The sequence below is a fragment of the Methanocalculus chunghsingensis genome, from assembly GCF_018132105.1.
GTDB lineage: Archaea > Halobacteriota > Methanomicrobia > Methanomicrobiales > Methanocorpusculaceae > Methanocalculus > Methanocalculus chunghsingensis.
Window position 1 is genome coordinate 57,495 of sequence record NZ_JWHL01000003.1, and the last position, 57,505, is coordinate 114,999.

Genomic DNA, 57,505 nt, shown 5'->3' on the forward strand with positions numbered 1-57,505 from the left:
TCTGCTGTAACCAGCAGGCAGCTAAAAAATTTCGAGGTACCATATGGCACGAATGTATGCACGACGGAAGGGATCGTCCGGCTCCGTCCGTCCCCACAGGAAGGATGTTCCGGAATGGTTCAATACCGATCTCGCTGAGATCGAGAAGCTGGTCGTCGATATGAGAAAGGAAGGTCTTTCAACAGCCGTCATCGGGACGATTCTCCGTGATAAATACGGCGTTCCTGATGTAAAACTTGCAACAGGGAAGCGTGTTGGTGCAATCCTTGCAGAGCACGACATGACCTCTGATATCCCTGAGGATCTCAGAAACCTGATGCAGAAGGCTCTTGGACTCCGCAAGCATCTTGCAGAGAATAAGAAGGATGTTCATAACAAACGGCAGCTTCAGCTGACCGAATCGAAGGTCCGGCGTCTCGTCAAATATTATCGGAAGGCAGGCAAACTCCCACAGGAGTGGGTCTACAAACCGGAGACCGCAGAGATTCTCCTCTCAAGATAAACCATGCCCCTTTCGCCGTCAGCAGAAAAGCTCGCAGATCATCTGCAGTCCCTCGACTTTGTGGAGGTCTATGCCCACCATGATGCCGATGGTATCGCAGCTGCGTCTATACTCTGTACGGCGTTATCCCGGTGTCATATTCCGTTTCATCTGCGGATCCTCCCGACAATAACTGCTGACCAGGTTCCCTCCGATCGCCCGGTGCTCCTCTGTGATTTCGGTTCGTCATTCCATGATCTGGGTGACTCTGTGATGGTCATCGATCACCATATCCCTCTTTTTACCGGAGAATTCCATGTAAATCCGAGGCTTCATGGGATCGATGGAGATCGTGAACTCTCAACCTCAGGAGCGGCGTACTTTGTTGCAGAGAAGATGGGTGACAATCGTGATCTCGCGGGCCTTGCTCTCCTTGGAGTGATCGGGGATCGCCAGGAATATTCAGGCCTCAACCGTGAGATTTTGAATCAGGGTATCGGACATGGGATCATCTCGACGAGAAGGGGTTGTACCCTTCCCGGAAGGGAGCTCTTTGAGCGTCTCTTCCTCTCGACAGATCCGTATCTTCCATCCGTTACCGGTTCTGAAGCAGTCTGCAGGGAACTTGCGGCATCTCTTGATGCGGATGCATCTGTTGAGGAGGATCCGCTCTTCCTCTCACGCCTCGTCCTCTCGGTCGGGGATGATGCCTCTGCTGATGCAATCCTCCGGATATATGGAGATGTCTATGCTCTTGAGCGCGAGGTGGTCCCTGATGCACCATCGCTTGCAGCAGTCGTCGATGCCTGCGGAAAGTCAGGCCATGGCGGGCTTGCGGCATCGCTCTGTCTCGGGGACTCCTCCGGCATCTCTGATGCATGGGATCATTTCAGGACATTTCGGGAGCGGGTTATCCAGGGTCTTCAATCCGTCGCCTCTCTCGGCGGTGGATGGTATCGCCTGGATGATTCGGTGGTGGCATCCGACATCGCCGATATCCTCTCTCATGATCGTCCTTATCATGATCCCGTCTTTGTTCTCGTTGATGATGGCGCGATCTGCAGAGTATCTGCTCGTGCCCCACCTGAGAACGGTATCAATCTTGGTGAGATCGTGAAAGATGCAGCAACGTTTGTTGGAGGGAGTGGCGGTGGCCACAACCGGAGGGCCGGAGCGACGATACCGCAAAACAGTGTTGATGCCTTCAGGGAGGCGGTCAGGGAGGCGAGCCTCTCATGATACGTGGAAGCGGGAGGATCAGATCCCATCATTCGGATCCTGATACTGTTGCTGGCAGTCTCTCCCCTGACAATCTCCTTGGTATGGAGACGATGGTGGATGGAGAGTATGTCGAGACGATGATCGTGGAGAAGCCGATCCGGTCTCTCCTCGCTTCAGTGGATGATTATCTGATGAACCTCTCCATAGCAGATGCACTCTCTGATGAGAAGATGAATAGATTGACAGCGGGAAATGGCACGGATCTTTTGAATGATGAAGAAGATTAGGTGATACGATGGCAAAGAAGAAGCAGGTTGGACGAAGGGTTGAAGGCTGGAAGGCGAAGAGCTGGTATAAAGTCTACACCCCGGAAGTCTTTGGAAAAGTGTATATCGGTGATGTAGTATCTGCAGACACCGCAAACATGATCGGGCGTGTTATGCAGGTCTCATACGGTGAGATCGCACAGGATTACTCAAAACAGCATATAAAGATGCAGTTTCGGATCAACAATGTCGCCGGTGACTCGGCATATACCGAGTTTGTCGGCCATGAAGTGACCCGTGACTATCTCCGTTCCCATGTGAAACGGCGGACCTCACGGATTGATGCCACGGTGACCCTGAAGGTACAGGGCGGCCGTGATATCCAGGTGACACTCACCTGTTTCACCTTAAACCGCGCAAAGGTTTCACAGATACATGCGATCCGTGGAAAGATGGTCGAGGTTGTCCGGCGGCTTGCTGGTGAGATGGATTATGACTCCTTCGCAAAGGCAGCCGTAAACGGCGATATCTCCCGCGAGATCTTCAAAGAGTCAAAGACGATCTTCCCGATCCGAAGGATCGATGTGATCAAGACTGAAGCGGTCAGAACTGCTGCTGAGAAAGCTGCGGCAATCGCCGCATAATTTTTTCCTTTTTTGAAGGGGCATCCTCATAAGAGATCGAGGTGTACCATCTATGCAGGATGACTGCACAGAAGATACTTCTCGTGATTCTTGATGGGATCGCAGATCGCCCATGTGATGCACTTGATGGCAGGACACCCCTCCAGGCGGCAGCGACACCTGTGCTGGATCGCCTCGCATCAGAGGGTATCTGTGGTATAATGGATACAATAGCTCCCGGCATCAGGCCGGGTTCGGATACCGCACATTTAAGCCTCCTCGGATACCCGCCGGAACGGTACTATACCGGTCGCGGTCCCCTTGAGGCAGAAGGGTGCGGGATTCGGATGGAGCCGGGGATGATCGGCTTCCGGGCAAATTTTGCGACAATCGATGAAAACGGTGCGATCAGTGATCGCCGGGCCGGCCGAATTCCGTCTACTACCCCGCTCTGTGAAGCGATCAGGGATGGTGTGGATCTCAGAACGTTTGGTGTGGAGATCTTCTTCGAACCGGGGGCAGGACACCGCGCTGCCCTTGCTCTTCGGGGTGACGGGCTTGGTGCAAATGTGACATCAAATGATCCAAAGCATGAGGGGTTCCCGCCGCTTCAGATCAGACCGATGACCGAGGCCGGCTCCGATCAGCATACAGCTGATGTTGCAAACGAGTTCCTTCGCCAGTCCCAGGAGATTCTTCTTGATCACCCGCTGAACAGAGAACGGAAACTATCCGGACTCGCCCCTGCAAACGCCGTTCTGATACGGGGTGCCGGGTTGATGGGCCGGTTTGAACCCTTCTCTGAGAAGTGGAAGATGACAGGGAGTGTTATATCCGCAGCGGCGCTTATATCAGGTATCGGATCTGCAGTCGGTCTTGAACATATTGATATTCCCGGTATCACCGGGTCTGCCGATTCGGATCTGGGAGCAAAGATCTCCCGCGCAGAGTCCGAGCTCGAACGCAAGGACTTCGTTCTTATGAACATCAAAGGTGCAGATGAGTTTGGTCATGATGGTATGGCAGAAGGGAAGCGTGACTTCATCGAGGTTATCGATGGAGCCCTCACCCCTCTGCTTGCACGAACCGATATCATGATCGCTATATGCAGTGATCATACGACCCCTTGTTCGGTGAAGGATCACTCGGGGGATCCCGTCCCTCTGCTTATCCGGGGACCTGATGTCAGGGTCGATTCAGTCACTGCATTTGATGAGATCTCTGTTGCATCAGGAGGTCTCCTGAGAGTTCGAGGCGGAGATCTTATGCCGATCCTCGTCGATCTCATTAATAGATCCCAGAAGTACGGTGCCTGAGGAGCAGATTGCATGGAGAACGAGATCACGACTGAGGAGCAGGCTGTTCTGAAAGGGTGCATTCTCCCGGATGGAACAGAACTTCAGGAACGGATCTTAAAGGCTCCGGGAGACGTGATCATCGGTGAACATTCGCGGATAGAGTACGGGATCTCAGGAGACGAGATCTTCATCGCCGACTCATGCTCTCTGCAAGGTGATATAAAAGCAGAAGGCGATCTCCGGATTGGGAACTTCTGTGAGATCGACGGAAACATCATCGCTGAAACTGATGCTTTTATCGGTGAAGGGGTTGTGATCCGGGGAAAGCTGACCGTTACCGGGAATCTTGATATCGGCGATAATGTCACGATAGAAAAGGGTTTTGAGGCACTGGGTGAGATTGCGGTCAGGAATCCGATGCCGGTGATCCTCTATATCATCCTCTATGTCATGACGATGCTTCGGATTGACCATGAGGAGGAGATTGACCGGTTCATGGAAGAGCTCTCTTCTTATGATGACCGGCCGCTTATCCTGCCTCCCCGCACCATTCTTGACCAATCCCGGCTCATCGTTCTGATGCCCGTTCAGATCGGATCATCATGCCGGCTTCATGGACTGATCCAGGGATCAGAGATGACGGTGGGATCGAAGACGACGGTCTTTGGGAGTATTCGGGGTGATGATTCGGTACGTGTCTCATCCGGTGCGATGATCCATGGTAATGTCGAAGCGAAGAATGAGGTCTTCATCGAAGAGGATGTCCGTATCCTCGGCAATGTCGAAGGCACGCGGGTGACGATGGATGAGAATGCCACCGTTGAGGGGGTTATCCGGTCAACCGGCGGCCTGACGATCAGGAGAAAGAAAAAATGAATGTTGCAGAGATTTTAGAGGTCCCGGCAGTATCGTTTGTCGAACCTTCATTTGGATATCTTGCCGGGACGGAGGCACTCTCTGATCTCTTCTCCCTTTCGGCGGTTGAGGGTTCAGCCCGTCTTCTCATCGATACCGAGGATGAGCCGATGGCGCTTGCCCTCTCGGCAGATGGTTTGACATGGTGGGCGACTGCCTGCCTGTACCGGGATCTGACTGCTGCGGAGGTGGACTGCTTCGATACCGTCGGGGGAGATCTCTACCAGGTCGAACGGAAGATCTTTGAACGGGCTCTCCGACGATCATTTTCGGAAGAGATCACGACAACCGTCCTTCCTGCATTTGAGGATCTTCCTCCTGATCGGATCGGAAAGCTTGAGTCACTTATTCACGAGGTCTTTGGATCAACCGGGAGCGGTCCCTGCATCGACTGCTGCTGTGGATCCGGCATTGGATCTGCAATCCTCAGTTCAATGGGGATGGAACCTCTTGCTTATGACAATGACCCCGCACTCATCGCCCGTGGACTCCTCTCCGGACGGCTTGACCCCGAGGGGACACTTCTGATTGATGGACGGTCCGCAGATCTCTTCCTTCCTCAGACGAGTCGCGGCCTTGGAATTATGCTTGGTGAGATCCACTCATTTGAATCAGTCCTCTGGGAGGAGATCGTCAGTGTGCTCTTTGATCTCTGTGATGAGGTGCTGATCACCGTCGGGACGGAGCGGGAGTCACGGCTCATTGTCGAATGGGGTGATGCCTTTGACCGGACGATCGAGGTCTTTGAGAACGAACGTGACCCGATCTATGATCGATGGGTCTGTGTCGGGTAAGGTATCCCCGGAACATCACCTTTTTTGCATTCGGCTCTTCAGTCTTTCCTGATTTGTTTTCAGGATCGCAATCTATATCTTCTGTACCGCCACGAATAAGATCAGAGGGAGCATGGGTTTGGAATGGAATGATACCGTGAAGAGAGCAACGGATCCACCCCGTCTCATCTCCTGGAATATCACTCTCAGATGCCCGCTGAAGTGTCCCCACTGCTATGTGGATGCCGGTGCGGCTGAACCCGATGATCTCCTCTCAACAGTCGAGGCAGAAGGTGTCATCGACCAGATCTGTGAGGTTGGATCTCCGATCCTGATCCTGAGCGGAGGTGAACCACTCCTCCGGCCGGATATCCTCAGGATCATCAGATACGGAACCGGGAGAGGCCTCAGGATGGTCATGGGAACCTCCGGGTATGGGCTGGATCCACAGATGGCCCAGGATCTGAATGAAGCAGGACTGAAGGCGGCCGCGATCAGCATCGACTCGACAGATCCTTCTGTCCACGATGCGTTCCGCGGGGTGGAAGGTGCCTGGGAGCAGGCGGTTGCAGCAATACGGAACTGCCGTGATGCCGGGATCGGTGTTCAGATCAATATGACGGTGATGCGGCCTTCGATGCATGAGGTAGATGCCGTCATCAGGATGGGGAGAGAGATGGGGGTCACCGATTATCATATCTTCTTCCCTGTGCATACCGGGCGTGGTGAGGAGATCGCGCCACTGAACCCTCCGGAGTATGAATCTCTGATAGCTGAAATCCTCAGGATATATGAGAAGACCGGCCTCTCGGTCAGGCCGACATGTGCCCCACAGTTTCGGCGTATCGCAGATGAGTATGGTATCAGTGATGGTGGATGGGGGCGTGGCTGCCTGGCCGGGATCTCGTACTGCAGGATCTATGCGACCGGAGAAGTCACGCCATGTCCGTACCTCCCGGTGAGTGCAGGGAACCTGCGGGAGATGACCTTCTCTGATATCTGGACGGGTTCTCCACTCTTTGCACGGCTCCGCGATCCCGATCAGCTCACCGGCAGGTGTGGTGCCTGTATGTACAAGACGGTCTGCGGCGGCTGTCGTGCACGGGCCTATGCAGGGACACGGAGTGTCTCCACACGATGGTGTGACGGCCTCCGTCATCCTGAGGCGGCTGATGGCGATCCCACCAGTGAAGACCCCTGGTGCCCCTATATCCCGGCGGGGTGGTCCGATACAGACTGATATGCAGGTAGATCGGATTGATCTCCTCATTCTTGATGCTCTTCAGGAGGATCTTCCCCTGGTTCCCCGCCCGTTTGAGATGATCGCTGATCGGATCGGGATCACTTCTGCTGATCTCCTCCGCCATATAGAACACCTCCAGGAGATGGGGATCCTCCGCGGGATTACACCTGTCCTTGAGTCCCGGAGCCTCGGCCTCCATGCAGGCACACTCGTCGCCCTCCATGTGCCTGATGAGAAGGCTGATTGGACGATAGAGATCATCAACAGCTACCCGGAGATCTCCCATAATTACCGGCGCGAGCATCACTACTCTCTCTGGTTTACCATCTCCGCTCCGACACATGAGCGTATCTCCCGGATACTCGGCGAGATACAGGAGAAAGCGGGGCTCCCGGATGAGGATATCCTCAATCTCCCGACGATCCGGTCATATAAGATCGATGTCCGGTTCGACTGTCGTATGGAGGATGCAGATGGATCAGACTGATCGCCGGCTCATCATCGAGCTTGAGAGAGGGATCCCCTTAACCGATGAGCCATTTGCTGAGATCGGGCTCCGGCTCGGGATCACTGAGGATGAGGTGATCCTCCGGATCCGCCGTCTCCGGGAAGAGGGAATCATACGAAAGATACGTGCCCGGATAAACCAGCGGCAGATCGGGATCATGGCAAATGCCCTTGTTGCATGGAAACCTCCGGAGGGCTGGTCCGGCCATGAGGAACTCGCTTCAAAACCCGGTGTGTCACACTGTTATCTCAGGGAACCGGTACCGGGGAGATGGGAGTATATGATCTATACCGTTCATCATAAACGGAGCAGGAACGAAGTATATGAAGAGGTCAGGAGCATTGCAGACGAGATCGGAGTTACAGACTATATTGTTCTCTTCAGTACTGAAGAGCTCAAGCGCCTCCCCGCTGTCCGGATCGATGATAGTACGGAGGATCTGAGATGAACCGGATCACCCAGTGTATGCATGGACGGGGAACCGTAAGCGATCTTTCCCGGCATGGCTCAGGGAGGACGTCCCGTCATCTTGCATTTTCCGGGATGAACCGCCCGGTCGTCTTCTGGAACCTGACAAATGCGTGCAATCTGCATTGTATCCACTGCTACAGCCGATCTGGATCCGATGCGGCAGATGAAAATGAGCTCTCAACAGATGAAGCATTCCGGGTCATTGATGATCTTGTTGATGCAGGTGTTCCCCTCATCCTCTTCACCGGGGGGGAGCCCCTCCTCCGCCATGATATCTGTGATCTTGCGGTATATGCCCGGGAAAAAGGATTATCCATCGCTCTATCGTCAAATGGAACTCTTATAGATGCGAAATATGCGAAAAGAATACAGGAGAGCGGGATCTCGTATGTCGGGATCTCCCTTGACGGAGCAGATGCAGAGATCCATAACCGGTTCCGGGGATCAGATGATGCATTTGCACGGACGACGGCGGCATTTGCCCATTGCCTGGATGCCGGCCTCAGGTGCGGTGTCCGGGTTACCCTCACCCAGGAGAATCTTGGAGAGCTTGAACCTCTCATCGATCTTGCAGTCGATCTCGGGGCATCCCGGTTCTGCCTGTACTGGCTTGTTCCAACCGGACGGGGGATCGAGAGCTATGACCGGCTGCAGCTTGACGGGAGCCAGGTGGTCGATGCCCTGAACCTTCTGTACAGGAAGGCAAAGGAGATCGATCCCGCACAGATGGAGTTTCTGACCGTCGACGCTCCACAGGATGCGATCCATCTTCTCGCCTCGATGCGGCATGACGGATCACCCGATCTCCCTGATGCTGAACGGCTCGTCGCCTCACTCAACGGAGGCTGCAGTGCAGGGACGAAGGTTGCAAACATCGATCACCGGGGAGATATCTATCCCTGCCAGTTTGCCCGATCCGAGACCTTCCGAATCGGGAATATCCGGGATGCTCCGTTTGCAGCGATCTGGGATGACGATACCAACCCGGTATTACAGCTCTTCCGGACCCGCCCGGTCGCCTTTGAAGGAAAGTGCGGATCGTGCAGCCATCAGGTCCTCTGTGGAGGGGGATGCCGGGTGCGGGCGTATATGAAAAATGGCGAGTTCTTTGCTGAAGATCCCTTCTGCTTCATCAGTGAGAATGGTGATTCTCTGAAGCGGGTGTGACGTTTTTATTAAAATACTAATTATTCTTTTTATATTTTATTTATTGTAAATTAAAAATAACTATTTATCAATTAATGAGTAGTATATGGTAACAAAATTTTAACTATCTGGAGGGTCTCCATTGCGGGTAATTATTACAAGTCTGTTCATCATTTCGTTGTCTCTTATCATCAGCGCATCCGGAGCAGGCCTTGAACCTGTCTCCAGCTTCTCGGCATCTCCGGTATCCGGTGGGGCCGCACCACTCAGTGTTCAGTTTACCGACACCTCTGTCGGATCCCCGACAAACTGGTTATGGCTCTTTGGGGATGGTGAGAGTTCAAACCTGCAGAATCCTGTTCATACCTATACTGATGAAGGCATCTATGATGTGACGCTGACGATATCCAATCCGCATGGTCAGAGTACGATCAAACGGGTCAAATATATCCGTGTCGGCCTTGAGCCAACCCCTGATTTCATCGCCTCACCTCTTGTGGTGACAACACCCGGAGAAGTTCGGTTTACCGATCTCTCTTCAGGCTCCCCGACATCATGGCTCTGGTCATTTGGGGATGGCAGCAGTTCGAATGAGGAGAATCCGACGTACACGTATACCGAACCCGGCTTCTATGATGTCACTCTTCAGGTTTCAAATGCCGTTGGAACGGTGGATCGCATTAAAGAGCGGTACATCGCTGTCGGCTCTCCTCCTGTACCTGAGATTGGGGCATCAAAGACGACGGGACCGGCTCCCCTGACAATACATTTTACTGATCTCTCGACCGGATCCCCAACATCATGGCTCTGGTCATTTGGGGATAGTGAAACCTCAACAGAGCAGAACCCGGTGCACACCTACAGATCTGCGGGAACATATACCGTATCGCTGATGAGCACCAATCTCTTTGGAACTGAAAAAGCGACCCTGCAGACCAGTATTCAGATCAATCCTCCGGTGACGATCACCCCAACATCACCACCATCTCCCGGTCCCGGCCCGGTTGGACCCCCACCGGTTGCAAACTTTAGTGGATCGCCACGGATCGGGGAAGCACCTCTCACCGTCCGATTTACGGATACCTCTGAGGGAGGGGCGACCTGGTGGCGATGGACCTTTGGAGACGGCCGTATGTCTAACGAGATGTCTCCAGTACATACTTACACAACACCGGGGCAATATACGGTAACCCTCGCTGTCCGGAATGATTTTTCATCAAGTGTCAGGATCGAGGAAGATTATATCATCGTCACCGGTGATTTTCCCGCACCGGTTCCTCCCTGGACGCCTGCACCTCTGACACCGGTACCCCCGGGTGGGATCACACATACTTCAGGTGGAGCCGGTGGGATACATGAAAAGAATGAGTCTTCTGTATTGCCGGATAGTACCGACGATCCAGGGAGACCTGTTGGATCCCTTCTCCGTTCATGGTGGTGGGTCCTTCTTGTTCTCGCCGCCTTCACTGCTGCTGCGTATTATTACTATACCTATGTCTGGAAGGACAAAAGAGATGGATGGTCATAGTTCATCCGGATGTTATTTGGTATTGAGTTCCCGCCAGACATGCAGAAACCGCTGAATGGCGGTGATATGTCCGAGGATCCCAAAGAGAAGGAGCATGATGCCAAGATAGGTCCATGTGAAGAGGCCGGCCGGGAAGAGGATGTCGGCAATCCCCGCAAGGAGGATCAGGACGAGCCGGTCGGCACGCCCGAGGAGGCCGCCATAGTATCTCCCGACACCGACCGCCTGTGCCTGGGTTCCAAGATACGAGGACATCAGCACGCCGGTGAGTGCAAAGACACCTATCTCCCAGGAGGCAAACCCTCCGGCAAAGATCCCGATGATGATGAAGATATCAGCATATCTGTCGAGGACATGATCGAGGAAGTCTCCGGTCATCCCTGCAGATCCGAGCTCCCGTGCGATTGCACCATCGATTGCATCAAAGAAGGCATTAATGGCGACGAAGAGGACGCCGATCCCTATCTCCCGATACCAGAAGGCGGTCCCTGCGATCATCGCCGCAAGAAGAGCAAGAACAGTTGAGCTGTTGGGTGTCAGCCCGATGCGTATCGAGAGGCGTGCAACCGGACGTACTATCCCGGTCAGATGGGGTCGGAATTGATCCAGGGTCATGGCATCCGGTTCAGCAGGTAGTCGGACCAGTCGCACCGGCCATGTGATGGTGTCGCCCTGTCGGCAAGGACATCCATGACAAAATCGGCGACCGTCCCGCTATCGGTATCTGTCGTCTCGAACTCATAAATCACTTCTGATTCAAATGCCTCAAATACCTCGATCAATACAGTATCGAGCGCCTCGGCGAGGGCATTTTCCAGAGCCTTCTCCTCTGTGTATCCCCGCCGGATAAGCCGCTCGAAAAGGACCTCGGGATTGCAGCGGAGGATAACGATACGATCACAGGGGAGGAGGTGGGCGAGGTGCCCCTCGACAACACCCTCGACAGGAGGAAATTCCTCAACCCAGCGGTCCTCATCGATGATTCGGGTATCCCGATCCGGATCAGATCCGATGATATATGGTTCGATGGTATCGTTTACCCGGATCACCGGAACTCCCCGCCCCCTGAGGATGTCAGCGACGGTCGTCTTTCCGGTACCGGGCACACCGGTCAGGCCGAGCATCATAGGGATCGGATCGCCTCAAGGAATCGTTCGCATTCCCGGTCTGTTCCAATACTCACCCTGATGAACGTCTCTCCAAGACCGGGGAAGCTGTCGCATGATCGCACCAGCACACCTCTTCGGGCCAGGCTCCTTACGGCATCCTGTGATGATACAGGGTTTGTATCGATGAGGACGAAGTTGGCACCCCCCGGAACGACGGGATAGGGTATCCTCTCTTCAAAGATGGCCCGCCAGCGTCGTACATGGGCGATGAACCGTCCGGCATAGCCGGGATCGGAGAGGGCACCGACCGCTGCTGCTGCCGATACCATATTCAGGGCAAATGGTGTTGCGGCAGCATGGTAGCAAGGTGCATACCATGCCGGTACAAAGGCATATCCGATCCGAAGACCGGCAAGGCCATGAACTTTTGACATTGTCCGGCCGATGATGAGGTTTTCATACTCGGAGAGGAGCGGGATATACTCTGCATCAGAAAACTCGACATACGCATTGTCAAGGAAGAGGATCCCCTCTATCTCATCGAGGATGGCTGCGATATCCGCAGGTTCGGTGACGGTCCCGGTCGGATTGTTCGGGGAGCAGATGAAGGAGAGTTTCGCCTCCTTTGCTGCATCGATGAAGGCGTCCGTATCCAGCGTGTAGTCTGGGTTTCGGGGTACATGCCTGATCGCTCCGCCCTGTGCCACAACGGCAAGATCATAAAAGGAGAAGGTCGGTGATGAGATGGCAACGAGATCGCCGGGTGAGACGAGTGTGCGCACCACCGTTTCGATGATTCCGTCCATCCCGGATCCGGTGACGGTCGGCGACCATCCATGGACCGATTCAAGCATTGCTCTGAGTGCATCATGGCTGCTGTCCGGGTACCTGTTTACGGAGAGGAGGGCCTCCGACGCCATCGCCAGGGCCTTCTCTGAAGGAGGGAAGGGGTTTTCATTTGAAGCAAGCTGTGCCACCTCCTCAAACCCGTATTCTGCAGCGATATCCCGGGCTTTTGCGGCGAAGACATAGCCGCCCCCAAGGTAGCAGTCTCTAACTGCAGATCTCGGTGAGGACCTCATTGATGACACCTGTTGCCCGATCGATCTCGGCTTCGGTGATGATGAGCGGTGGGACGAGCCTGAGATTGCCGTCTGCGGCACAGTTGACGATGATACCCTTCTCAGCACACCGCTCCTGAACCTCCGGGCACTTCTCTCCGACCGTGATCCCGATCATCAGGCCGCAAACCCGTGGGTTCCACCTGGCGAGCCCTTCCCTGAACCGCTCCCCTTTTGCAGCGATACCTGGCAGGAGTGATTCGATAACATGAAGCGTCGCCATACCGGCGGCGGATGCGAGAGGACCTCCTGCAAAGGTGCTCCCATGCTCGCTCTTTTTAAAGGCAAGCCCTTCCCGTGCGACGATAGCCCCGACAGGGAACCCTGATCCAAGTCCTTTGGCAAGGGAGACGATATCGGGCATCACCTTCGTCTGGTGCATTGCAAGCCAGGTGCCTGTCCGGCCCATCCCGGTCTGCACCTCGTCTGCAATGAGGAGGGCGCCTTTCTCGTCACAGATCTCCCGTACACCTTCAACGAATCCTTCCGGTGGGATGATGATCCCTGCTTCTCCCTGGATCGGTTCAAGGAGGACAGCGGCGGTATCCGTATCGACAGCAGCACGGAGGCCTTCGAGATCGCCATACTCGACGAAGCTGCATTTCGGCTCAAGCGGCTCAAACGGCTCCCGGATACCGGGCTTATGCGTCACGGCCAGTGATCCGAGTGTCCTGCCATGGAATCCGTGTATGAAGGAGACCGCCTTCGTCTTCTTTGTTGCTAAACGTGCGAGTTTCAGCGCCGCTTCGTTTGCCTCCGCACCTGAGTTGGTGAAGAAGACCTGTGAGAGATTGGTGACCTTTGCGAGTTTCTCGGCAAACTCTGCCTGTCCGGGGACATAGTAGAGGTTTGAACAATGGATCAGCTCCCCGGCCTGCCTGCATATTGCTTTTACCACGTCGTCATGGCAGTGGCCGGTACTGCAGACTGCAATTCCAGCAACGAGATCGAGGTACTCGTTTCCGTCATCATCCCATACCGTGCATCCTTTCCCTCTCCGGATCATCATCGTCCGGGAGAATGCCGGCATATAATATTGCGCATCAATTTTCCGATAATCGCTCATTCTTCTCACTCGTATTCGATTGTGGCAGGTGGCTTTCCGGTGATGTCATAGACGACCCGTGCGACACCAGGGATCTCTGATGTAATCCGCGAGGATATCCGTTCCAGTGTTTCATAAGGAAGCCTGATTGGATCGGCGGTCATTCCATCCCTGGAATTGACTGCACGAACGGCGACGATCCATCCATGAAGCCTGACATCTCCCTTCACACCGGTCCCAAGGCCGATGAGTGCGGCAAAACATTGCCATGGGGAATATATCTCGATAAGCTCATCCTCAACGATATGATTCGCTTCACGAATGATCCCGACCTTCTCGGGGGTGACCTCTCCAAGGACACGCACCGCAAGGCCGGGTCCCGGGAACGGCATTCTGTGTTGGATCTCAGGGGGAAGTCCGAGTGCTCCTGCAACGACCCGGACCTCATCCTTATAGAGATCCTGTAGCGGTTCGATGACACCTTTGAATTTGATATCAAGAGGCATTCCACCGACGTTATGATGGCTTTTGATACCACCTTCACTCTCGATACGATCAGGATAGATCGTCCCCTGAAGGAGATATTCAGCCCCGGTAGCGACTGCTTCCTTTTCAAAGATCCGAATAAACCGCTCTCCAATCGCTTTCCTCTTCTCTTCAGGGTCGATGATCCCCTCAAGTGCTGCAAAGAACTCAGCAGATGCGTCAACGGTCTTTAAGTTGATTGAGCCGAAGAGCTGCCTGATCCGGGCACTCTCTCCTTTTCTCATCAGGCCGGTATCCACATAGATCGGAATGAGGCGGTCGCCTATTGCCCGTGCTGCAAGTGCTGCACAGACCGAGCTGTCAACACCACCGGAGAGTGCCATGACAACATGTCCGTCTCCTGCGGCTTTGCGTATTTCTGCTACTGATTCTTCGATGAATTTTTGTGCATTTACCATATGGTCACCTCTCTGCTGTCTTCTTCTCTGCCATACAGGCCTTCACAAATCCGAGGAAGGGGGGCGAAGGGCGGGTTGGCCGTGATCTGAACTCAGGGTGGAACTGGGTTGCAAAGAAGAATGGATGATCCGGGATCTCCAGTATCTCCATTCTGTCGCCATTCCTTCCTGAGAATATGAGCCCTTTCTCTTCAAGGAGCGGGATGTATTCAGGATTTACCTCGTATCTGTGGCGGTGCCGCTCCGTGATCTCACCCCTCTCATAGAGCTTCTCTGCCAGGGTTCCGGCTCTGATGGAGATCGGATAGTCTCCAAGACGCATCGTCCCCCCGAGATCGGTCTCATTCTCCTGTTCGGGGAGGATCATGATAACATGCGTCCCCTCTCCCATCTCCTCGCTCGTGGCATCCGGTATGGCTGCACGATGTCGTGCATACTCGATGACGGCAAGCTGAAACCCGAGGCAGAGGCCAAGAAGAGGTATCTTCTTCTCACGGGCACACCGAATCGCCTCAATCTTTCCTTCGATCCCACGTGAGCCGAATCCCCCGGGGATAAGGATGCCATCAACCTCGCTCAGGACTCCATTGGTACAGTCTTCAGCATCGATCCACCGGATATTCACCTCGGTTGAGAGGGATCGCCCGGCATGTTTGAGCGCCTCCTTGATGCTGATATAGACATCCTCGATTCCGTACTTGGTGACGATTGCAACGGTGATACGGTTGGTATACTCTCGTGTGACAATCCGGTACCAGTCATTTGATGGCTGGCGGACCTCCAGCTGAAGGAGATCGGTGAGAACATCCGCCAGCCCCTCCTTCTCAAGCTCCATTGGGACATGATACGTATCCGGTACCGTCGTTGCACTGATGACCGCCTGCTGCGGGACATCACAGAAGGCAGAGATCTTTCTCTTTGTATTTGATCCGATGGGGAGATCGCTTCTGCCGACGATGATATCCGGGTAGAGCCCAAGTTCCCTGAGTGCCTTGACTGAATGCTGGGTCGGCTTCGTCTTGAGGTCACCCATGGTATCGGCGGGGACGAGGGTGACGTGAATCAGGACGAAGTCGCCTGGTGCAGCCTCCCCATGCATCTGCCGCACCGCTTCAAGGAACGGCATGCTCTCGATATCGCCGACAGTCCCTCCGACTTCAACGATACAGGCATCTGCTGCCCCTTCGCTCCCTCTCCAGCTCTCTGCAGCAGCTTTGATCTGACATTTGATCATATCGGTTATATGCGGAATGATCTGAACCGTCTCTCCAAGATAGTCTCCCCGTCGTTCTTTCTCAATGACGGTCCGGTAGACCTTTCCTGTGGTGATATTATGATCATTCGTCAGCTCGATATCCATGAACCGCTCATAGTTTCCAAGATCGAGATCGACCTCGGCACCATCACGGAGGACGAAGACCTCGCCGTGCTGAGCAGGATTCATGGTGCCCGCATCGATATTGAGATAGGGATCGATCTTCACTGCTGTGACGATATAGCCCCTGTTCTTCAGAATTCTTCCAATCGAGGCGGCGGTGATCCCTTTTCCAAGACCACTCATCACCCCTCCGGTAACAACAATATACTTCACACAGAACCCCGCTTTATAACCGTCTCTTCTGTACAACTATTATCCTTCGCATCCTTTGAGTAAAGAGGTGTATATCTGCTTCTTAATGGGGAGAGACGATCGCAAACGAAGCGGTCGTCTTTGCAAGGAGTTCGCCGGATCCATCCCCTCTCCTCACCTCGCCCTCCATAAAAGCAACTCTCCGCCCACGTCTCAGAACCCATCCGCGCGCGATGATCGTCCCTTCCCGTGCCCCCCTCAGAAAACTTGTCGTCTCGGAGATGGTTGCGATCCCCTCTCCTTCAGAGAGGAGTGTGTAGAGGCCAAGCGCCATCGCTTCATCGGCGAGGGCGACGAATATGCCTCCCTGGAGCCACCCGACACCGTTATGCATCGTCGGCGTTACTTCCATGGAGAGCTCTGCAGTTCCGTCACCAAACGAGATGACGGAGACCCCCATCGTCCTGAAGAAGGGGTTGGCCATGTCGGAATCTTCCCTGAGTCGTCTGATATAATCCATCGAATACACATTCCATCAGGTGCTCTTAAAGATTGTTCAGGGTATACTTTATATCAGAGTAGATTCCTTGAAAAGATGAGGAAAACTCATGGTTTCTTTTAAAAACTGGATGGTACTTTTCATCGCAATAGCGATGATCCTTCCTGCAGCATCGGCGATGACAGGGCCGATCGGGGGGGATAAAGCATGGTTTAAGGTGATCAGCAATGTTGATGGTGCGGATGTCTACTTTGGTGGGGAGTACAAGGGACAGACCACCAATGGCGAGCTCTACATCGAGTATTATGTGACCGGCACCCCGGTAACGACCTACATGGTCCGAAAAGATGGATACACTCCCTACTCCGGCTCGATCAATCAATACCCGGCACAGGGAGAGGTTGTTGATCTCTATGCAACCCTGCAGCCTGCTGAGCCGGCCCCGGCGCCTGCACCCATTGGTGGGAGTACCGGATACTACACCGTCTATGCAAACGTTGATGGTGCAAGCGTCTACTTTGACAATGATTACAAGGGAACAACAGCCAATGGCGAACTGACCACACAGGTCTACACCACCGGGACACCCTACCAGACATACCGCGTCTCCAAGGCCGGATACGCCGACTTCACCAGCCAGATCACCGACTGGCCGGCAGCCGGCGAGACGGTGAAGCTCCATGCAACCCTTCAGCAGCAGCCTGAGCCGACCCCGTCTCCGATCTCTCTCCTGACGGTTCTTGCAGCGTTTGCAGGTATCGCTTTGATCCTTTCCAGAAGGAAGGATTAATCTCTTTTTTGTATGGTTGTTATTCGAGGTTTTGAGGAGCCGGATTTTCATCAGGTTGTCACCCTTGAGGTGGGAAGCTCAGGTTCAGTATATGGTGCTTCGGTCTTCATCAGGCAGATGCAGGCACTGGCGGCTCCGACGTTCTTTGTATCTTCCGTGGATGATCAGATCACCGGGTATGCAATCGGGTCGCTCGTCTCAGGCGCTCCCGAGAAGGGCTGGATCCTCCGGCTCCAGGTGGCCGAGCCATATCGGAGACAGGGTATCGCAAGAATGCTTCTGGATCGCCTCCATGATGAATTCGGGAATATGGCTGTCCGGGAGGTTTTTCTATCGGTGTCTCCGGCAAACAGCCGGGCGGTTCCGCTGTATCTCTCGTTTGGATATGAGGAGGTCGGGTTCCGGAAGGAGTACTTCGGACCGGCTGAAGACCGGCTGATCCTGAGGAGACGAATCTGATCCTGTTGCCGCTATAAGAAAACCCTTAATGGCATTGTTCCCGATATCTTACTACATGAAACTCCTGATAGCTGTAGCACCAGACCGGTTCCGTGATGAGGAACTGAGCGAGCCACTGAAGGTCTTCAACGCCGAGGGGATCGAGGTCGTCATCGGATCGACACAGACCGGCGAATGCCTTGGGATGCTTGGGGATCGGGTTGAGGCGACGGTCACCTTCGCTGACGCAGATCCGGACGAGTATGATGGCATCGTTATCATCGGCGGGATCGGGTCACAGGACTTCCTCTGGACCAGCGCCGAGCTTGTCGGAGTTGTGAAGGACCTTTTTGAGCGTGGAAAGGTCGTCTCTGCCATCTGCCTATCCCCCGCGATCCTTGGGATTGCCGGTGTCCTGAACGGGCGTCGGGCGACCTTCTTCGTGAGTCCCGCATCAAACCGTGTCATGGATGAGGCCGGTGTGATCATCTCAAAGGATCCGGTTGTGACAGATGGAACGATCGTGACCGCCAACGGGCCTGGTGCTGCAAAGGCTTTTGGAGAAGCGGTTGTTGCTGCATTGAAACAATAATTCCATGCCACAGGTTGAAGAGAGGAACTGCAGCCTTATCATTCCTGCATATAACGAAGAGGGGAGGATCCAGGCATTCCTCCGGGATCTCCTGACATTCGAAGGGGAGGTGATCATCGTTGCCGACGGGACGGATAGTACAGCGGATCTCGTCTCTGCATTCATCCGGAGCCATCCTGATCGGAGTATCCACTGCCTCTCGTTTGAGGCCCGTCTTGGAAAGGGTGGTGGTACCATCGCCGGGATGAGGGCTGCAACCCGCCCCTGTATCGGATTCTGCGATGCGGATGGATCCACCTCGGTTGGAGAGATGAAGCGGCTCTTCTCACGGCTCGATGCTGCAGATGGTGTCATCGGATCCCGCTGGGTTGCCGGATCGGTCATCCCGGTTCGTCAGGGTCTTCTTCGGCGATTCCAGAGCAGGCTCTTTAATATGATCATCCGGCTCCTCTTTGGGCTTACCTACTCCGATACACAGTGCGGTGCAAAGGTCTTCCGTGGCGAGGTTCTCGATGAAATTCTGGATGATGTCTCGTCTACCGGGTTTGAGTTTGATGTCGAGCTCCTTTGGAGGGCGAAGATGGCAGGGTATGCCATCATCGAGGAGCCGATTGAATGGAGTGATCGGGGCGGATCGAGTGTCGGGCTGAAAGATGCCCTGCTGATGCTCGTCGGCCTTCTTCGGATCAGGTTTCTATGATGAATGGTGAGAACGATACACTGGAGCGGGCGTTCCATCTCCATGAGGCAGGGATGTTTGAGGAGTCGCTCGCCCTCTGCCAGGAGAGGGGTGATCCCGCATATGATATCCTTGCAGCAGAGAACCTCGCCTCGCTTGGCCGGCTCTCTGAGGCGAAAGCGGCATATCTTGATCTCATCCGGTCGGTTCCGGGATCGGCCCGTCTCCACCGGGGTCTCGCTCGGGTTCTTGAGCTCCAGGGTGATGCATCCGCGTTCAGGGAGTACATGGTGGCGGTCCGGCTCGATCCCGGTGATCGCCCCGCCCTCACCAGGTACGCCGCCCTCCTGACAGAGAGGGGTGATCACCGGGCTGCTATCCCTGTCCTGAAGATTCTTCTTCGGCAGCGGAAGGATCTCGCTGCTCTTCCCCCCCTGATCGCCTCTCTCATCGCCATCGGCGAAGGTGAGGAGGCGATCGCTCTGTACAATCAGTATGGATCCGGGGATGATCACCTCCATCTCTATATCGAGGCGCTCATCGCCTGCGGGCGATATGAGGATGCCGCTGATCTTGCCGGGAAGAGATGGGTCGGGGATAACGATTCACTCCTTCGCCGCCTCTGGCTCTCCTCCCTCTCAAAGATCCGTCCTGATGAGGCCTATACCGGATACCTCAAGGCCATTGAAGACGGGGGAGATCCTGAACTTATCTTTGAAGCGGCCCTCCTTGCGAAACAGCTTGGGTACGTGGATAAGGCAGGAGATCTCCTGCAACAGCTCCTGGCAGATGCCTATGATCCCATCTACCATCTGGCATTCTGTGATCTGCTGGCGCGGAGCGGGTCGATGGAGCGGGCATCAGAGGAGTTCTCCAGACTCGTCTCATCCCAGCTCGGGACGCTCGAAGATCCCGACTCCCTGATCCTGATCATCAGAAAGTATATTTGGTTCCTCCTCTCCCGGATGCCTGAAAAGGAGGCGGTGAAACAGGTGAACGAGCTCCTTGCACCACACCCTGCCTGGTTCTGCCTCATCCCGCTTGGTGAGATGTATGAGCAGCTTGGCGATCATGTTGCTGCACGGGATGCCTGTTACCGGGGATACAGAAGTGACTATATCCGTGGCGGGCTTGCGTATGCCGCATATCTTGCACGTGTCGGCGATGAGCGGGAGAGCGAGAAGGTGATGCTCTATATTCTTTCACACCTCTCAAAGGTGCAGGATCTCGAGATGGTGGCGGGGGCCATCGTCCATGGCGAAGAGAAGCTGTACCGGAAGAGGCGGATCTCTTCGTCCCTTCAGCAACGGCTACTGAAGGAACTCCCTTCGCTGAGTGCGGAAGGCCGGGAGATCCTCGCCGTCACCTCACTCTATGCCGCATCCGGTGCCGTTGATGAAGGGGATTACCAGGCATGCAAGGAACACTGTCTGACCGGCCTTGACGTGATGCCCTGTTATCCCTCCTCGATCAGAATCGAGGATTTCATCCCGCTCCTTGGTTTTGCAAAAGAGCATGCACTGACCGAGGATCCGGTGATGCTCCGGAGAGGCGGGGAGGAGAAGGAAGAGGAGATCCCTCTTGCAGCGCTTCTCCATCTGGATGAGCGGGAGGAGAAGGCGGTTGACTTTATCAGGAAGCATACGGAGACGCATGAGATGGAGCTTCGCACCCTCCTTGGGACACGAAGGGTTGCCGGGATCATCAACGGAATTATCCGGAAAGCAGGAGATGCCGGGCTTTCGATTATAGAACGACGAGGAATGTCAGAACATGGTGAGGTCTATGCCTGGATTGGAACGTGAACGGGAGAGCGATCTGAGGCTTGAGAGTGTCGGGATCATTAATGCCCTCCGCAGAGGGACGGTCCCGGCATCCGGCCTTGAACGGCTTGCTGTTGGAATCGATGCAGAAGAGCGGGCGATCACCGATCAGCTCGACTATGTGGCGACCGGCCGGTCCGATCTGAAGTTCGTCCGGGGCGATTATGGGAGCGGGAAGACCTTCTTCGTCTGCCGGGCTCTTGAGATAGCCCGATCCAGCGGATTTGTCACCTCCCATCTGGTCATCTCCCCTGATACCCCGCTGCATAAGATCGCATCGATGTACAGCGCCATCATCGGCGGTCTCAGGACGGAGAGCGGGGAGCGGGCGCTCAAATCAATCATCGACTCATGGATCTACCGGGTCGAGGAGCGGCTGATCGCGGTCGGTGGAGATGAGGATGAGGAGAAGCTTGAGCAGGATGCATCCGCTGAGATTGAGTCCCTCCTCCTCCGTATCTCCGAAGAGAACAGCGGGCTTGCTGCTGCGGTCAGGACATACTATCATGCGAATAACCGGTGCGATTTCGCCGTTGCCCAGGCGGCCCTCGGCTGGATCGCCGGGGAAGGGACCGTCGGCCGGGCCTTCAAGTCCGAGGCCGGCGTGAAAGGTGCCGTGGATGAGGGGACCGCCCTCCCCTTCCTCCGGGGGATCACCCGAATCATCGTTCAGGCTGGCTACCGGGGCCTCGCGATCGCTATCGATGAGACCGAGACGGCCCAGGGGTCATCCCGTCCCCTCAGGGAGAAGGGATACGTGAATCTCCGGCGGATCGTTGATGCTGTCGACCGGAACGAATCTCCGCATACCTTCTTCCTCTTCACCGGCACTCCGTCCTTCTTCGAAGGGTCAAAGGGGATCCGATCCCTCCCCCCGCTCTATGATCGTCTCCAGACGATCGAGGATGACGGGTTTGCCAATCCCCTCCAGACACAGATCGTCCTCGCACGGTTCGATGAGACGCGGCTTGAGGCGGTGGCAGCAAAGGTTGTTGAGATCTATGGGGAGGCCTATGGGGAGGTTGACCGGAGCCGGGTGAATCTCCGGTTCATCAGGGCGATGATCACCCGGGTCACCTCCCGGTTCGGGGGCAGGGTCGATGTCATCCCCCGGATCTTCCTCCGGGAGTTTGTGGATATCCTGGATAAGGCTGCTCTGCATGAGGAGTATGATCCGATGCAGAAGTACCGGTTCGAGGGGGGATCGGAGAAGGATGTCACGGAGGAGGAGCGGGCGGTGATGGAGGTTGCGTGGTGAGGTGAGCAGCTATGGGATTATTTGACTTCCTCAGAAAAAGCGACTTCAACAAAGGGGTCGAGCTCTCTCTAGCCGGCCGCTATGACGAAGCGCTCGCCTTATTTGACCGCTCCCTTGCCCGCCACCCCGGCCATGCCGATACCTGGCACAACCGTGGTGCTGCACTGAGCAATCTCGGCCGCCATACCGAAGCGATCGAGTCCTATGATATGGCATTGACGCTTGAGCCCGGCCATTGTCCGGCATGGATCAACCGGGGCAATTCCCTTGAGGCGGTCGGCCGGTACGAGGAGGCGCTTGAGTCCTATGACCGGGCACTGGCGATTAATCCGAAGCATGCCGGTGCCTGGAATGACCGTGGACTGGCACTCGGTGCTCTTGGACGGTATGACGAGGCCCTGGACGCCTTTGATCAGGCGGTCCATCATGATGCCGGGTTTGCCCTCGGATGGACCAACCGGGGCCATGCCCTTGAGGTACTGGGGCGGCATGAGGAGGCGCTCGACTCGTATGATCGGGCACTGGCAATCGAGACCCGGTATGTGGATGCATGGTCTCTCCGTGGAGCACTCCTCTATGCCCTCGGCAGATATGAGGAGGCGGTTGAATCATGCGATCGGGCGATTGCGATCTACCCGGAGTTCTGCCATGCATGGTACGTCCGGGGCTCTGCCCTCGATGCCCTTGGGAAGCATGCGGAAGCTATCGAATCATGGAAGAAGGTGATCACCTTTGATACAGCAGCCCGGTTTCAATGGTACTACCGGGGGCTGGCGCTCGCCCGGCTTGGGCGGTATGCCGAGGCGGGTGAGGCCTATGCAAAGGCACGTGAGAGCCCACGGCTCTGCATTCTTGATCCCGGTGATGAGGAGATCCGGGAGCCACGGGAGAGGATGGATTCTCCGTAGATGGGTGAGGGAGCTGATCTGATCCGGGCCTGCCTGGTGACCCGGTCGGATCCCGCCGTCGTGAGAACCTTTCATGCTTTTTCAGTATATTCGAGAATGAAAAGTAAAAGAAGGGATATAATCTGACGTTTCCCGGCTTCGGGTCGTGAAAGAAGGGCAGAAAAAATCCAGATGGGGACCTTCTCCGATGACCGTTCTTTACTGGTGATATACTCTTTATAACGAACCTTTTCAATAGCAAAGAACGGTTGTTTGCGATACAGTTAATGATCTTTCAAACTTCCCTCAGGATCTAAGGGGATATATTCACCATTATTGTCAATCCCGGCTATCCTCTTCCATTCAAGGAAGGCTTGCTCTCGTCAAATCATCTCTGCAATCAAATCGTCAAAACTCTGGCCCGGCTTTTTCAGATTATGAAGACCCCGCCAAGCTGATTCTTTCACTGGAGTTCATTACATTGAGGTAATTTCAGGGTCAGGATTACTGGATGACATGGAGGACTATCTGAGCATAGAAGCTATACATGTGTATATACCGTTCATAAGAATCCTGATTGCCATACTATCCACTACAATCTCAAAGGGTAATTTCGATGAAACAATCTGCCCGCTCCCTACCGATACACAAAATACGTCTCAACGACCAGATCCTCATACAATTGTCAGAACCACAAGCCCTACCAGGTGACCCTATGAAGAAGACCCAGTATATAACAGATATCAGTGATGGAAGGCCGGTTGACACTCTCTTCCTCCTTGAGAGCATTGAAGAGAAGAAGAAGCGGCAGGACGGGAAGTATCTCCATGCCATCCTCTCGGACAGGACCGGGAAGATACCATGCAAGATCTGGGGGATTGCATCCCAGACCACAGAAGAGATCGAGATGCTCGGCCGGAGCCTTCAGCCGGGAGAGGTCTACCGGATCAGGGGGGGTGCGAAGGTCTACAATGGCGACTGCGAGGTGAATGTCAATGAGGGTGTGATGGACCTCGCCGCCCCGGTTGCCATCCCGGCATCTGAGAAGGGGGAGTACATCTATTCGCCGGTGGATATCAAAGAGACGGCTAAAGAGATCCAGAACCTCGCAGCAACAATAAAAAACGGCCAGCTAAAACTGATCGTCTCTCTCGCCCTGATGGACGTGGGCGGATTCTATGAGAAGCCTGCCGCCAAGAAACGCCACCATGATTATGCAGGAGGACTTGCTGAACATACCCTCGAGACCGCTAAGATAGCGGTTGCCATGGTTGATGCGCAGAAGAGCTTCAAACTTGATCGTGACCTGGTCATCGCCGGAGCCCTCCTCCATGATATCGGCAAGGCACTCTCATTTGAAGAGAAAGGTATCGGGTTTGCCGCCCGCCCCGAGTACGATCTCATCGGCCACATCCCGCTTGGGATCACCTTCCTGGAGAGGTTCAGGGACTACTGTGATGAGGCAATCTTCCTTCATCTTCTCCATATCGTCCAGTCACATCATGGCGACCACGGCGATGTGGCGCCACGGACATCGGAAGCCTGGGCGGTGCACCTCGCTGATATCTCGAGTGCAACACTCCGTGAGACCGCAGATGATATCGCAGGGCTTGCCCGGGGCGAAGGAAAGTGGCGGGGAGAGAAGGGTGGGAGGCCGGTGTATAGGATATAGGATTATTTCCCTTCCACAAATTCTCTATTGGAAGGCATGTGAGTAGATTTATGATCCTGCCTGTTATCTCATGTACTCACGAGATCTCATATCTTTTCAAAAAAACATCTCTTGGAATACCTGCCTGAGTACAGATACTTCGAAGGGTCGATGATTTAATATGAGGATGATTTGGGATAGTCATTGGAGTGATCGATCCATCAGCATTTTTCCTGGCAAGAGAGATGTGATTGCCGGTCATGATGACCAGAAAGTCAAGAGATTCCAATGTTTTCAGTACTTTTTTCAGAGGTGCATCATGTGGAAACTTCATCGATATGGCCTCATTATACAGCTATTTCTGCGACGAATGTTTCCATGATATCGTTATTTTCGAATGCCTCCGGACCAAATGATTCTATATGAAAGTGTATAGCAGAACGTATCCCGGCAAGTGCTTCTTCGTATGTGTCACCTTCAGCGATAACAACTCCTTTTAAACCAATGGGATAGGCGATATACCCATCCGGATGTTTTTCAATAATAATTTTTATTCTTTCCATAACTACACCCACTATACCTCTTGATGGCTCTCCTTCATATGCATTCCTGCTGCCTAGCCCCGCCGCCTCACCCGCACCGACTCCGCATGTGCCGCAAGCCCCTCGGCCTCTGCGAGAGCCTCCACCACATCCCCGATTGCGTCAAGCCCCTCCTCGGTGAGGATCTGGACCTGTGACCGGGTGCAGAAGTGGTGGACATCAAGGCCGGAATAAACAGAGGCATACCCTGCCGTCGGAAGCACATGGTTTGTACCGGATGCATAATCCCCGCAGGCGACCGGCGTATACGGCCCGACAAAGATCGATCCCGCATGCCCGACCTCTTGTAAGAGTGCCATCGGGTCGGCGACCTGGAGCGAAAGGTGCTCAGGCGCAATCGCATCCATCACCCGGATCGCCTCGGCACGATTCGAGGCGATCACGTACCCGGAATGGGCAAGTGCCTTCTCGATGATCTCCTTTCTTGGTGCTGATGCCAGCATCCGTTCAATCTCTCTCCCAACCCTGTCGGCAAGCCCTGCATCTGTTGTGACCAGAACGCTTGCCGAATGGGGATCATGCTCGGCCTGGGCGAGGACATCGGCCGCGATATAGGAGGGATCAGCCGTCATATCCGCGATGATCCCGATCTCAGACGGCCCGGCCGGGAAGTCGATCTCAGCCTCACCCCGGAGGAGCATCTTCGCCGCCGTCACATAGACATTGCCTGGCCCGACGATCTTTGCCACTTTTCCAATCGTCTCTGTCCCGATAGCCATCGCCGCAATCGCCTGTGCCCCGCCGACACGATACCCCTCATTCACCCCGGCGATATCCATCGCAACAAGGGTAAGGGGATCGCCGGGCGGTGGGGTGCAGATACAGATCTCAGGCACACCTGCAACCCGTGCAGGAACGGCCGTCATCAGGACGGTCGATGGATACGCCGCCCTCCCGCCTGGCACATAACAGCCGACCCGGTCAAGCGGGCGTGTCCTGACACCAAGGGTTACCCCCGGCTCAATCTCTTCGAGCCAGAGGGAACGTGACTTCTGGAGTTCATGGAAATGCGTGATCCTGGCCTCTGCCTCGCAGAGCGCTTCGATGAGGCGGTCGTCCACCTCATCATATGCCTCTTCGATCTCTTCGGGCAGAATGACCGGTGAGCCACCCTCGAATCCGTCAAACCGCCTTGAGAGCTCAATAAGCCCGGCATCCCCGTCTCTTCGGACAGTATCGATGATCTCCCGGACTGATCCCAGCACACCGGAGATATCACCCCGGCGCCTCTCTCTCCAGCCCCTGGTATCAAGTGGCTTCCACATAATCACTCATGTACCGGGAGATCCATTGAATCTTTCCAGAGATGCATGGATCAGGCTCCATACAAAGAGGTGGTGGCAGAGGGATCACCCGACTGCCAATGCCTGGTGGATGACTGTTATCTGGATGTGGAGACAATGAGTACACCAGATGGAATGCACAGTCCTTGCAAGCGGCAGCACCGGTAACTGCATCTATATCAGCAATGGAAGGAGTGCCCTCATCATTGATGCGGGGCTCTCAAAGAAGGAGATGCTTGCCAGGATCGAGGCATCAGGAGGGGATCCCGGCCTGGTGGATGCCATTCTCCTCACTCACGAACATACCGACCATGTCCGGGGAGCTGACGCACTTGCACGATCCCTTGGTCTCCCGCTCATCGGAACAGGGGGGACACTGACTGCCTTCCGGTCCACACGACAGGCTATCAAGAAGCCGCCGGAACAGACCTGCTGTAAAAAGGGGGTCACATTCACTACCGGCGACTTTGAGGTGACCCCGTTTGCCGTATCGCATGATGCCGCCGAGCCCTGTGGCTATGCGGTCAAATCAGATGGCCTCCTCCTCTCAATCATGACAGATACCGGTATCATCACCACCGAGATGATGGAGATCCTCGCCCGGAGTGACGGGATCGTTTTAGAATCGAATCACTGCCCGGATATGCTCTCCACCGGCCCGTACCCTGAGTACCTGAAACGGAGAATACGCAGCCGTACCGGGCATCTCTCAAACACAATGGCAGCAGAATGCCTCAGGGATCTCCATGGATCACTCCATACCGTCATCCTTTCCCACTTAAGCGAGGTGAATAATACTCCGGCCCGGGCCTTTGCATCCTCGCAGGAGGCACTCGGCCTTGATATGAGTTACATCGATCTCTATGTGGCATCACCGGATATCGACTGCTCCTGCCTCTCGCAGACAATAAAAATATAAAAGGAATGGTGCTGGAATCAGCAGGATCAGGAGATTCTTCGGATCGCTATTGTGGCACCGATTATCTCCATCCCATGATCACGGATCGGCTCTGCCTTCAGCGTTACCAGATTCTTTCCACCCGATCTGCTGACAAGGTACCAGTCTTCATCGAGCATCCGGATGGTGCCGCTCTCAAGGACAGAGTCCAAGGGGAGCTGGCAGATATCTCCGGCCGACGACTCGAGAAGCAGGACGGATGAGACCGGGAGGTCGGCGGCATCTTCCTGTATCCATCCCGTCATCTCCTCCGCGATGCGGTTGATCAGGACGATATTCTGTTCCCTGTCGATGCTGATCACCCCTTCAGCAGCCGGGAGGAGGGTGATGTCAAGATCCGCAATCTCAGAGAGGAGGGTCTCCTCAACCCATCTCTGCTCGGTCATATCGATATAATGGAGCATCTGTTCAAGCTTTTCATTAGCCTTCCGGAGCTCGCTTGTCCTCTCAGCGACCAGCTCCTCAAGATGCTCACGATGGCGCTCAAGCTCCTCCTCGGCATGGATACGATCGGTGATGTCACGGAAGATGAGAACGGTTCCAAAGAGGCTCCCCCGATCATCACGGATAGGTGCTGCCGTGTACTCGACATACCGGCGTTTACCATCCCGGGAGGTGAGGGTCATCGTCTCCTCTGATATGATCGTCTTCTGATCGATCAGGGCACGAAGGACGGGATCGGGTGCATGATGGCCGGTATCGCCGATCTCAATCTGGAATATCTTCGATGATGGCTTCCCGATCGCATCCTTATCAGTGATTCCGGTCAGCCCGACTGCAACAGGATTCATGAATTTGATCATCGCATCCGTGTCGGTAGCGATGATCCCCTCTCCCATGCTTCGTATCATCGTTGAGATCCAGCGTTCACTCTCACGGAGTTTCTTCTCCATCGAGGCTTTATAGAGGGCGATCTCGATCACCGTCAGGACATCCCTCTCTTCAAATGGCTTGAGGATATACCCAAAGGGCTCTGTCACCTTTGCCCGGCCGATCGTCTTCTCATCTGCATAGGCGGTCAGGTAGATGACCGGTATCTCCATCTCCTGCCTGATGATCCCGGCTGCCGTGATCCCGTCCATCTCCCCTTTCAGGACGATGTCCATCATCACAAGGTCAGGCTTATGCTGGGCAACCTTCTCAACTGCATCCTCACCATAGCTTGAGATGCCGAGGACATCATATCCAAGCGCCTGAAGACGGATTTTTAAGTCCATCGCAACGATGGCTTCATCTTCAACTATCCATACCCGTGTTGCTGCCATTCCTTTACCTCCGCTCTTTATATTGTAATGCCTGGAAGTTTATCTTAAATTCGGTTCCATGATCCCTCTTCAATGCGACCTTTCCATCAAGTTGTGAGACGAGGGATGATACCAGCATGAGCCCGAGGGAATCACTCTGATCGAGGTCAAATCCTTCCGGCAGTCCGATGCCGTCATCTCCGATGATCAATGAATAGCCTGCATCATCATTTGCAGAGAGCATGATCCATATCGCCCCCTCCCTCCCATCCGGAAAGGCATGCCTGAGTGCATTTGAGATCAGCTCATTGAGGATCAGTCCAAGCGGGATCGAGGTGTCCGGGTTGAGGTGAATCGGTGGAACCTCGTACCTGATGCAGACACGCTTCGCAAATGAACTGTACTCTCTCAGCAGGCTCTGGGTGATCCGGGTTGTATACTCGGCAAAGTCGATCTTCCCGATATCTTTTGATCGATAGAGATGCTCATAGACATAGCCAAGTGCCCGCACCCGGTTCTGGCTGTCTGTCATATATCCGAGAACTGTCGGATCATGAACAAACTGGGCCTGGAGATGAAGAAGGCTTGAGATCACCTGGAGATTATTCTTGACCCGGTGGTGAACCTCACGGAGAAGGACCTCCTTCTCGGCGAGTGCATCTTTGAGTCTCATCTCCGTCTCCTTTGTACCAGATACACCTGATACCGAGATGAGGAAATACTCCTCCCCCTGGAGAATGATCTGGCGGGGTTGCAGCAGCAGCTCGTCCTCACCGTTCGCCAGTCCGGAAAACTGCTGGATCAATCCTTCTCTCCCCACCATGACGCCGTTTCTGATCCGTTGTGCCAGCATACCGTTTGTTGAGGCGTGATCTCCGGAGATCTGCAACAGGGACGAGAGTGGGATATGAAGCCCGACCCCTTCATCCACTCCGGTGATCGAAGCGAGCTCCCTGTTGAGTGCCACGACTTCATCCCCCTGTCTCTTCATGATGAACATCGCCTGAGGTGATTGCAGGAATGATTCGATAAAAATCTCGTTATTCATGTTTCTCCTATCTGTAGCACCGTCATTGCAAACCTGTCGACAACCGAGATGAGAGCCTGGGATCCCCTCCTCTCCCTTATCGGATCGTGCGAGAAGATATCTGCTTCAAGATATGTCAGGGACTCCATCAGATAGTCAAGTTTGGGATAATACTCATAAAAGAGTTTGCGTTTTGCGATTACATCTCTTTCATTCCCTAAAATGACCTCAAATGCATAATCGAGGAGGTGGAGGAGATGGGGGGGGAGTCCACGGATGATCGCCAGTTTCCTGAACCGATAGTACATCTGGATCTTTTTTGTTGCAAGTGATATCCTGAGTCCATAATAAATCGGCTCCGCATTATCAGGCATCACCCGTATCATCGTCCTGAGGATGAGTGCCGCCGTCTCGATCGATTCATTCCTCAGTGCATCATACAATGCCACCCGCAAAAACCTGATATCCTCTGGAAAATCCCTCATGGCATCCCTGATGATCTCATCATGCCGTCTTTGATCTCCCTCCCGATCAGCCACCGCAAGGGCGATCCAGACGAACCAGGATTCATGAGGAAACCATCTCCTCGCCTCTTCATACACCTCGTGGAAGATACGAAAAAGAAGGTCTCTCTCCGCCTCATTCAGAAGAGGATGCATCGTGAGAGGTGGGCGTCTGTGTGCCATCTCCATCAGCTGCTCCCGTGCATTGAGGATCATATCTGATGGCCGGGGATCCGGTTCCCCGGGAGATTGAATCTTTGAACTCTTCAGATCAATGCGGATATAGCAGTAGGCACGTGCCGATCCGATCAGAGGATCCTGCGCCTGATATTTCTTCAGGAGTACCAGGCCCCGCTCGTAATTACCCTGCAGAATACGGTACAATCCTGAGACGAGATCGAGAGCTCCCCGTCCCCCTCCCTTCTTTATTTGTGCGAGGGCTGTTCCAAGCTCTTCGTTATACGAGGCATCGTTCTTCAGCGGACTTCTCCGGAAGATATGACAGGCGACCCCATCCATGAAGAGGTTATACTCAGGCTCAGAAAGTCGGGGGGCTGTCTGGTTCACTGTAGACTGGACATGGGCAAAGAATGCAGGGAGCGACCTGTCTATTGAATTGATATTCTTTTCAATATACTCAGAGAGGCGATCTCCCAGCTGTTTCAGATGATCCTGTGTGTATGTATCTGAAACAATCACATCTTCCATACAGAAGAAGGTTCAACACTCTTATATTAATGTATTCTTTCGAGGAGGGCTCTGATCACCGTTTCGCTCACCAGCGAGACGATATCGCCCGATGATTGAGGAGAGTGACTCGATCTCGTCCATCCGCTTATCATCCCGGATACGGACAAATCTTGGGAACCTGAGTGCATATCCGGACGCATAGTTCGGGCTCTTCTGGATCTCTGAGTAGCCTATCTCAAAGATGATTCCCGGCTCAAAGGTGACCTCCTTTCCAGATTCGCTGATGACACGATCCTTGAAGAGATCGTAGAGGATGCCCAGTGTCTCATCATTGATGCCGGTTGCTACCCTGCTCACCGGAAGGAGGTGGTCCTGGTCATCCCGGCATGCAAGGAGGAACGATCCGAAGTGACGGGCTCTTCGCCCCTCGCCCCATTCACCTCCGATCACGGCGAGATCCATCGTCTCAACCTCAGGTTTGCATTTGATCCAGTGCTTCCCCCGGTTCCCTGGAATATAGGGGGATGCCGGAACCTTCAGCATAATCCCCTCATGGCCTTCATCGAGTGCGGCATGGTAGAATGCCAGCAGCTCTTCCTCATCTGATGATCGAATCTGTGGTGCAACCGATCCGGTGACGGATTCCTCAAGGATCAGCCGTCGCTCGGTGAGGGGGAGATCGATGAGGCTCCTGCCATCCTTATAGAGGATATCAAAGACGAGGGGGATCATCTCGATCTCACCGACATGCCCCGCCACATCATGTTTCCTCCGGATCCGCCGGAGAACTGTCTGAAACGGCATGGGACGGCCGTCTTTGATGGCGATCACCTCGCCATCGAGGATAAGATCCCCGGAACAGACGGCGTTGAGCTTCTCAGCAACATCAGGGAGTGCATCGGTGAGATCCTCAAGCCTCCGGGAGTAGATGATCGTCCGATCGTCAGATCGGTGAAACTGGAACCTGCTGCCATCATATTTGAACTCGGCCGCTACCTCGCGGGAGCCTGTGATCATATCCTGGATCGTTCCGGCCTGGGCAAGCATCACTTTCACCGGCCTGAAGAGCTCAATGTTCACCTTCTCCAGGGCACCGGGATCTGATTTCGCAAGACGTGCCACCTCACCGAGATCGTTGATCACCTGGTGTGCACGATCAACGAGGGGCGGGTTCACCCCGAAGGCACGGGCGATGGCATCCCGCACATTCCCTTCCCCCACACCTATTCGCAGCTCCTCAAGCATCAGACGGGTGAGATATCGCCCGTCAAGCGGTGAGGCATTTGAGAAGAGGAGTTGAATATTCCGTTGCTTCTCCCTCTGTGACTTTGCCCCGCCGGTATCTGCCATCCGTTCAAATGTCACGTACACCTCTGCAAGTGTCAGCTCCTCACCCGGGAAGAGGCGTGCCTGCTGGGTCTTCTCCCTGAGGAGAAATAATTCAACCGCTTTTCCTGCATCCCCTGTCTTGTTGACAAGCATGACGATATCAGAGCGCTTCTTTCCCCCCACATACGCGACTGCATCATAGAGGAGGTTTGGACCGATACCGAGGTTGGTCGGGCTCCAGTCAGGGAAGATGAGGCCCCGGATGAACCGGACAAAGATCGGGAGATCCTCCTCATCAAGGTCAGGGAGAACTCCTGCAATGAGGTCGATCATCTCAAGCCGGCCGGAGAGCTGCTCAATTCTCTCACACCAGAGGGCAAATTCAGAAAACAGCATAGACGTGGTTATACCTCTTCTCAGGAATGAATGAAGGTATGGATCTGGCTCTCAGAAGAAGTCGGCGAATGTCCTCTGGACCCTTACATCCCGGATAAGATCCGACTGGTGCCGCCAGAATGATGATCCAAGAAGACTGGTGATCATCTCTTCAGCCTGGGGGAGATCCAAAGAGACAATCCCCCCGGATCGCATCGCCTGCCGTGCCGCTTCCCGGATGACCCAGGTTCCAAGTGGTGCCCAGTACTCACCTGAGATGTCACGGATGACGAGGGCACGGGCGCATCTCCCGACCTGGGCAAGATGCTCAAGGACAGCGAGGCGGGCTGAATAGTATGCCCCTGCAATCGGTGAATATCCCCTCTTCTTCCTCCCCTCGCCATCCACCACCACGACATCCCCGGTATCTCCCCAGAGGGACTGCTTCTGCCACCGCTCTATCATCTCGAACCGGAAGTCGGGTGACGGAATGAGGAGGATGACGAGATGGTTTCCATGCAGAAGAGATGAGTATATCATGATATCACCAAGCGGGGGGAGGCGTTCCACCTGCTTTCTGAGCTGGAGTGAGACCATATCGTCCACAGCGGTGATCGCCCAGCGTGTCGGTACAAACCGCCGTTTCGATCCGAGGAGGCCTGCTGTCAGCAGGTCGGTGATCCGATAGACATCGATCCCCTCCTGATGAAGCGCCGAAACCGCCTCGGTTGCAAGGATATCGGTATCGGATGTATACCGATCGACCGCCGGTTCGATGACTGCGTTATCGATGATATCGACCTTCTTCAGCTGGCCTGAGAGGCCGATGGGTGCGATGGTCCCGTCAAAGGAGAGGCCGAACTGGACCGGTTTTACAAAGGTCGCCTCCACATCCAGAGGTCGGCGGGAGAGGGCGACCTCCTGCGACTTCTCAAGGACTGAGCCGATGGGTTGTGTTCCCCGGATGGTTCGTGACCGGATCGCGACGATATCATCTATCGAGAGATTCCCTGTAATCCAGTCGGTCGGTACATCGGGTTCACGGAGGAGGAGCGGGCCACCAACGACCTTGGGGTAACCCCCGCTCCCGATAAAGACGGAAGGGGCAGGGCCCATATATTCGGAGACCGGTTTCTCATTCGTCTGTGCATAGAAGCGCTGCATGATCGGGCACTTTGGAAGTCCGCAGAGCCCCTTCCCCTTGCATTCTGCACAACGCTTCACCGCAGATCCCTCACGATCCGGATAGTGCCGGAATATGTACGCAGGATATCTCTTACCAGCCGGTCCCAACAGAACTCTGCATCCTGGGGGATCGAGGCTGCAATCTCCCGCCCGAGATCATCATCAGTTCCGCAGATGACATGGGTCACAACTGAGCCGGGGGCATAGGTCTCAGGAACGATCCCGTCGGCATCCCCATCGGTGATCCCAAATACCGGAACCCCCTGGACAGCCCCGATATGGCCACATACAGCGGTTGTGTCATCGCCGATGGTGATGATACCGGCGAGATTCGGCGTGATGATCCGGTAGATATCGAGTGCTGCATGATCGATGATGGCGATCTTTCCGCATACAGGTGCCCTCCGGGCCGGGGTCTCCGGAAGGGATGAACGAATCTGGCCGCTTTTGCACCATGCACGGTCGAGCGGGGGGCATCCGATGGCAATCAGCTTCTCCATTCCATGCGGCTTGACCCGGATGCCTGATATCGGATTGAGGGTGCCATTATCACGGGAGAGGATCACTTCTCCGGCGGTGGCATACCCGATAGTGATCCCTTCCACACAGACCGGCTCACCTGGGAGACAGCCATGGATCGTCCGTATCTCCGGAGTGTTTCGGCAGGATGATGATACTTCGACAACCGGACAGCCGATCCGTTCTGCGACATATTCAGCAAGCTCCCTGTCTCCTTCATTCCAGAGATAACAGGTCTGATCCGAGCATTCAATATGCACAAGCCCCCTCCCGCCTGTGATCCTGCCGGCGACGATCTCACCAAACCATCGCCCTGACTCCGGGGTCTTCCCCCTGTTCACCAGAATACTATCTCCTGTCATCTTGTTGATGACAAACGATGGAGGGAGATCAGCAGGTGTGATAGCAAGACCACTCTCTGCGGCGGCAGTTCTCCCCATCACTCCTGCAACGATCAGGTGATCCGGAGCAAGAATTCTGTTGATCCTTGCGGCATCCCCTTCATCGAAGACAGACGGGCCATGGAATATGCAGGTGAGGGGTCGGGATCGCATCTGATCATTGTATGGTGATTCTCCGGGATAGTATTGTGGATTGATAACACCTGATAAACAAAAAGTATTAATAAATAAAACACTTATATAAAAATTGTCCAAGAAGGACACACCATCCAGACCGGGCGCGCCACAATCCGGCACGTCCTCCACCTTAGCACCTGGGATGCTGCCACCCGTCTTTCTTCAGGTGGCAGATCATCACCTCATCCCTGTCTGCGGAGCGCACCCGGTATCCAGTCTTCTTTCTCTCATCCTCGGTTAGGAGATGCCGGTTTATTTATCATTTCGAAGGAGGGAATAGTATCATAGGGGATCTTCTGATGACTATTGACACTCTTCGTAAGTTTGTGATGCCCGAGGTGATCATCGGGGATGGCGCACGAAACCGGGCAGGTCTCTATCTTGAAAACTACGGAATACAGCATCTTCTCCTCGTCACCGACCCCGGGGTCATCAGGGCAGGGTGGGTTGACGAGATCAGTACCCTCGCAGAAGATCACGGCGTCGATCTGACGGTCTTCGATGGCGTATCTGAAAATCCCAGGACCGATGAGGTTCATGCAGGAGCAGGGCTATACCATCGTGCCGGGTGTGATGGCATCCTTGCCATCGGGGGCGGCAGCCCGATGGACTCTGCGAAGGGGATATCCATTCTTGCCACAAACGGCGGGGATATCCGTGGATACGAAGGTGTTGACCAGATCAGGCAGATGGGCCCGCCCCTCATCTGTATCCCGACAACGGCAGGAAGCTCAGCGGATGTCTCCCAGTTTGCAATCCTCACCGATCAGGCCGCAAAAAGGAAATTTGCGATCATCAGCAAGATGATCATCCCTGATATTTCACTTATCGATCCCGCCCTCCTCGCAACGCTCCCGCGTGAGTTCGTCGCATACTCAGGGTTTGATGCCCTGACGCATGCCATCGAGGCGTATGTCTCAACCGGGAGCTCGCCACTGACCGATCTCCATGCATGTGAGGCGATACAGCTGATACGAACCGCACTCCCGAAGGCATACAGGAGCCGGGATGATTCCTCTGCTGCATTATCGATGATGCTTGGAAGCCTTCATGCAGGCCTTGCCTTCTCGAATGCGAGCCTCGGTCTCGTTCACGCAATGGGCCATGCCATCAGTGGCATGTATAATCTCCCCCATGGCGAGGTGAACTCGCTCCTTCTTCCATATGTCATCCGGCATAATTTCCCTGCAGCGAGAGAACGATACAACAGGATCGCCACGATGCTTGGTCTTCCTGTGGGTAAGATACATGAGAATGGGCCTGATGCCATCATCGATGCCATCAGGTGCCTTGGAGAAGACGTTGGGATCACCGGCACGCTCGGAGATCGTGGGATGATGAGCAGTCATATCCCTGATCTCGCCTCATCAGCAGTTCTGGATCCCTGTATTGTCACAAATCCGAACATCCCTGAAAGGGAGGAGGTTATTGCTCTTTATGAAGCGGCGCTCTGAACCCGGTCTGCGTGAACAACAGCTGCTCCGGGAGAAGATACTTGGATTCGGAGAAGGATCGCTCCGAAAGAGCCACTATCCCGAGCTTCGGGTTCGTCTCCTTGAACTTGAGCGTTTTCGTTTTATTCTGGATCAGATCGATCTTGGGATCATGATCATCGGGATGAATGATGATACCATCCTGGATTGCAATGAGGAGACCTGCCGTCTCTTTGGAAAGAGCAGGCGGGATCTCGTCGGTACGACGATCGAATCGCATCTTCATGATGCCGGCTGGTACAGCCGGATGAAGGAGGCAGGGGGTGGGGTTGAGATCCTTGCCTCTCCCCACTTTTCCACAGTATCTCCCCGATATCTGGAGGTGGCACTCCACCAGGTCTCTTTCGGCGGGGATGCGTACCTGATCACCATCGTCCGGGATATTACCGATGAAAAGGCTGCATCCGATACCATTGTGCGAACCAGGGATATGTTTGCTGCCGCCTTCAGGCTGAGCCATATGCCTGATGCATCCGAGGGCCGTATCCTCACTGAAGCACTTCAGAAGACCGTTTTACTTACGCAGAGCAGATACGGAATACTCGGGGTTGTCAGTCACGACGAACGCTTCTTCACCACCTACAGATCTGATGCCGGGTCATCCAGCCAGTCCGGGATCTCCCCGATTGGGAAGAACGGCCCCTGGGAACGGATCATGGTGGGGAATGGCGCATCCATCGCCGATGAAGGAATTCGTATGGATCTTCCGATCACAGACGGGGGATCTGTTGTTGCGATCATCTCACTCTTTGAGAAGGCCGTTCCATATGACGATCTCGATCTGAAGCAGGCGATGTACCTTGGCGAGATCCTCTGGCAGGTTATTCTCAGGCGAAGGGCCGAGGATCGCCTCAGGAGACTGAACGCCGAGCTTGAGGATCGGGTAAGTCGAAGGACGGCAGAGCTTGCCATTGCAAACAGTGAGCTTGAAGCCTTCACCTATTCCGTCTCCCATGATCTCAGGACCCCGCTGCGGAGTATTGACGGTTTCTCGCTGGCTCTTCTTGAAGATTTCGGTGAGTCTCTTCCTGCTGAAGCATCCGAATATCTCCGGCGTATCCGGGCTGCGTCACAGAGGATGGGTGATCTCATCGAGGATCTCCTCCTCCTCTCGAGAATCTCCCGAAAGGAGATCCGGCGCGAGACCTTCTCACTCTCTGATCTCGCCGCAGAGATTATTGCCGATATATCATCCTCGCATCCAAGGGCGAATGTCTCAGTTCATATATCTGAGGGGATGTTCGTCTCCGCAGACCGGAGGATGATTCGGATCGCTCTGGAAAATCTCCTTGGAAATGCGTGGAAGTTTACCGTGGGGAAGGAGAGGACCGAGATTTCATTTGATATGAGGGATGATGGGATCACCCCCGTCTATAGTATCTCTGATAACGGTGCAGGATTTGATATGGTCTATGCAAAGAAGCTCTTCCTCCCCTTCTCCCGCCTTCACTCAAATGAGGAGTTTCCGGGTACCGGGGTTGGCCTTGCAACCGTATCCCGTATCATCCGCAAGCACGGGGGAGCCATCCGTGCCGAAGCGGCCGTTGGGGCCGGAGCAACCTTTTATTTTACTTTGGGAACCAAAAATGAGATAGGAGAAGAAGAAAACCATGTTTCAGGATGAGACGATCCTTCTCGTTGAGGATAACCGTGATGATGAACTCCTGACCCTGCGGGCATTTACCCGCAACAGGATTGCAAACCCGATCGTCGTCGTCCGTGATGGTGAGGAGGCGCTGGATTACCTCTTTGCCAGGGGATCATACGCCGCCCGTCAGCAGGATTCCTTTCCGGTTCTGATCCTGCTGGATCTCAAACTGCCGAAACTGGATGGGCATGAGGTGCTCAGGGCTATTCGGCAGGATGAGAGAACCCGTCTGATCCCGGTCATCATCCTGACGACCTCCGCAGAGGAGGAGGATATCGTTGCGAGCTATGATCTTGGGGCAAACAGTTATATCCGCAAACCCGTTGACTTCTCAGAGTTTATGGAGGCGATACGACTGGTCGGTACCTACTGGCTCATCCTGAATGAACAACCCAGATTGAGGTGATATTCATGCACGAGAAACTCCGGGTACTTATCGCAGAAGATACAGAGGATGACGCACTCCTTCTCCTCAGGGCACTCAGAAAAGGAGGTTTTGATCCGGATTCCATCCGTATCTGGACCGAAGAGGGCCTTCTATCTGCACTTTCGGATGACGGTTGGGATATCATTCTCACCGACTACCATATGCCCGGATTTGGTGGGGATAATCTCATCCGGACGGTCAGGGAACGGGGATATGATATCCCGATCATCATCGTCTCCGGTGCAATAGGGGAAGAGGCCGCCGTCTCCCTGCTGAAGGACGGGGCTGCCGATTATGTGATGAAGGATAATCTTATCCGCCTTATTCCGTCAGTGAACCGGGCACTGCTGGAGGCCCGGGACCGGCAGGAGCGGCGACGGGCCGAGGATGCGCTCCGTGACTCGGAAGAACGGTACCGGAGCATGATGAGGCAGATATCAGAAGGTATTCTTCTCATTGATCGAAATACCCGTCGGATCATCGAGTCAAATGAGATGAGCTCCCGGATTCTTGGATTCAAGGAGCGGGATCTCCTCAGAATGACCATTGATGGGATTGCAGAGGGCTTTTTCCCAACAGATCTCAGAAAGAGCCGGATCTTCGAAGGGGGTATCCTGACGCCCGACGGGCGCTCGATTGACCTTGAGGTGAGTATCAGCCCCATCTCCATTAAGGACTGTCCGGACGGAGTTTCAGCTGTCATCCGTGATATCTCTGAGAAGAAAGATCTTGAAAGGCGGCAGATTAAGGCGTTTCTCCAGATAGACCATAATATCGAACAGTTTGCAATTCTTGCGGATCATATCAGAAATCCGCTACAGGTGATCCTTGGATACTCTATCCTCTCTGAGGATGCAACCTCAGAGGAGGTCATGGCCCAGGTCTACCGGATAAATGATATCATACGGCAACTCGATCATGGATGGATCGAATCTGAGAATGTCCGCCAGTTCCTCAGAAGAAACTATCGTGTTGGGGATGAGCCGGGCGACCTCCGCTGATCTCAGGTGATGAGGAGGAGGCCGACAGACCGGATATTGCCATGGATGATCTTTCCGTACTCCAGATCGGCACATGGGATCGGATCGATTTCCCATCCGACCTTTCGTGCTGTTGCAAAGACATCCATACCCACCGCCTCCATACTCGGCCGCACCCGGTCCATCATCCTGCATCTCCGGCGAAGGCTCTCATCAACGGATCCTTCAGCCTCTTCGGCGATGCAGGTCTCACAGAAGATGCATGGGTATGCTCCAAAGGCAAACGCCTTGTAATACCCATCATAAAACGCTCTCTTCTCCAGTTCCCACATCGTCTCCCAGATCCAGAGGATCATCCTGCGATAGAATGAGTGGAAGTCGGGAGGAATATCCTCCGGCCGGATCTCCGGATGTGCGGGATCCCCGTCGAACCTGACAAGCATCGCGGTTCTGTATCCTGAGAGGACCTTTCGCATCTCCTCCGGCGACGGGGTGTACGGAGGGCAGCTAAGGTGTTTACCGTACCCCTTACAACCAAAACGGCACTTCATCCGGACCCATTCTGCAACCACAATCTCCCCGACAGGGATGATCGCGGGAATGCCCCCCTTCTCTTCTGCAAATGCCGAGAGAAGAGAGAGTTCATCAGAGAGATTTTGTTTTGCCATCTCCATCACATCAGGATGGGACTCTTCCTGATATCTGATAAAGGTTGGTCTGGCTGGCTCACCGTGAAGGGGGATGGCCGCGTTGCATCAGGGCACGTTCGATGATCTTTGAGGATGAACAGAGTTCACAACCGCGGTACTCATCGATCCGGACAACAGGGATCTCAAAGCCATGGCTTCTGAGCTCTGCCTCGAGACTCTCCGGGGCGAACCGCTGGTTACATCCGATGGTGATGATGTCAGGGGCAATATCCCGGATTGGCTGGAATTTATCGGTCTTATCTCCCAGAACCGCATGATCGACCGGCTTTAATCCAAGAACCATCCTGAGCCGCTGATCCTCGGGGATGATCGGTTTTGGTTTATGCCTGACATTCTCATCCCTGGCAACGATCACCCAGAGTTCATCCCCAAGCGCTTTTGACTCTGCCAGATAGAAGAGATGGCCGGGGTGGATGATATCAAATGTCCCGGTTGCAACGACGCGGGTCATGGAAGAACCTCCAGTCCACGTGGTGTTCCATCACGTGAGAAGGCCTGCCAGTCATCCGGCCCGTATGGATACCCGATGATCAGATGGCAGCTTCCAAATCTCGGAAAGAAACTGATGTCCGCATCAGATGGGTGAATGACGCCGTTTGGATGGCTGTGTGCACTGCCGGCGAAACTCATGCCAAGTGGGATCATGTCAGTGAATATGGACGCACTCCGCTCATCAAGCCGGGTGCCGGGGAGGAGATTGATGTCGGATAGCACTCCATCCTCCGCAATCAGGAGGGCGACAAACTCCAGAGGATGCTGGCTCTTCGCCATCTCAAGGAGTGTGGAGAGTGTATCGCGACTGATGGCATGAATATTCATTGTCTGTAATTATGTGCGCCTGCTGACTATGAAAGCTTGTGGCAGGATACATTTCATCAATCCTGCCTGCATATTTCATAGTGAATGAAGGGGCAATGCTGGATCGATGGTGAAGAGATCATCTTTTATATTGCCATCAACCGCCGGCGAAAGCGTACAGCCCTTGCTATCCGGGATGATCTCTCAGTTGAGATCAGATCTCCATCTCCCCTCTCCAGGGAGACGGCCGTCTCCTTACTGAAAGCTGAAGCCTGCTGGATCAGGAAGGCACGCATGAGAAAGGAAGAGATTCTCGAGAAGACGCCGGTGCAGGAATATGAAGACGGGGCAACGATTCCGTTCCAGGGATGCCTCCTCACGATCCGGCATACCAGAACAGGGAATGGCTACTTCGCATATATCGCAGGGAATGAGCTGTATCTCTCCCTCCCTCAGGGAAGAGACGCTGTGGATGAGAGAGAGCGGATTGTCCAGGCGGTCATCAGGTGTTACTCTTCTGCGATCCTCCCCTTTGCTGAAGAGGTCGCAGGGCGGACGGCAGAGGCGATCGGTGTTCCCATACCCCGTATCAGGTTCGGCTACCAGAAGCGGCGGTTCGGATCATGCACACAGAAGAACGGGATCATCCTCAATATTCGTCTTGCTCTGGCGCCACCCGTGTACCTGGAGTACACCATTGTTCATGAGGTCTGCCATCTCCGGGAGGCGCATCATCAGAAGCAGTTCTGGGAACTCGTCGAATCAGTCCTTCCCGAATATCGGACTTTTCATGCGAACCTGCAGAAAGAGGGGATGCGGTATGCTTTGTGAACTACCCCCCGCTTGCGCAGGGGGCTTCTCGCATGTGGAGTTAAAAGAATCTGCGAAGCCCCGTCTTCTCCACTCTACTGACACCCGCCTCGCCACCAAGTGCCCCCCTGATAGCCGGCACCCTCCTCTGTACCATCGTCCAGATGAGCTGCAGGTCAGTTCCATAGCATGATCCGGTCACCTCAGGAAGTGCCATCAGCGCCTGCCATGGGACCGAAGGGTGAGCAGCTTTACTCTCCACTGAAATACAGCGTGAGAGGAGGCCAATGGCATTGAGCGTTGCCAACACCCCTGCCTGGGTCTTTCTGTCCTGCAGGAAATCATGATACTGCATCCCCTGACAGAAGGTCTCGATATCCGAGAGTGATGAAATGATCTCTCTGAGAAAGAGCCGGGAATGTTTATGGTTTGCCGCCACTCCTTCGAAGATGAGTGGTTGTAGTTCCTCCCGTACTCCCTGCATGGAGATGATCGTTATATTCTGGCCGGTCTTCTCCCTGATATAGGTGAAAAGGCCTGCCATATCGAGGAGATCCCGATCATCTGATAGGGCCACGATAACAGAAACCTCCCCGTCCCCCTGGAGCTTCGGGCCGAATGTGCCAAGTTTTGTCACACCAAACTTCTCTGTCATCTCAGCTTTCAGATTTTTGAGAATGGACGTTATCTCCTGCCGTGATCTCACCTTTCATCCCTCCTGTTCATCTCTCTCCTATCATTATCGCCGGTTTTATCGATCTCTCCCCATATCCTGCCGGAACCGCTCCTCCATATAGCGGGATACATTCTTTGTATTCCGGCTCTTCTTTCTTCGCCGCATCTCTCTCTGGCGCTGAAGGGAGATGATCATGGTGACTGAGACGTATGAGAAGAAGATGAGGAGTGCTATTGCCATCGCCAGAAAGAGATAGGCGACGATACCGGGGGTCTGGTAGAGGACCATTGCAGATGATCTCTGATTGTATCGATACCCGATAGCTCTTTCTCTCTGTCTTTCTCCGGGTGGTGGGATTCTGCCGTGGAGATCCTCTGGGGGGATATCGTCACCCTTCCCGTAATGGGAGGGTGCTGACATATGCTGCATACCGGTTGAGGAGGACTGAGAGGAGGACTGCGACTGCAACCACTCCTGCAAGAATGAGCCAGTGCAGAGATCCGATCGTCCCGACAGCCAGGCGCACCAGGAGATTCAACGGGTTGTATGGTACTGACATGATGAAGATGATCACCACCACGATTGCCGTTGAGAAGACGAACTGGGCACTCGTCCTCTCGCGATAGTGAAGGGCAACCAGGGCACCGATAAGGATCAGAACCATCGAACCGGCGATGACATGGAGGAGCATCTGCACCGGATTCTGGACAGCGATCCCGTTAATCCAGAGGAGGGCGAGCCATGCAGCAGACTGGACCGGAACGATAAGGATACAGGCGAGTATCTTCCCCCAGATCATCTCCCCGTAGGTCACCGTCGTTGAGAGGAGTGTCTCGAGTGTTTTGGACTGGTATTCTTCGGTGATGAGGTCGATGATCAACGCGGCAGAGATGATCGCCGGCATGAAGACGAGGAGCGGGATGAGAAGGCCAAAGACAAACTCATAGTAATTTGATCGGCCGCCGGTATCAGGGAAGTTCAGCTGGATCGGGTTCATTATCAGCCGATTCGAACGCACGCTCCTGAGTTCCTCCTCGTAGACGAGGAACGCCTCCTTCATCTTCACCTCAACAACGGCTGCCTGAATGTCATTCTGGAGCGTATAGAGTGTGACGATGACAGGACCGGGATCATCCGGAGGGATCTCCGGAACCCAGATGACGGCGGACAACTGCCGTTCTTTCAGTAATGCGATTGCAGAATCGAGATCGAGATTGTATAGGGCGAGATCCCTTCGATCATCGATAATCCGGGAGAGATCGCCCTCCTCACCGACATAGCCGATTCCATACTCGACACCCTGGTATCCGGCAAGAGCGTCGGGATCGTACATTGAGGTGAGGCCGATCATCAGAAACGATGAGAAGAGGGCGATAAAGAGCTGCAGGAGGATGGCGAAGACGATGGTCTTCTCTGCATAGATCCCGGAGAGCTCCTTTCGTGCAATAATTCCAATGTTTCGGCTTTTCATTATGGGATCACCCCGATGACAGCGAGATTATAGATGGCATGAATGACGGTTGCGCAACATATCCCCGGGATATACATCCGGAGCCCCCCGGCCTTCAGGGCGATAGCGACGACCCCGAGGCAGACTGCATGGAGGAGGAAGGGCATCCAGAGCAGTTCAAGGGAGAGGAAGAGGATGCTCCCAAAGACCGACTCTGTCACCTGGGCGATGGTCGCAAAGAGGAGGAGCTTCTCTCCTGCAAGGAAGCCGAGTGCCGTCGCTCCTGAACCGAAGATGACATGCCGCCATCCCAGTCCTCCGGGAAGTATCTTCGCAAGTGCATAGATCCCGATCGACTTCGCGATCTCCTCGGTTGCAGCGGCAAAGCCGATCAGGAGGAGGAGTGATAGTGGCATCGGGAGGTTGAAGACGAAGACAAGCCCCATCAGCTGTACCATGAAGACGAAGGGGATGACGAGTGCTCCAAGACTGAAGAGGGAGGGGAGGGTGTATTTCGTCGATATTCCGGCTGTTATAAACTCAATCGTCCGTGGAATGAGGTGATGGAACGAGAAGAGTCGTTCTTCATTGAAATTCACCACCCCTGCGTAGAGAAGGATTGCACTGGTGAGATAAAAGAGTGCGGTGGAGTAGATATAATCGGCGAGTGTAAATGCATCCCCCTGAATCTCAAGGACTATCAGGGTGAGCGGGGAGACGAGTGCGATCACATGGACATTGGCAAAGATGCTTGGGAAGAAGAGGTAGGATGTTGCGACTGTTGAGAAGAATATCGAGAGGAAGGAGAGTTCTTTGAAACTCCGGGCAAGCATGCCAATGACGAGGGCGGCAGCAAGGAAGAAGAGGATGACCGGGATGAGAGGGAGGATGATGATCGGAGGGAGGCTACTGATGAGAATGATCAGACCCGATATGGCAAGCATCAGCAGGAAGTAAGGGAGTGCCTTTCCGAGGATGATGGCTGATGGTCGATACGGTGTTGAGAGGAGGATCTCTCCACGCCGTTCGATCCGTTCGTTCATAATACTCATCATGAAGAACTGGGAGGTGAAGTAGAGCGGGAAGATGAAGACGAAGATCAGGATGATCGAATCGAACGGAAGTGGCGGGGCAAGCTGTGCCGGTGTCCTGAATGTCCCCGTCTCAGATTCAAACCCAAGGGTCTGTGTGTACCGCCGTATCTGATCATCCTGCACTGCGGACCTTGAGATCTCTGCCCTGAGCTGATCAGGTTCGTAGGGGATTGTTACATCGGGGGTCGCTACCGGGACGACCGGCCGCTCTGGAACCGGTGCCCTCTCTTCCGGAACCGGCGATATCCGCTGGCCAGCCTGTGTGGCGGTAAAATCAAGAAGGCTTTTTTCATACCTGCGATCTATCCAGAGCGGATATGCCGCATACAGGTCCGGTTCTTCAGCATTGATGAGTGAGGTATAGCTCTCATACACCAGGCTGAGTGCCCCAAGGGCCGCTCTCCCCTTCTCATCATCATGGACGTAGACCTCACTCCCAAGGATAATGATGTCAAAGAACTCCCTGTTTTCCCAGAGAGATGCCCCATCATCGGTAAAGACGGTGAACCGGCTGTCCGTTGCTATCATCTGCCCGGCCTCCTGATTATCGGTTCCCAGGCGGTAGATCCCATCCTGCAGATGTACCCCGCTTGATGCCGCAAATCCGGAGGCGAGGATGAGAAGGACGAAGAGGATGATGGCAGCAGGCAGCACACCACGACCCATCGTTCCGAGGGTCCGGCGAAGCTCCCATCGGGAGATGACGCTGATCTGCCTGAGCATATGCATCCACATAGCCAGAAATACGGTCGTTATCCTATAAAAGGATCTTCAAAGATGCAGGGTCCGGAGAATCACCCTCCACGTAATTAAACGGCATCCTCGACCTGAAGGTGCTTATTCGGGAAGTTTTATTCATCGTGGTGCCGATTGTGAACTATGATCCATGGCCGGGGTATTCGGAAAGAGTTTAATGGCTATACTGCACTGAAGGGGGTCGATATTGATCTCCCGGAGAGCGGAATCTTTGGGATCATCGGTCATAATGGCGCAGGGAAGACGACACTGTTGAAGATCCTCTCCGGTCTTCTCACTCCTACCGAAGGTACTCTCATCATTGATGGAATTGATGTCATCGCAGATCCGACTGAGCTGAAGATGCGTCTCGGCTACCTGCCGGAGGAGTCGCGCCTCTATGATACGATGACGGTGGATGCCTATCTGAATTTCTTTGGGGAGATCTATGGGATGAGCCGATCTGAGATACAGCGACGCTCCGACGAACTCCTCACCTCCCTCAACCTCGACCATAACGGGAAGAAGATCGGCGAACTCTCAAAAGGAATGCGGAGGAAGGTTGCGATCGCGCGATCAATTCTCCATGATCCCGATATCCTTGTCTATGATGAAGCCACCTCCGGCCTCGATCCGATGACCTCGCGGTTCATCACCGCCTATCTCCGCACCCTCAGGCGGGAGGGCAAGACGATCATCATCTCCGCACACAACCTCTACCAGGTGGAGGAGATCTCAGACTGGGTGCTGATCCTCTCAGAAGGTGTCGAGGTCGCGTCAGGTTCCATGGATGAGCTCCGGGAGAGGTTCGGCTCGATAACCTATTATATCCATTTCCTGATCGATGATCCCGCTTCTCTCAGGGAGATCGCGGATATCATCCCTGATGACGGCATGTACAGGGCGAGTGTGAAGACCCTTGACGGATTGAATGCTGTTACCGCCCAGATCTCCTCCTCCGGGGGGCGTGTTGAACGGATTGAGTCACGATATCCAAGTCTTGAAGAGATGCTGATGGCTGTCGGGAAGAATGGATAATGATACTGCCTTCATCTCCTTTTCAGCGAAGGAGATTGCGGCAAAGGGTAAAACTGAAACAAGACGATGATAGCCATAAAAGAAGTCATGAAAACGGGCCTGAAGGGATTTGAACCCCTGACCTACGGATTAAGAGTCCGTCGCTATTCCTAACTAAGCTACAGGCCCTCTGTTTGACCTAATACCGTTGATTTCATACCTATATATTACTTGTGAATTACGCCTGAAACAGCATTATTATCTGGTAGCCCCAATAAGAATAGGTATGGCGGATGGAGGCAAAGGTGACCCGAGGCCGAAGGTTCGGTATATGGTATTTGGCTGCGGGAGCATCGGCTATAACGTCATCGAAGAGCTTCTCAAAGAGACGAATAATATTCTGGTCATCGATTCTGATGAGAAGAGGGTTGAGGATTTAAAAGATCAAAAATATCAGGCACTTGCCCGTGACATTTCAGATCCGGATCTCTTTAAAGACCTTCCAATCCCGGAGATCGTCTTCATCCTCTCAAGCAATAAAGAAGCCAATCTCAATGCCGTGGAACAGACAAAGAAGACGCATCCTCAGGCATTCTCGATAGCACGGGCAGTTGATCTCTTCTCGGTCGATACCCTCGCTGAAGCAGGAGCCGACGTTGTTCTCTATCCTCAGCAGGTGGTGGCAAAGTCCGCAGTCCATCATATGAAGACGCTGACCGCCGCACGGAGTGCGCATCGGCTCTATTCAGTCTTTGAGGGGTGGACCGGCACTCTTGGCGTACTCACCCACAGAAACCCGGATCCGGATTCCATCTCAAGTGCCATGGCCCTCTGCGCCATTGCACAGGAGGCAGCACAAGGGCAGTTAACCTGTCGCATCCTCTATGAAGGGACCGTCGGCCACCAGGAGAATCGTGCCTTCGTCAACCTTCTCGATATTCAGATGGAGAGGATGACCCCGGAGAAGCTTGCAGAATGTAACCATCTTGCCCTGGTTGACTCTCCGGGACCGGGAATCAATAATGATCTCAATCCCGGCACCCAGGTTGATATCATCATCGATCATCACAGCATCGAGGGGATAGAACGCAGTTATAAACCTGATTTTATTGATATCCGGCCTGAGAGCGGTGCGACTGCGAGCATCTTCGCCCAGTACCTTCAGGAACTTGACATCAGAATCGATACGAAGATCGCAACAGCCCTCTACTACGGCATTCGCGCAGATACCCGGGAGTTCCGGCGCAATGTCACTCCAAATGATCTCTATAACGCAGCATATCTTCTTCCCTTATCTGATACTGATCTCCTTGACAAGATCATGTCCCCATCATTCTCACAGGAGACGCTTGAGGTTATGGGGAATGCCATCTCCACCCGCTCCATTAAGAACGGATATCTCTTCTCAAATGTCGGGTTTATCAGGAATCGGGATGCGATTCCACAGGCGGCTGATATGCTGGTAAATCTTGAGGGTGTAACGACAGCACTCGTCTATGGCATCACCGATGCCCATATCATCATCTCTGCCCGTAATAAGGATATCCGGGTGCATATCGGCAATGTCCTCAAGGAAGCCTTCGGGGACTTCGGTGATGCCGGCGGCCACGGGACAATGGCGGCTGCACAGATTCCATTAAACTACTTCTCGATGGTCCGGGATAAAGAAGACCTCCTGAAAATGATCATCGATCCGATCCTTCACAAATTTACTGATATCGTTGGTATTGATGATAATGGGGATAAAAATGAGGTTTGAGGAGTTTGAGCCTCATTACCTTGAGATCCTTGATTACTTCGGCTTTGACCGGGAAGGTGATGAGGAGGCTGCACGCCTCCTCTCAGAGCTGCTTGATCGTGATGATCTTTCACTTCTCAGGGATCGGATCTCAGGCAATGTCGTGACGGTCTGTGGAAATGCAGAGATCCTCAGAGAGCAGCTCAATGATATCGAAGGTGTCGTCATTGCTGCAGATGCTGCGGCCCTCGTCCTCTATGATGCGGGTATTCTTCCTGACGTCATCTTCACCGATCTCGATGGTGCCGATGATCCCTTCATCACGATGAGTGACGAGGGGGCTCTCATCGTCGTTCATGCTCATGGTGACAACAAACCTCTCCTCTCCCGCTGGGTTTCACGACTGAAGGGGCCTCTTGTCGGTACCACGCAGAGCCGGCCATTTGATGGAATCCATAACTTTGGCGGCTTCACCGATGGTGACCGTGCCGTATTTGCCGCAGACGCACTCGGGGCAGAGAAGATCATCATCCTCGGCTTCGATCTCTCGGACACCTCTGTCGATCCGATGAAGCGGGGGAAACTCCTCTGGGCACGGAAACTGCTCGGGATGATCGGCTATGACCTCTGACGCCCTTATTATCGACGGGTATGTCGATGAACCCGCATGCCTTGGGGTCCCTCCGTACATCTCCCCGTATATCAGGACGGTCGCTGGTGTTCTCTATCATGCAGGGTACCGGGTACAATACAGGACGATCGATGAGATCCGATCTGCACCGCAGGAGGTGCAGAGCCTCCGGAATATCCCCCTTGTTGTCGTGATTGCCGGCCAGACGGTGCCTGGCAAGTATCTTGCAGGGACTCCTGCAACCGCAAATGAGCTTCACCAGATCGGATCGCTCTTTGAGGGGAGTTCTGCGCTGCTGGGTGGCCCGGTCGTCCATGGGATCTCATCGGGCGGGGGTACGCGGGCAGTGAAGGAGCTGATGGCCGGGTACCGTGAACTCCTTACCGGCGATCCCGCAACCGCACTTCAGCGGTTCCTGGAAGGATCTGATCCCGCTGGTGACGAGGTGTACGATGAGAGCAGGATATGGAGCATCCTCGGGGCGGAGATCATCAGGGATCACCCGCTCTATCCGAATATCATCATCGAACTTGAGACTGCAAAAGGATGCTCCCGCTCCACCACAGGGGGCTGTTCCTTCTGCACAGAGCCGTTCTATGGGCCGCCCAGGTACCGTCCCATATCAATGGTGGAAGAGGAAGTCTCTGCCCTGTATGCCGCCGGTGCCCGTCACTTCCGCCTCGGCCGTCAGCCGGATCTCCTTGCCTATGGAACAGGGGGAGGAGAATTTCCGATCCCGGATCCGGAGAAGATCCGATCCCTCTTTACGGCCATCCGCCGGGCAGCACCGGATCTCCGGACCCTTCATATCGATAACGTCAATCCGGGGACGATCGCTCATCACCAGGAGGCGTCGCGTGAGGCGCTGGCTGCAATCGTTGAAAATCATACTCCGGGGGACATTGCAGCATTCGGGATGGAGACCGCAGATCCCGCCGTCATCTCGGCAAATAATCTGAAGGCATCACCGGATGAGGTGATGGATGCTATCCGGATCGTCAATGAGATCGGGGGGCGGCGGGATGCAGACGGGGTACCGCATCTCCTTCCCGGACTGAACTTCGTCTGCGGGCTTGCAGGTGAGACGGAAGAGACCTACGACCGAAACCGTGCCTTCCTTGAAGAGCTTCTCTCCTCGGGGCTGCTGGTCCGGCGAGTGAATATACGTCAGCTGATGCCGTTTGAAGGGACACGTGCCTATGAGGAGAATACTCTTGATCAGCACCATCCACTCTTTCGTTCTTTTAAGGAATGGACCCGGAAGAGATTCGACCCCGTCATGCTCGAAGCCGTCTTTCCGATCGGGACGGTGCTGCGGCAGGTTGCCGTGGAGGTTGCCGGCCCTCTCTCGCTTGGCCGCCAGATGGGAACATACCCGATCCTTGTTGGTCTCCCACTGGCCTTTGAGAAGGGGGACCTCCTTGATGCAGCTGTTGTCGGATATGGAAGCAGATCGCTCACCGCTCTTCCTGTACCGATCATGATCAACCAGCTGCCGGCATCTGCACTGAAGGCACTCCCCGGCATCGGAAAGAAGACCGTGGCATCGATCATGGTCCGGCGCCCGTTTCAGGATATCAACGCCTGGAAGAAGGTGACCGGGGGCACTCTGATCGATGATCTGATCACCTTCGTCTGAGGATAAAGCGAATATCTATGTACGGCATATTGGATAATATGCCGCCAAAAGCCGTTCCGGAGGATGAACCCAATCTTCTATGGCATACGCTTGGGATCAGGGAGATCCGGGATCGGCTTGAGACTGGTGATGATGGCCTCCCTGCACTGGAGGCAGCGCGACGATCAGAGGAGTATGGCAAAAACAGCCTCCCTGAGAGGAAACCCCCCTCCAGAATCCGTATCTTCTTCCGGCAGTTTGCAAGCCCTCTCATCTATGTCCTCATCGCCGCTGGTGTTCTCTCAATAGCATTTGAAGACTGGACCGATGCGATCTTCATCTTTGCTGTCATCTTTTTAAATTCAGGCATCGGGTCCATCCAGGAGTGGAAGGCGGAGAAGAGTGCGGCCGCTCTTGTGCAGATGCTCAGGATTTACGCCCGGGTGCGGCGGGATGGGCATGAAGAGAAGATCTCAGCTGAGGATCTGGTTCCCGGTGATATCGTCATCCTTGAGTCCGGGAGCCGGGTGCCTGCTGATCTTCGGATCATCTCCGCTTCATCACTCGCTATCGATGAATCTCTCCTGACAGGGGAATCCGAGCCGACAAAGAAGAGGACGGTGACATTACCTGAGGGTACAGCAGTCGCCGATCGTCACAATATGGCGTATGCCGGGACAACCGTCGTATCCGGCCGGGGTACCGGAATCGTTACGGGAACCGGTCTCCGGACAGAGATCGGAAAGATTGCAGCCTCCGTCAGCAGTTCAGCGATGGGGAAGCCCCCGCTCCTCATCCGGATGGAAGCCTTTGCTCAGAAGATCAGCATCGCCGTCCTCTTTGCATCCGCCCTCATCGCCGTTATTGTTCTCTCCCAGGGTGAGCCTCCCCGTGAGGTCTTCTTCCTGGCAATCGCCCTTGCAGTCGCCGCAATACCGGAAGGCCTTCCTGTTGCCCTGACCGTCGCCCTTGCCATTGCAACCGGACGGATGGCTGAGCGGCATGTGATCGTGAGGCAGTTATCAGCTGTCGAGAGCCTTGGAAGCTGCACGGTCATCGCAAGTGACAAGACGGGAACACTGACGGTGAACCAGCAGACTGCCCAGGTCGTTATCCTCCCCGATGGTACCGAATATACCGTATCCGGTGAGGGATACACTGGAGAAGGAGAGATCACTCTCTCCGGAGATACCAGTGTATCCTCCGAAGAGCCGATTTTCACGCTTACAAAGGCTGCCATCATCGCAAATGAAGGAGATCTCAGGGAGCGTAATGGCGAGGGATGGCTCTCCCATGGAGATGCGATGGATATCGCCCTCCTTGCCCTCGGATACAAGGCAGGTATTGATCCGGCCGTCATCCGTGATGAGATTGCAGTATTGGCAGAGATCCCGTTCTCATCAGAGAACAGGTTCACCTCCGTCTGGTATCAGGAGGGGGATGAACGGAGGGTTGCCGTCAAAGGGGCGCTTGAGGTCATCCTCCCCGGCTGCAGGACGATGCTCACTGGTGAAGGGAGTCTCCCCGTCGATGCAGAGGCGATTGAGAGGCAGATAGACTCCCTGACCGGGAGGGGATACCGTGTTCTCGCGATAGCCGGGGGGCTCTCCGACCCCGAAGAGGTGAAAGGGGGTCCGCCCCCGCTCCTCGAACTCTATGGCCTTGTTGGTTTTATCGATCCCATCAGGCATGATGTCTACGAGTCCGTTCGTGAGTGCAGGGAGGCTGGTGTCGATGTTGTGATGATCACAGGCGATCATCCAAAGACCGCCCTCGCGATTGCACGGCAGCTTGCTATTGCCGATGATGAAGGGGATCTCATCACCGGGAGCGATCTCGCGGCGGTCGGCGCTCCTGACAGTCCTGCCTTCCTCTCAATGGTGCAGGACCGGCATGTCTTTGCACGGGTGAGCCCGGATCAGAAGCTGCATATCGTCAATGCCCTGAAGGCATCGGGGGAGTTCGTTGCTGTCACCGGTGATGGCGTCAACGATGCACCGGCTCTTCGATCCGCCAATATCGGGGTTGCAATGGGATCGGGGACCGATGTTGCCAAGGATACCGCCTCGATGATCATCACGGACGACTCCTTCTCGTCTATCGTCGCCGGAATCGAGGAGGGGCGGTATGCCTATGACAATGTCAGGAAGGTAACCTATCTCCTCGTCTCGACAGGGTTTGCTGAGGTCGCCCTCTTCATCGCAGCCCTTGCAATAGGACTTCCCCTTCCCCTCATCGCTGTCCAGCTTCTCTGGCTGAACCTTGTGACAAACGGTATCAAAGGGGTGACCCTCGCATTTGAGCCAGGCGAAGCAGGCGCGATGCAGCGGCCACCACGGAGTCCTGATGAGCCCGTCTTCAATGATGTCATGATGCGCCAGATCGTTGTTGCAGGCCTGACGATGGGGGGGATCGCCCTTGCCAGCTGGTACTGGCTCCTGGGTACCGGGTACTCAGAGAGTGAGGCGCGCAACCTCATCGTCCTTCTGATGGTGATGCTTGAGAACTTCCATGTCTTAAACTGCAGATCAGAATACCGGTCGTTCTTTAAAATTCCCATCCAGACAAACCTCTATCTCTTCGGGGGCATCGTCGCCGCCCAGGTGATCCATACCGGCGCCATGTACATCCCATTCTTCCAGGATGTCCTTGGCATCGCCCCTGTCTCTGCCACAGAATGGGTAATGGTGATCATCCTCTCCTCCAGCGTTCTGCTGGTGATGGAGATCTATAAATTCATCATCAACAGGAGGGGGACGGCGGAGGGCGATCTCCTTGTCACCTCCTGATGACTGTGGAAAACCCTTTGTCTGGTTCCACCCAACGTATACGAGAACAGAGCAGATCGAGGGATCCAGGTGGAAGACGTCACAGGCAGCTATACCCCGCATGGGGTTGAGGAGGAGGCACGGGCATTCTGGTGTGCTGAGGATACCTACAAAAAAGTAAAGGAACTGAGGAAAAACGGACGACCATTCTTCTTTGTTGATGGTCCTCCCTATACCACAGGGTATATTCATCTCGGAACAGCTTGGAACAAGATCCTCAAGGATGCTATTCTGCGGTACCACCGGATGCATGGTCTCGATGTCATCGACCGCGCAGGATATGATATGCATGGCCTCCCCATTGAGGTGCGTGTCGAAAACGAGCTTGGTTTTGAATCCAAAAAAGATATCGAGACCTTCGGGATCGATAAATTCATTGAAAAATGCAGGGATTTCGCCGTCACCCATAAAGAGATTATGAGCCGACAGTTCTCTGATCTCGGGGTCTGGCTGGATTTCGAGAACCCGTATCAGACCATCTCGGATGACTATATTGAGGCTGCCTGGTATACGCTCAGGCGTGTCAGTGAAGAGGGGATGCTTGAGCGTGGATACCGTGTCGTCAACTGGTGCCCACGATGCGAGACCGCGATCGCTGATGCAGAGGTTGAGTACTGGGATGAGACCGATCCGTCGATCTATGTCAAGTTCCCGATACAGGGTCTCACCGATGAGTATCTCGTCATCTGGACGACAACACCATGGACACTTCCCGCAAACGTCGCCGTCGCCGTCTCGGCTGAGGCAACATATGCACGGGTCCGCGCCATCCGTGACGAGGTCGCCGAGATCCTCTGGATTGCCGAAGAGCTTGTCGAGGGCATCCTGAAGGCAGGCAGGTACCAGGACTACGAGATTCTTGGGACAAAGAAGGGATCTGACCTGGTTGGAACCACCTATGACTCCCCGCTCCTCGATACCGTTCCGATGCAGGCATCGATCCCTCATCGGGTTGTTGCCGCAGACTTTGTCGCGATGGAACATTCAGGGATGGTCCATATCGCTCCCGGCCATGGATGGGACGACTATGTCCTCGGTCTGAAAGAGAATCTCCCGATAGTCTGCCCGGTTGATGGAACCGGGGCATTCACGGAAGAGGCAGGGGCTTTTGCCGGCCGTCCCGTCAAAGAGCCTGAGACGAATAAGGATGTGGTCAGAGCCCTTGGTCCGGCTCTGATTGCCGAGAAGAAGCTGACACACCGGTACGGCCACTGCTGGCGGTGCAAGGCTCCAAACATCTTCCGGGCCACCTCTCAGTGGTTCATCAGGGCAAGCGAGGCGAAAGAGAAGATGCTCACCTCGATCAGGGATGATGTGACCTGGTATCCTGACTGGGCGGGGAGTGCCCGGTTCCATGACTGGATTGACGGGGTACGGGACTGGTGTATCTCCCGCCAGAGATACTGGGGTATCCCGATCCCGGTCTGGGTCTGCTCCTCCTGTGATGAATACAAGGTCGTCGGGAGATTCTCTGAACTTGAGGAACTCTCAGGGATGACGATCACCGACCCCCATCGCCCGATGGTCGATGCGATCACCATACCCTGTGCCTGTGGGGGAACAATGCGCAGGGTCGAGGATATCTTCGATGTCTGGTTCGATTCAGGTGTGGCATCATGGGCAACACTCAGCTATCCGGGTGAACAAGAGGCATTTGATACCCTCTGGCCTGCTGACTTCATCACAGAAGGGCAGGATCAGACCCGGGGCTGGTTCTATTCACAACTCTGCCTCTCCCAGATCGCTTTTGGGCAGCCTGCATACAAAAAGGTCCTGATGCATGGATTTGCCCTTGATGCACAGGGGAAGAAGATGTCAAAGAGCTTTGGCAATGTCGTCACCCCCGAAGAGGTCGTCGAAAAGTTCGGTGTCGATGTTCTGCGGCTCTACATCCTCTCTGCAAGTGCTCCATGGGACGATCTGAAGTTCAACTGGGAGGGTGTCAGGACAGTACACCGGGCATTAAATATCCTCTGGAATGTCTATCGGTTCCCGATCCCGTATATGCGCCTTGATCGCTTCTCGCCAGCGGTTGATACAGACGGAGTCTATGATCCCTCGGCAATTGGTGCGATTGCCTCGTCGGGTGCTGTTGAGGATCGCTGGCTGATATCAAAGACGAACTCACTCATCTCCGAATTCAGCGAGGCGATGGATGAGTATCAGATCCATCGTGCAACACGCCGTCTCCAGACCTTCATCGTTGATGATCTCTCGCGCTGGTATGTTCAGCTGGTCCGGCAGAGGATGTGGCTTGAAGAGGAGTCTGAGAGCAAGCAGCAGGCCTATGAAACGATGTACTATGTGATGCGGTCGCTTGTCCGTGTTGCCGCCCCCGTCATCCCACACCTCGCCGAGAAGATGTACAGAAACCTGAAGCTTGGTGGTGACCCGGAGAGTGTCCATATGCTCGACTGGGTGGCACCGGATACATCTCTCATCAATCCCGGAATCGAAGGGGCGATGCGTGTCGTCCAGTCCTTTGATGATGCTGTTGCAAATGCGAGGCAGGCCGGTAAAAGGAAACTGCGCTGGCCGGTAGGGGAGGTCATCATCGTTACAGAGAGTGATCAGGTGAAAGAGGCGATTGCTTCCCTCCTCACCCTCTGCAAGGCACGTGCCAATTGCAGGGATATCACCGTCGTCTCCGGCACCTGGGATCGGATCCTCTGGACCGCTGAGCCACAGATGAAGAAGATTGGTCCGGAATTTGGAAAAGAGGGGCCGCTCCTGAAACGTGCCATTGAGGAGGCTGATGGAACCGCTCTTCGTGCGCAGATACGTAAGGGTGGTTCTGCAACGATCCCAATCGGGGATCGCGACGTTACAATAACCCCGGATCACGTTGCCTTCAGTGAAAAACTTCCTGACAATGTATTCTCAGCCCGGATGCCGGATGCGACCGTCTACATCGATGTCACCCTCACCGATGATCTCGAGGCGGAAGGGTATGCACGTGAGGTTATCAGGCGTGTTCAGGAGATGCGCAAACAGATGGATCTCGCCGTTGATGATACTATCAAAGCGACGATCGTCATCGGAGAGCCGCGTATTCTCGGCCTCCTTGAAGGATCCCAGGACTGGATTGCCGGAGAGATCCGGGCATCATCCCTCCTTTTTGCCCAGCAGAAGGGTGGTGATCCTGTAAGCGGCGGTCTTGCTACAGAATGGGATATCGAAGGGATATCTGTCTGGATAGCCCTCGTGCAATCAGATAAGGAGTGAAGAGAGGTACTTCCTCCCCTCTTCCGTATGGAAGATTGGAGGGTTTCTGTCCGGGACGATCCGTGATCGTATTGTCATCGTCTCTTCTTCGGTTACCGGATTATATCCCTGATATTCTTCCTCTCTTCTGCAGACAATGACTCCGCGCCTCTGCCATGCTGGCGTCTCTGCAAGGTTTATCCCCCGGGAATACATCATCTCATGCATTGCCGGTGTGTTCATCCTGTGGAGTCTCTCCTGGACTTCTGTCGGAGGATATCCCTCCTCTCCAAGCGCCCACTGGCAGTATGCGTTATTGTGGTTTCTCCATGCCTCCTTCTGACGCCAGATGAGATACTCAACAGCAATATCATTTGATACCGGTATAATGCGTGCATCAAATGAGATTGGATCACTCAACCCGAGCTCCAGGGTCAGCGCGCTTGCAGCATATGATGCGGCAACTGAATCGAGCT

General features: G+C 54.4%; 56 protein-coding genes and 1 tRNA gene (1 of these 57 running past the window's edge). 32 read left to right on the plus strand and 25 right to left on the minus strand.

The window, feature by feature from the left end:
* Positions 1-43: 43 nt before the first annotated feature.
* From RJ53_RS03075 to RJ53_RS11760, 12 genes are all read left to right on the plus strand, one after another.
* The gene (locus RJ53_RS03075; protein WP_211530157.1) at positions 44-502 is read left to right on the plus strand and encodes a 30S ribosomal protein S15; all 459 of its coding nucleotides are present in this window, start codon (positions 44-46) and stop codon (positions 500-502) included.
* Between the two features lie 3 nt (positions 503-505).
* Positions 506-1,720 (plus strand): single-stranded-DNA-specific exonuclease RecJ, encoded by a 1,215-nt coding sequence (locus RJ53_RS03080; protein WP_211530158.1) that lies wholly within the window; start codon positions 506-508, stop codon positions 1,718-1,720.
* Positions 1,717-1,989 (plus strand): KEOPS complex subunit Pcc1, encoded by a 273-nt coding sequence (locus RJ53_RS03085; RefSeq protein WP_211530159.1) that lies wholly within the window; start codon positions 1,717-1,719, stop codon positions 1,987-1,989. Before RJ53_RS03080 ends, RJ53_RS03085 begins: the two co-directional genes overlap by 4 nt.
* Before the next feature lie 8 nt (positions 1,990-1,997).
* Positions 1,998-2,612 carry a 30S ribosomal protein S3ae gene (locus RJ53_RS03090; protein WP_211530160.1) on the plus strand — a complete coding sequence of 205 codons (615 nt, stop codon included), beginning with the start codon at positions 1,998-2,000 and terminating at the stop codon, positions 2,610-2,612.
* A 59-nt stretch (positions 2,613-2,671) separates the two neighbouring features.
* Complete coding sequence (locus tag RJ53_RS03095) at positions 2,672-3,907, plus strand: 2,3-bisphosphoglycerate-independent phosphoglycerate mutase (RefSeq protein WP_211530161.1); 1,236 nt, start codon at positions 2,672-2,674, stop codon at positions 3,905-3,907.
* A gap of 12 nt (positions 3,908-3,919) precedes the next feature.
* Entirely contained in the window at positions 3,920-4,765 is an 846-nt protein-coding gene (locus RJ53_RS03100) for a polymer-forming cytoskeletal protein (protein WP_211530162.1), read from the plus strand.
* On the plus strand, positions 4,762-5,598 hold the full coding sequence (locus RJ53_RS03105; protein WP_211530163.1) for a hypothetical protein: 837 nt from the start codon (positions 4,762-4,764) through the stop codon (positions 5,596-5,598). Before RJ53_RS03100 ends, RJ53_RS03105 begins: the two co-directional genes overlap by 4 nt.
* A gap of 112 nt (positions 5,599-5,710) precedes the next feature.
* Positions 5,711-6,817: a radical SAM/SPASM domain-containing protein gene (locus RJ53_RS03110; RefSeq protein WP_211530164.1), complete on the plus strand. Its 1,107-nt coding sequence runs from the start codon at positions 5,711-5,713 to the stop codon at positions 6,815-6,817.
* A complete protein-coding gene (locus RJ53_RS03115; RefSeq protein WP_246495957.1) occupies positions 6,750-7,307 on the plus strand; it encodes an AsnC family transcriptional regulator in 558 nt (185 codons plus the stop codon). Before RJ53_RS03110 ends, RJ53_RS03115 begins: the two co-directional genes overlap by 68 nt.
* On the plus strand, positions 7,294-7,776 hold the full coding sequence (gene ahbB, locus RJ53_RS03120; protein WP_211530165.1) for a siroheme decarboxylase subunit beta: 483 nt from the start codon (positions 7,294-7,296) through the stop codon (positions 7,774-7,776). Before RJ53_RS03115 ends, ahbB begins: the two co-directional genes overlap by 14 nt.
* Positions 7,773-8,966, plus strand: a complete 1,194-nt coding sequence (locus RJ53_RS03125; RefSeq protein WP_211530166.1) for a radical SAM/SPASM domain-containing protein — start codon at positions 7,773-7,775, stop codon at positions 8,964-8,966. Before ahbB ends, RJ53_RS03125 begins: the two co-directional genes overlap by 4 nt.
* A 121-nt stretch (positions 8,967-9,087) precedes the next feature.
* Positions 9,088-10,473, plus strand: a complete 1,386-nt coding sequence (locus tag RJ53_RS11760; RefSeq protein WP_281412418.1) for a PKD domain-containing protein — start codon at positions 9,088-9,090, stop codon at positions 10,471-10,473.
* Between the two features lie 12 nt (positions 10,474-10,485).
* Here RJ53_RS11760 and RJ53_RS03145 read toward each other — a convergent pair whose 3' ends face one another.
* The 7 genes from RJ53_RS03145 to RJ53_RS03175 form a co-directional block, all read right to left on the minus strand.
* Positions 10,486-11,088, minus strand: a complete 603-nt coding sequence (locus RJ53_RS03145) for a CDP-alcohol phosphatidyltransferase family protein (protein ID WP_211530167.1) — start codon at positions 11,086-11,088, stop codon at positions 10,486-10,488.
* Positions 11,085-11,600, minus strand: coding sequence for an adenylate kinase family protein (locus RJ53_RS03150; RefSeq protein ID WP_211530168.1), 516 nt, complete (start codon positions 11,598-11,600; stop codon positions 11,085-11,087). Before RJ53_RS03150 ends, RJ53_RS03145 begins: the two co-directional genes overlap by 4 nt.
* Positions 11,597-12,664, minus strand: a complete 1,068-nt coding sequence (gene hisC / locus RJ53_RS03155) for a histidinol-phosphate transaminase (protein ID WP_211530169.1) — start codon at positions 12,662-12,664, stop codon at positions 11,597-11,599. Before hisC ends, RJ53_RS03150 begins: the two co-directional genes overlap by 4 nt.
* Positions 12,636-13,769 carry an aspartate aminotransferase family protein gene (locus RJ53_RS03160; protein ID WP_211530170.1) on the minus strand — a complete coding sequence of 378 codons (1,134 nt, stop codon included), beginning with the start codon at positions 13,767-13,769 and terminating at the stop codon, positions 12,636-12,638. The genes hisC and RJ53_RS03160 overlap by 29 nt, the downstream gene beginning before the upstream one ends.
* 5 nt (positions 13,770-13,774) lie before the next feature.
* Positions 13,775-14,692 carry a glutamine-hydrolyzing GMP synthase gene (gene guaA / locus RJ53_RS03165; protein WP_211530171.1) on the minus strand — a complete coding sequence of 306 codons (918 nt, stop codon included), beginning with the start codon at positions 14,690-14,692 and terminating at the stop codon, positions 13,775-13,777.
* Positions 14,693-14,696: 4 nt separating this feature from the next.
* Positions 14,697-16,283: a glutamine hydrolyzing CTP synthase gene (pyrG, locus tag RJ53_RS03170; RefSeq protein ID WP_211530172.1), complete on the minus strand. Its 1,587-nt coding sequence runs from the start codon at positions 16,281-16,283 to the stop codon at positions 14,697-14,699.
* 82 nt (positions 16,284-16,365) lie between these two features.
* Positions 16,366-16,782, minus strand: coding sequence for a PaaI family thioesterase (locus RJ53_RS03175; protein ID WP_211530173.1), 417 nt, complete (start codon positions 16,780-16,782; stop codon positions 16,366-16,368).
* Positions 16,783-16,870: 88 nt separating this feature from the next.
* Here RJ53_RS03175 and RJ53_RS03180 point away from each other — a divergent pair, with 88 nt between their 5' ends.
* The 8 genes from RJ53_RS03180 (at position 16,871) to RJ53_RS03215 (ending at position 24,900) form a co-directional block, all read left to right on the plus strand.
* Positions 16,871-17,551 carry a PEGA domain-containing protein gene (locus RJ53_RS03180; RefSeq protein ID WP_211530174.1) on the plus strand — a complete coding sequence of 227 codons (681 nt, stop codon included), beginning with the start codon at positions 16,871-16,873 and terminating at the stop codon, positions 17,549-17,551.
* Positions 17,552-17,563: 12 nt separating this feature from the next.
* A complete protein-coding gene (locus tag RJ53_RS03185; protein WP_211530175.1) occupies positions 17,564-18,010 on the plus strand; it encodes a GNAT family N-acetyltransferase in 447 nt (148 codons plus the stop codon).
* A gap of 55 nt (positions 18,011-18,065) precedes the next feature.
* On the plus strand, positions 18,066-18,581 hold the full coding sequence (locus tag RJ53_RS03190; RefSeq protein ID WP_211530176.1) for a DJ-1/PfpI family protein: 516 nt from the start codon (positions 18,066-18,068) through the stop codon (positions 18,579-18,581).
* A gap of 4 nt (positions 18,582-18,585) precedes the next feature.
* Positions 18,586-19,281 (plus strand): glycosyltransferase, encoded by a 696-nt coding sequence (locus tag RJ53_RS03195; RefSeq protein ID WP_211530177.1) that lies wholly within the window; start codon positions 18,586-18,588, stop codon positions 19,279-19,281.
* Positions 19,278-21,065 carry a tetratricopeptide repeat protein gene (locus RJ53_RS03200; RefSeq protein WP_211530178.1) on the plus strand — a complete coding sequence of 596 codons (1,788 nt, stop codon included), beginning with the start codon at positions 19,278-19,280 and terminating at the stop codon, positions 21,063-21,065. The genes RJ53_RS03195 and RJ53_RS03200 overlap by 4 nt, the downstream gene beginning before the upstream one ends.
* A complete protein-coding gene (gene brxD, locus RJ53_RS03205; RefSeq protein WP_211530179.1) occupies positions 21,046-22,341 on the plus strand; it encodes a BREX system ATP-binding protein BrxD in 1,296 nt (431 codons plus the stop codon). Before RJ53_RS03200 ends, brxD begins: the two co-directional genes overlap by 20 nt.
* Before the next feature lie 11 nt (positions 22,342-22,352).
* Positions 22,353-23,249, plus strand: a complete 897-nt coding sequence (locus RJ53_RS03210; protein ID WP_211530180.1) for a tetratricopeptide repeat protein — start codon at positions 22,353-22,355, stop codon at positions 23,247-23,249.
* A gap of 694 nt (positions 23,250-23,943) precedes the next feature.
* Positions 23,944-24,900, plus strand: coding sequence for an HD domain-containing protein (locus tag RJ53_RS03215; protein WP_211530181.1), 957 nt, complete (start codon positions 23,944-23,946; stop codon positions 24,898-24,900).
* A 76-nt stretch (positions 24,901-24,976) separates the two neighbouring features.
* On the opposite strand, the gene RJ53_RS03220 is transcribed toward RJ53_RS03215, so the two are convergent.
* From RJ53_RS03220 to hisD, 3 genes are read right to left on the minus strand one after another with little or no spacing between them, the layout of a single operon-like run.
* Positions 24,977-25,213 carry a type II toxin-antitoxin system HicA family toxin gene (locus tag RJ53_RS03220; RefSeq protein WP_211530182.1) on the minus strand — a complete coding sequence of 79 codons (237 nt, stop codon included), beginning with the start codon at positions 25,211-25,213 and terminating at the stop codon, positions 24,977-24,979.
* Between the two features lie 13 nt (positions 25,214-25,226).
* Positions 25,227-25,442 (minus strand): type II toxin-antitoxin system HicB family antitoxin, encoded by a 216-nt coding sequence (locus tag RJ53_RS03225; RefSeq protein ID WP_211530183.1) that lies wholly within the window; start codon positions 25,440-25,442, stop codon positions 25,227-25,229.
* Between the two features lie 53 nt (positions 25,443-25,495).
* Complete coding sequence (hisD, locus tag RJ53_RS03230; protein WP_211530184.1) at positions 25,496-26,746, minus strand: histidinol dehydrogenase; 1,251 nt, start codon at positions 26,744-26,746, stop codon at positions 25,496-25,498.
* A 148-nt stretch (positions 26,747-26,894) separates the two neighbouring features.
* Here hisD and RJ53_RS03235 point away from each other — a divergent pair, with 148 nt between their 5' ends.
* On the plus strand, positions 26,895-27,683 hold the full coding sequence (locus tag RJ53_RS03235; RefSeq protein WP_211530185.1) for an MBL fold metallo-hydrolase: 789 nt from the start codon (positions 26,895-26,897) through the stop codon (positions 27,681-27,683).
* Positions 27,684-27,709: 26 nt separating this feature from the next.
* On the opposite strand, the gene RJ53_RS03240 is transcribed toward RJ53_RS03235, so the two are convergent.
* From RJ53_RS03240 to RJ53_RS03265, 6 genes are read right to left on the minus strand one after another with little or no spacing between them, the layout of a single operon-like run.
* On the minus strand, positions 27,710-28,987 hold the full coding sequence (locus tag RJ53_RS03240; protein WP_211530186.1) for a response regulator: 1,278 nt from the start codon (positions 28,985-28,987) through the stop codon (positions 27,710-27,712).
* A gap of 4 nt (positions 28,988-28,991) precedes the next feature.
* A complete protein-coding gene (locus RJ53_RS03245; RefSeq protein WP_211530187.1) occupies positions 28,992-30,014 on the minus strand; it encodes a sensor histidine kinase in 1,023 nt (340 codons plus the stop codon).
* Complete coding sequence (locus RJ53_RS03250) at positions 30,011-31,204, minus strand: hypothetical protein (protein WP_211530188.1); 1,194 nt, start codon at positions 31,202-31,204, stop codon at positions 30,011-30,013. The genes RJ53_RS03245 and RJ53_RS03250 overlap by 4 nt, the downstream gene beginning before the upstream one ends.
* Before the next feature lie 21 nt (positions 31,205-31,225).
* Positions 31,226-32,911 carry an ATP-dependent DNA ligase gene (locus tag RJ53_RS03255; RefSeq protein WP_211530189.1) on the minus strand — a complete coding sequence of 562 codons (1,686 nt, stop codon included), beginning with the start codon at positions 32,909-32,911 and terminating at the stop codon, positions 31,226-31,228.
* A gap of 51 nt (positions 32,912-32,962) precedes the next feature.
* A complete protein-coding gene (locus tag RJ53_RS03260) occupies positions 32,963-34,114 on the minus strand; it encodes a hypothetical protein (protein WP_211530190.1) in 1,152 nt (383 codons plus the stop codon).
* The gene (locus tag RJ53_RS03265) at positions 34,111-35,148 is read right to left on the minus strand and encodes a DUF2117 domain-containing protein (RefSeq protein WP_211530191.1); all 1,038 of its coding nucleotides are present in this window, start codon (positions 35,146-35,148) and stop codon (positions 34,111-34,113) included. The genes RJ53_RS03260 and RJ53_RS03265 overlap by 4 nt, the downstream gene beginning before the upstream one ends.
* Positions 35,149-35,471: 323 nt before the next feature.
* Here RJ53_RS03265 and RJ53_RS03270 point away from each other — a divergent pair, with 323 nt between their 5' ends.
* The 4 genes from RJ53_RS03270 to RJ53_RS03285 are packed head-to-tail and all read left to right on the plus strand — an operon-like array spanning position 35,472 to position 39,741.
* Positions 35,472-36,626 carry an iron-containing alcohol dehydrogenase gene (locus RJ53_RS03270; RefSeq protein WP_211530192.1) on the plus strand — a complete coding sequence of 385 codons (1,155 nt, stop codon included), beginning with the start codon at positions 35,472-35,474 and terminating at the stop codon, positions 36,624-36,626.
* The gene (locus tag RJ53_RS03275; protein WP_211530193.1) at positions 36,610-38,289 is read left to right on the plus strand and encodes a sensor histidine kinase; all 1,680 of its coding nucleotides are present in this window, start codon (positions 36,610-36,612) and stop codon (positions 38,287-38,289) included. Before RJ53_RS03270 ends, RJ53_RS03275 begins: the two co-directional genes overlap by 17 nt.
* Positions 38,276-38,719 carry a response regulator gene (locus RJ53_RS03280; protein ID WP_211530194.1) on the plus strand — a complete coding sequence of 148 codons (444 nt, stop codon included), beginning with the start codon at positions 38,276-38,278 and terminating at the stop codon, positions 38,717-38,719. Before RJ53_RS03275 ends, RJ53_RS03280 begins: the two co-directional genes overlap by 14 nt.
* 5 nt (positions 38,720-38,724) lie before the next feature.
* Complete coding sequence (locus tag RJ53_RS03285; RefSeq protein ID WP_211530195.1) at positions 38,725-39,741, plus strand: response regulator; 1,017 nt, start codon at positions 38,725-38,727, stop codon at positions 39,739-39,741.
* Between the two features lie 2 nt (positions 39,742-39,743).
* On the opposite strand, the gene RJ53_RS03290 is transcribed toward RJ53_RS03285, so the two are convergent.
* Genes RJ53_RS03290 through RJ53_RS03300 form a run of 3 tightly spaced genes read right to left on the minus strand, consistent with a single transcriptional unit; the run spans position 39,744 to position 41,249 of the window.
* On the minus strand, positions 39,744-40,388 hold the full coding sequence (locus RJ53_RS03290) for a DUF2284 domain-containing protein (protein ID WP_211530196.1): 645 nt from the start codon (positions 40,386-40,388) through the stop codon (positions 39,744-39,746).
* Between the two features lie 58 nt (positions 40,389-40,446).
* Positions 40,447-40,881, minus strand: a complete 435-nt coding sequence (locus RJ53_RS03295) for an adenylyltransferase/cytidyltransferase family protein (protein ID WP_211530197.1) — start codon at positions 40,879-40,881, stop codon at positions 40,447-40,449.
* The gene (locus tag RJ53_RS03300) at positions 40,878-41,249 is read right to left on the minus strand and encodes a Mov34/MPN/PAD-1 family protein (RefSeq protein ID WP_211530198.1); all 372 of its coding nucleotides are present in this window, start codon (positions 41,247-41,249) and stop codon (positions 40,878-40,880) included. Before RJ53_RS03300 ends, RJ53_RS03295 begins: the two co-directional genes overlap by 4 nt.
* Before the next feature lie 84 nt (positions 41,250-41,333).
* On the opposite strand from RJ53_RS03300, the gene RJ53_RS03305 reads away from it, so the two are divergent.
* Positions 41,334-42,059, plus strand: a complete 726-nt coding sequence (locus RJ53_RS03305; RefSeq protein ID WP_211530199.1) for a M48 family metallopeptidase — start codon at positions 41,334-41,336, stop codon at positions 42,057-42,059.
* 40 nt (positions 42,060-42,099) lie between these two features.
* Here RJ53_RS03305 and RJ53_RS03310 read toward each other — a convergent pair whose 3' ends face one another.
* From RJ53_RS03310 to RJ53_RS03325, 4 genes are all read right to left on the minus strand, one after another.
* A complete protein-coding gene (locus tag RJ53_RS03310) occupies positions 42,100-42,744 on the minus strand; it encodes a HepT-like ribonuclease domain-containing protein (protein ID WP_211530200.1) in 645 nt (214 codons plus the stop codon).
* A gap of 45 nt (positions 42,745-42,789) precedes the next feature.
* Positions 42,790-43,002, minus strand: a complete 213-nt coding sequence (locus RJ53_RS03315) for a hypothetical protein (RefSeq protein ID WP_211530201.1) — start codon at positions 43,000-43,002, stop codon at positions 42,790-42,792.
* A gap of 100 nt (positions 43,003-43,102) precedes the next feature.
* Positions 43,103-44,185: an ABC transporter permease gene (locus RJ53_RS03320; RefSeq protein WP_211530202.1), complete on the minus strand. Its 1,083-nt coding sequence runs from the start codon at positions 44,183-44,185 to the stop codon at positions 43,103-43,105.
* Positions 44,185-45,981, minus strand: coding sequence for an ABC transporter permease family protein (locus RJ53_RS03325; protein WP_343221817.1), 1,797 nt, complete (start codon positions 45,979-45,981; stop codon positions 44,185-44,187). Before RJ53_RS03325 ends, RJ53_RS03320 begins: the two co-directional genes overlap by 1 nt.
* A 156-nt stretch (positions 45,982-46,137) precedes the next feature.
* Here RJ53_RS03325 and RJ53_RS03330 point away from each other — a divergent pair, with 156 nt between their 5' ends.
* A complete protein-coding gene (locus RJ53_RS03330; RefSeq protein WP_211530203.1) occupies positions 46,138-47,031 on the plus strand; it encodes an ABC transporter ATP-binding protein in 894 nt (297 codons plus the stop codon).
* 94 nt (positions 47,032-47,125) lie between these two features.
* Here the strand turns inward: RJ53_RS03330 and RJ53_RS03335 are convergent.
* A tRNA-Lys gene (locus tag RJ53_RS03335) sits at positions 47,126-47,199 on the minus strand.
* 97 nt (positions 47,200-47,296) lie between these two features.
* On the opposite strand from RJ53_RS03335, the gene RJ53_RS03340 reads away from it, so the two are divergent.
* The 5 genes from RJ53_RS03340 (at position 47,297) to ileS (ending at position 57,050) form a co-directional block, all read left to right on the plus strand.
* Positions 47,297-48,769 carry a DHH family phosphoesterase gene (locus RJ53_RS03340; RefSeq protein WP_246495958.1) on the plus strand — a complete coding sequence of 491 codons (1,473 nt, stop codon included), beginning with the start codon at positions 47,297-47,299 and terminating at the stop codon, positions 48,767-48,769.
* Positions 48,759-49,379 carry a 6-hydroxymethylpterin diphosphokinase MptE-like protein gene (locus tag RJ53_RS03345; RefSeq protein ID WP_211530204.1) on the plus strand — a complete coding sequence of 207 codons (621 nt, stop codon included), beginning with the start codon at positions 48,759-48,761 and terminating at the stop codon, positions 49,377-49,379. The genes RJ53_RS03340 and RJ53_RS03345 overlap by 11 nt, the downstream gene beginning before the upstream one ends.
* Entirely contained in the window at positions 49,369-51,018 is a 1,650-nt protein-coding gene (locus RJ53_RS03350) for a radical SAM protein (protein WP_211530205.1), read from the plus strand. Before RJ53_RS03345 ends, RJ53_RS03350 begins: the two co-directional genes overlap by 11 nt.
* Before the next feature lie 17 nt (positions 51,019-51,035).
* The gene (locus RJ53_RS03355) at positions 51,036-53,786 is read left to right on the plus strand and encodes a cation-translocating P-type ATPase (RefSeq protein ID WP_246495959.1); all 2,751 of its coding nucleotides are present in this window, start codon (positions 51,036-51,038) and stop codon (positions 53,784-53,786) included.
* 69 nt (positions 53,787-53,855) lie between these two features.
* Positions 53,856-57,050: an isoleucine--tRNA ligase gene (ileS, locus tag RJ53_RS03360; RefSeq protein WP_211530206.1), complete on the plus strand. Its 3,195-nt coding sequence runs from the start codon at positions 53,856-53,858 to the stop codon at positions 57,048-57,050.
* Here ileS and RJ53_RS03365 read toward each other — a convergent pair.
* On the minus strand, positions 57,036-57,505 hold the 3' portion of the coding sequence (locus tag RJ53_RS03365; RefSeq protein ID WP_211530207.1) for a tRNA(His) guanylyltransferase Thg1 family protein. Its footprint extends 256 nt past the window's final position; 470 of the gene's 726 nt are visible here — the last part of the coding sequence; its start codon lies off the right edge, out of view; it ends in the stop codon at positions 57,036-57,038. The genes ileS and RJ53_RS03365 overlap by 15 nt on opposite strands.

Excerpts from the sequence above, each read along its gene's own strand:
- RJ53_RS03115 (WP_246495957.1), top strand. The coding sequence starts at position 6,750 with ATGGCGATCCCACCAGTGAAGACCCCTGGTGCCCCTATATCCCGGCGG.
- RJ53_RS03220 (WP_211530182.1), bottom strand. The coding sequence starts at position 25,213 with ATGAAGTTTCCACATGATGCACCTCTGAAAAAAGTACTGAAAACATTG.
- RJ53_RS03105 (WP_211530163.1), top strand. The coding sequence starts at position 4,762 with ATGAATGTTGCAGAGATTTTAGAGGTCCCGGCAGTATCGTTTGTCGAA.
- RJ53_RS03185 (WP_211530175.1), top strand. The coding sequence starts at position 17,564 with ATGGTTGTTATTCGAGGTTTTGAGGAGCCGGATTTTCATCAGGTTGTC.
- RJ53_RS03285 (WP_211530195.1), top strand. The coding sequence starts at position 38,725 with ATGCACGAGAAACTCCGGGTACTTATCGCAGAAGATACAGAGGATGAC.
- RJ53_RS03305 (WP_211530199.1), top strand. The coding sequence starts at position 41,334 with ATGAAGGGGCAATGCTGGATCGATGGTGAAGAGATCATCTTTTATATT.
- RJ53_RS03320 (WP_211530202.1), bottom strand. The coding sequence starts at position 44,185 with ATGAAAAGCCGAAACATTGGAATTATTGCACGAAAGGAGCTCTCCGGG.
- RJ53_RS03180 (WP_211530174.1), top strand. The coding sequence starts at position 16,871 with ATGGTTTCTTTTAAAAACTGGATGGTACTTTTCATCGCAATAGCGATG.
- RJ53_RS03090 (WP_211530160.1), top strand. The coding sequence starts at position 1,998 with ATGGCAAAGAAGAAGCAGGTTGGACGAAGGGTTGAAGGCTGGAAGGCG.
- RJ53_RS03100 (WP_211530162.1), top strand. The coding sequence starts at position 3,920 with ATGGAGAACGAGATCACGACTGAGGAGCAGGCTGTTCTGAAAGGGTGC.
- ahbB (WP_211530165.1), top strand. The coding sequence starts at position 7,294 with ATGGATCAGACTGATCGCCGGCTCATCATCGAGCTTGAGAGAGGGATC.
- RJ53_RS03290 (WP_211530196.1), bottom strand. The coding sequence starts at position 40,388 with ATGGCAAAACAAAATCTCTCTGATGAACTCTCTCTTCTCTCGGCATTT.
- RJ53_RS03330 (WP_211530203.1), top strand. The coding sequence starts at position 46,138 with ATGATCCATGGCCGGGGTATTCGGAAAGAGTTTAATGGCTATACTGCA.
- RJ53_RS03195 (WP_211530177.1), top strand. The coding sequence starts at position 18,586 with ATGCCACAGGTTGAAGAGAGGAACTGCAGCCTTATCATTCCTGCATAT.
- RJ53_RS03315 (WP_211530201.1), bottom strand. The coding sequence starts at position 43,002 with ATGGTCCTCTACCAGACCCCCGGTATCGTCGCCTATCTCTTTCTGGCG.
- RJ53_RS03295 (WP_211530197.1), bottom strand. The coding sequence starts at position 40,881 with ATGACCCGCGTCGTTGCAACCGGGACATTTGATATCATCCACCCCGGC.
- RJ53_RS03235 (WP_211530185.1), top strand. The coding sequence starts at position 26,895 with ATGGAATGCACAGTCCTTGCAAGCGGCAGCACCGGTAACTGCATCTAT.
- RJ53_RS03160 (WP_211530170.1), bottom strand. The coding sequence starts at position 13,769 with ATGAGCGATTATCGGAAAATTGATGCGCAATATTATATGCCGGCATTC.
- RJ53_RS03190 (WP_211530176.1), top strand. The coding sequence starts at position 18,066 with ATGAAACTCCTGATAGCTGTAGCACCAGACCGGTTCCGTGATGAGGAA.
- RJ53_RS03325 (WP_343221817.1), bottom strand. The coding sequence starts at position 45,981 with ATGCTCAGGCAGATCAGCGTCATCTCCCGATGGGAGCTTCGCCGGACC.
- RJ53_RS03225 (WP_211530183.1), bottom strand. The coding sequence starts at position 25,442 with ATGGAAAGAATAAAAATTATTATTGAAAAACATCCGGATGGGTATATC.
- guaA (WP_211530171.1), bottom strand. The coding sequence starts at position 14,692 with ATGGTAAATGCACAAAAATTCATCGAAGAATCAGTAGCAGAAATACGC.
- RJ53_RS03345 (WP_211530204.1), top strand. The coding sequence starts at position 48,759 with ATGAGGTTTGAGGAGTTTGAGCCTCATTACCTTGAGATCCTTGATTAC.
- RJ53_RS03215 (WP_211530181.1), top strand. The coding sequence starts at position 23,944 with ATGAAGAAGACCCAGTATATAACAGATATCAGTGATGGAAGGCCGGTT.
- RJ53_RS03075 (WP_211530157.1), top strand. The coding sequence starts at position 44 with ATGGCACGAATGTATGCACGACGGAAGGGATCGTCCGGCTCCGTCCGT.
- RJ53_RS03240 (WP_211530186.1), bottom strand. The coding sequence starts at position 28,987 with ATGGCAGCAACACGGGTATGGATAGTTGAAGATGAAGCCATCGTTGCG.
- RJ53_RS03250 (WP_211530188.1), bottom strand. The coding sequence starts at position 31,204 with ATGGAAGATGTGATTGTTTCAGATACATACACACAGGATCATCTGAAA.
- RJ53_RS03085 (WP_211530159.1), top strand. The coding sequence starts at position 1,717 with ATGATACGTGGAAGCGGGAGGATCAGATCCCATCATTCGGATCCTGAT.
- hisC (WP_211530169.1), bottom strand. The coding sequence starts at position 12,664 with ATGAGGTCCTCACCGAGATCTGCAGTTAGAGACTGCTACCTTGGGGGC.
- RJ53_RS03280 (WP_211530194.1), top strand. The coding sequence starts at position 38,276 with ATGTTTCAGGATGAGACGATCCTTCTCGTTGAGGATAACCGTGATGAT.
- RJ53_RS03270 (WP_211530192.1), top strand. The coding sequence starts at position 35,472 with ATGACTATTGACACTCTTCGTAAGTTTGTGATGCCCGAGGTGATCATC.
- RJ53_RS03200 (WP_211530178.1), top strand. The coding sequence starts at position 19,278 with ATGATGAATGGTGAGAACGATACACTGGAGCGGGCGTTCCATCTCCAT.
- RJ53_RS03300 (WP_211530198.1), bottom strand. The coding sequence starts at position 41,249 with ATGAATATTCATGCCATCAGTCGCGATACACTCTCCACACTCCTTGAG.
- RJ53_RS03355 (WP_246495959.1), top strand. The coding sequence starts at position 51,036 with ATGTACGGCATATTGGATAATATGCCGCCAAAAGCCGTTCCGGAGGAT.
- RJ53_RS03265 (WP_211530191.1), bottom strand. The coding sequence starts at position 35,148 with ATGCGATCCCGACCCCTCACCTGCATATTCCATGGCCCGTCTGTCTTC.
- RJ53_RS03095 (WP_211530161.1), top strand. The coding sequence starts at position 2,672 with ATGACTGCACAGAAGATACTTCTCGTGATTCTTGATGGGATCGCAGAT.
- RJ53_RS03125 (WP_211530166.1), top strand. The coding sequence starts at position 7,773 with ATGAACCGGATCACCCAGTGTATGCATGGACGGGGAACCGTAAGCGAT.
- RJ53_RS03210 (WP_211530180.1), top strand. The coding sequence starts at position 22,353 with ATGGGATTATTTGACTTCCTCAGAAAAAGCGACTTCAACAAAGGGGTC.
- RJ53_RS03245 (WP_211530187.1), bottom strand. The coding sequence starts at position 30,014 with ATGAATAACGAGATTTTTATCGAATCATTCCTGCAATCACCTCAGGCG.
- RJ53_RS03150 (WP_211530168.1), bottom strand. The coding sequence starts at position 11,600 with ATGATGCTCGGCCTGACCGGTGTGCCCGGTACCGGAAAGACGACCGTC.
- RJ53_RS03340 (WP_246495958.1), top strand. The coding sequence starts at position 47,297 with ATGGCGGATGGAGGCAAAGGTGACCCGAGGCCGAAGGTTCGGTATATG.
- brxD (WP_211530179.1), top strand. The coding sequence starts at position 21,046 with ATGCCTGGATTGGAACGTGAACGGGAGAGCGATCTGAGGCTTGAGAGT.
- RJ53_RS03145 (WP_211530167.1), bottom strand. The coding sequence starts at position 11,088 with ATGACCCTGGATCAATTCCGACCCCATCTGACCGGGATAGTACGTCCG.
- RJ53_RS03110 (WP_211530164.1), top strand. The coding sequence starts at position 5,711 with ATGGGTTTGGAATGGAATGATACCGTGAAGAGAGCAACGGATCCACCC.
- RJ53_RS03080 (WP_211530158.1), top strand. The coding sequence starts at position 506 with ATGCCCCTTTCGCCGTCAGCAGAAAAGCTCGCAGATCATCTGCAGTCC.
- RJ53_RS03350 (WP_211530205.1), top strand. The coding sequence starts at position 49,369 with ATGACCTCTGACGCCCTTATTATCGACGGGTATGTCGATGAACCCGCA.
- RJ53_RS03255 (WP_211530189.1), bottom strand. The coding sequence starts at position 32,911 with ATGCTGTTTTCTGAATTTGCCCTCTGGTGTGAGAGAATTGAGCAGCTC.
- RJ53_RS03275 (WP_211530193.1), top strand. The coding sequence starts at position 36,610 with ATGAAGCGGCGCTCTGAACCCGGTCTGCGTGAACAACAGCTGCTCCGG.
- RJ53_RS03175 (WP_211530173.1), bottom strand. The coding sequence starts at position 16,782 with ATGGATTATATCAGACGACTCAGGGAAGATTCCGACATGGCCAACCCC.
- hisD (WP_211530184.1), bottom strand. The coding sequence starts at position 26,746 with ATGTGGAAGCCACTTGATACCAGGGGCTGGAGAGAGAGGCGCCGGGGT.